The sequence below is a fragment of the Streptomyces sp. cg40 genome, from assembly GCF_050320165.1.
Lineage (GTDB): Bacteria > Actinomycetota > Actinomycetes > Streptomycetales > Streptomycetaceae > Streptomyces > Streptomyces hokutonensis.
On record NZ_CP190128.1, the window covers coordinates 5910421 to 5966680 of the forward strand.

Below are 56260 nucleotides of genomic sequence, written 5' to 3' on the forward strand. Positions count from 1 at the left end.
CGGCGAACGGATTGTCGGGGGTGTGGCACAACACGTCGACGAGCGGGACCAGCCACAGGTCACAGGCCAAAAGGGGCTCCTCGGTCACAGGAAGAAGAGTAGGGGGAAGAGTAGTCGGTGCGGCCCGGGTCAGCTCCCCTCGTGCAGGTCCCATACCCACACGCCGTCCACCCACTTACCGGGTTTGCCGACCAGCTTTTCCACAGCGGTGCGGAGCTTGTCGTCGTTGGGCTGCGGCGCGACGACGAGGGCGCCCGCGTGCCAGTACGCGAAGTCCGCCTTGGCCTGCGCCTGCCAGTTCTTGCCGATGGTGGGGATGATCCCGGTGTAGCGGACGTCCCGCAGCATGTTCGAGGTGTAGCGGGGCGAGGCGCCGTAGATGCCGATGCGGTCGGCGCCGTAGGGGCCGTTGAAGTAGCCGCCGGGCATCTTGAAGCCGAGGCCGGAGGCCGTCTGCCAGTGCAGGGGCTCCGCGGCGCCGGGGTCGGCGAGCGGGATGGGGACCAGGGATTCGCCGGCGCGGACGTAAGACTTGTAGGTGCCGTCCGTGAAGAAGGCCGGTACCGCGGCTCGGTCGACCGCCTTCAGCGGTGCGGGGACGAGCGGGAGCAGTGCCAGGCATACGGCGAGCAGGCCCACGTACTGCGTGCCCAACTCCCTTGTCGCGGCCAGGCGTTCGACCGCGAGTGCGACCAGCATGCCCAGTGCGGGTGCGCAGATCATCGCCACCCGGCCCTCGATCACCGACTCGAAGAGCGGCTTGTGGGCGAGCAGGGCCCAGGGGCCGGGGTAGATCGTGTCCGTGAGCGGGATGCGGATCTTGGGGCCCATGGAGAGGACCGCGGCGGCGATCGCCGTGAACGCCAGCGCCTTGACCAGGGCGTGTTCCCACAGCCGTACGACGATCGCGAAGGCGAGGGCGACCAGCGGCCAGCCGTAGAAGGCGTTCTGTTCGGTGGGGTTGAGGGAGAGGGAGTTGGCGCGGATCTCGTCGCCCGCCATCAGGGAGCGCTCGGCGAAGGAGAGGAGCGCGAGGGGGCTGTTGCCCGCGTTGTCGCCGTGCAGGACGCTCTTGTAGCTCTGCGGACCGACGAACTGATACCAGAGCGGGATCAGGATGATCGGGGCGCAGACCAGCGCCGCGAGGCCCAGGCCCTTGATCAGCGGGCGCCAGGACGCCCGGACGACGTCCCGGTTGAGAACGCCGTAGGACACGGCGAACAGGACCATGCCGATCGAGGCGAGGAGCAGGGGTTCCTCGCCGAGGAAGATCTGGTAGGCCGCCATCAGGCCGAGCACGACGCCGTCGCGGCGGACCCGGGTGCCCGCGCACAGGCGCAGGGCGCGGTCGATGATCAGCGGGATCATGAAGAGGATGACGAAGTTGGGGTGCGCGTTGGCGTGGCTGACCATCGGCGGGGCGAAGGCCGCGAGCGAGGCGCCGACGAAGGCCGCGGCCCGTTGCCGTACGACCCGCTTCACGATCAGCCAGTACCAGGCGGCGGCCGTGGCCGCGAGGCCGAGCGCCATGCAGACGCTGAGGGAGACCGCGGGTCCGGCCAGCAGGGTGAGGGGCGCGAAGGGGACCGAGAGGCCGAGCATGACCGTGTTGGCCATGAGGTTCACGCCGTCGGGGAAGCCCTGGAGGTTCGAGAAGAACGGGTTGTGGAGGTGGGCCACGTTGTCGGCGGTGACCGCGAAGAACCACTCCCACTGGTTCTGGTCCTGGAGCGAGTCCTCCAGGTAGCGGTGGTTCGGGTCGAAGAAGCGGCCCGAGTAGAGGGCGACCGACATGAGGAGGAAGAGGAGGGGGACCAGCACGTCCACCGGGCGCAGGGAGCGGGCGCGCAGGCGGGCGAGTTCGGTGAGGACCCGGGCGTAGTCCAGCGGCCGTACCTTCGAACCGGACTGGTGGGACCAGCGCACCGGGACCTCGGCGACGTCCCAGTCCGCGCGGCGGAAGTGCTGGAGGACCTCCACGTCGATGCCCCAGCCGTTGATGCGGGAGGCGGCGAAGGCCTCGCGGGCGCGGTCGCCGTCGAAGAGCTTGAAGCCGCACTGGGTGTCGCGTATGCCGGGCACCGCGGCCTGCCGTATGAGGAAGTTGCCCGCGCGGCCCAGGAGTTCGCGGACCGGGTGCTGGTGGCTCTCGATGGTCGCGCCCGGCGCGGCCCGGGAACCGATCGCCGCCGTCCGACCCTCGCTCAGCTCCTTGTCGAGTTTCTCCAACTCCTCGATGGGCGCGGCCAGATCGGCGTCGGTGACCAGGACCCGGCGTCCGCGCGAGGCGGCGACCCCGAGGCGCAGGGCGTGGCCCTTGCCGCGGTTGCGGGGGCTGGTGACCAACTGCACACGGGGATTGTCCAGAGAGCGGGAGGTGACGACCTCCCGCGTCCCGTCGTCCGAGCCGTCGTCGGCGACGACGATCTCCCAGTCGCCGAAGCGGCCCTCGTTGTCGCGCAGATACGCGGTGATCGCGTCGAGCGTCGGCCCCAGCCGCTGTTCCTCGTTGTAGGCGGGCACGACGACACTGAGGTCCACGACGACGACACTGGGGTCCACGGCCGGAGCGGCCCTTTCCGGTCCGGTCACCGGGCGGCCAGCCGCTCGATGAGGGCGAGGGAGTGCTTGTTGTACGCCAGGACGATCGTGCGCGCGGCCGGGGTGTCGCGGCGCGCCAGGGCGTCGACGAGTTCGGTGTGCTCGGCCCACAACTGACCGCGCAGATCGGTCAGTCGGCGCAGATGCTGCACCGTGCACACCCAGGACTGGACGCGCAGCCGGTGCAGGAAGTCGCCGAGGTAGGGGTTGCCGAACATGGTGCTCAGCTCGCGCCAGTACCGCAGGTCGTAGCCGATCAGCACGGTGAGGTCACCGGCCTCGGCGGCGCGCTGCGCCTCCTCGCCGCGGCGGCGGACGCCGGCGAGCGCGGCGACCGTGCGCGGGTCGTCGGTGCGGTCGAAGACGGGGTGGCCGCCGGCCAGCGCCAGGAACATGCCCTCGGTGACCAGGGCGCGGGCCTCGATCATGCCGCGGTGGTCGGCCACCGAGTACTCGTGGACGTGGAAGCCGCGGTGCTGGTCGGCCTCCAGGAGCCCCTGCGCGGAGAGATCGACGAGGGCTTCCCGGACCGGGGTCGCGGAGACGCCGTACTGATCGGCGATCTCCTTCACCGTGAACTCCTGGCCGGGCTGGAGCCGTCCGGCCAGGACCTCGTCGCGAAGCGCGTCGGCGATCTGCTGCCGCAGGGTGCTGCGGGTCACGGCGCCGTTGCCGCTGCTTCCGGGCATCGTCGGAGCGTCTCCCTCGTCGCGTTCGATGGCGTACTCGTATATGTCTACGAGCACGTCACCTTACGCGTTCGGGTTCCCGCCCTGCCCGTATCCGGGCACCAGGGAGACGGACCCGCCCATTCCGGGTACTACGAGGTGAATTCGGCGGCGTACTACGACGTGAATTCGTCCGCGACGGACAGCGCGGTGTCCAGGGCGGCGAGGCCCTCCTTCAGTTCGGCGTCGGTCACGTTGAGCGGCGGGACGACGTGCGTGCGGTTCATGTTCACGAACGGCCACAGCCCCTGCTGCTTCGCGGCGGCCCCGAACGCGGCCATCGCCGCGTTGGCCTCACCGGCCGCGTTGTACGCCACCAGCGGCTCGCGCGTCTCCCGGTCCTTCACCAGGTCCAGCGCCCAGAACATGCCGACCCCGCGCACCTCCCCGACACTCGGGTGCCGCTCGGCCAGCGCCCGCAGCGCGGGCTCCACGACGGCCGTACCGAGGTGCTTCGCGTTCTCTACGACGCCCTCCTCGGCCATGACGTTGATCGTCGCGACGGCCGCGGCACAGGCCAGCGGGTGCCCGGAGTACGTCAGCCCGCCCGGGTAGGCCCGCTTGCCGAAGGTCTCCGCGACGGCACCGGAGATGGCGACCCCGCCGAGCGGTACGTATCCGCTGTTCACGCCCTTGGCGAAGGTCATCAGGTCCGGTACGACGTCGAACAGGTCGGCCGCGAACCACTCACCGGTCCGCCCGAACCCGGCCATCACCTCGTCCAGGATGAACACGATCCCGTACTTGTCGCAGATCTCCCGCACCCCGGCGAGATAGCCCGGCGGCGGCACCATGATCCCGGCCGTCCCCGGCACGGTCTCCAGCAAGATCGCGGCGATCGTGGCCGGCCCCTCGAAGGCGATCGTCGTCTCCAGGTGCTCCAGCGCGCGCTCGCACTCCTGCTCCTCGGTCTCCGCGTAGAAACGGGACCGGTACAGGAAGGGCGCCCAGAAGTGCACGACCCCGGCGGAGGCACTGTCGCTGGCCCAGCGCCTCGGATCCCCGGTGAGGTTGATCGCCTGCTGCGTACCACCGTGGTACGAGCGGTAGGCGGAGAGCACCTTCGGCCGGCCGGTGTGCAGCCGGGCCATGCGCGTCGCGTGCTCGATCGCGTCGGCGCCGCCGTTGGTGAAGAAGATCTTGTCCAGGTCCCCGGGCGTCCGCTCGGCGATCAGCCGGGCCGCCTCCGACCGGGCCTCGATCGCGAACGCGGGCGCGAAGGTCGTCATTGTCGCGGCCTGCTCCTGGATCGCGGCGACGACCTTCGGGTGCTGGTAGCCGATGTTCGTGTAGACGAGCCCACTGGTGAAGTCCAGGTAGCGCCTGCCGTCGTAGTCCCAGAAGTACGACCCCTCCGCGCCGGCCACGGCGAGCGGGTCGATGAGCTCCTGCGCGGACCAGGAGTGGAACACATGCGCACGGTCCGCGGCCTTCACGGCGGCGCCGGCCTGGGGGTTGGGCTGAGGGGTCATGGCGGCGAGCGTAAATGTCCGCGATGCGGAAAAGGTATCGGCGGTCTGTCTGCGGTAGCGGGGTTTCCGCGACAGGTTGTCCAGGGTGGGTGGCCGGTGCGGGGACCCGCTGAGGTGTGGGGGGGGAAACTAACCGGTGTACGTCCTTGTGACCGGTTAGGGGCGACCCCAGCGTTTTGAGGGGTGGTGCTGGGCGCGCGGGCGGTGCACGGCCCGGGCCGGTCTCCCGTTACGGAACCGTAGACACCGCTCCATCCGTCTCGTCGATTCCCCGCACTATTCTCGGTCTGTCGCGGAGCACAGGGGCTCGACCGGGGCGTGACCGGGGATTTCAGGGGAGGCGGCGCGGTCGTGGAGAAACTGGGGGCGGCCGATCCGCAGCGGATCGGGGCGTATCGGCTGTTGGGCCGGCTCGGCGCCGGGGGCATGGGGCAGGTGTACCTGGCCCGGTCGGACCGGGGGCGCACGGTCGCCGTCAAGCTGGTGCGGGAGGACCTGGCCGCGCAGGAGGAGTTCCGCGCCCGGTTCCGGCAGGAGGTGCAGGCCGCGCGGCAGGTCGGCGGGCACTGGACCGCGCCGGTCCTGGACGCCGACACCGAGGCCCCGGTGCCGTGGGTGGCCACCGGGTACGTCGCCGGGCCCACCCTGCAACAGGTCGTCGGCCGCGACCACGGGGCACTGCCCGAGCGCTCGGTACGCATCCTCGCGGCCGGGCTCGCGCACGCGCTCAAGGACATCCACGCCGCCGGCATCGTCCACCGCGACCTCAAGCCGTCCAACGTGCTGGTCACCATCGACGGCCCCCGCGTCATCGACTTCGGCATAGCGCGCGCCCTGGAGACCCAGGCCGGCGACGGCCTCACCCGCACCGGCTCACTCGTCGGCTCGCCCGGTTTCATGGCGCCGGAACAGGTGCGGGGCGACCGCATCACCCCCGCGTGCGACGTCTTCTGCCTCGGCTCCGTCCTCGCCTACGCCGCGACCGGCACCCTCCCCTTCGGCAGCGCGAGCAGCGGTGTCCACGCGCTGATGTTCCGCATCGCCCAGGAGGAGCCCGACCTGACGGGCGTCCCCGAGGGCCTCGCCGAACTGGTCCGCGACTGCCTGCGCAAGGACCCGGCCGCCCGGCCCACCCTGGACCTCGTCCTCGACCGCACGGGCGCGGAGGACACGGTCTCCGGCGGCCGCTCCCGCGACCCCTGGCTGCCGAGCGGCCTCGTCGCCCAACTCGGCCGCCACGCGGTGCGGTTGCTCGACACGGAGGATCCGCAGACGGCGGAGCGGGTCCAGTTGGAGAAGGCCGCACCGGTCGTGCGGGCCCTTCAGGCCCGGGCTTCCGAGCCCCTGGCCCTGGAGGCGGCCCAGGGTGCCACACCTGACGCAACTCCAACACCCGCAGCTCCAGCCCCCGCGCCGGCCACACCGGTGCCTCCAGCCCCCGCAGCTTCAGCCCCCGCACCCACCACACCCGTGCCTCCAACACCCGCCGTACCCGCCCCCGCATCCGCCCGGGCCACCCCCGTCGCCGTAGATCCCCCGCCCGTCCCCGAAGCCTCCCCCGAACACTCCCCGGCCTCCGACGACTCCTCCCCGCCACCACCCGCGGCGGTGGCGGACGACGGCGCGCCCACCACCCACCTCCCGACGGTGGTCGAGAGCGGGCCCGGACCCACCGGGACACCACCCCCGCCCACCCCGCACCCGGCCTACGGCCACCCGCAGCAGCACCCCCAGCCCGCCCCCGGCTACGGCTATCCGCAACCGCCCGCGCAGCCCGCCCCGCCCGCCGCCGACCACGGCTACCCCCAGTTCCCGGCCCGGCAGCTCGTCGGCTGGGGCGGGCAGGTGCCGTACAACCCCTACCCCCACAACAACGGCCTCGGCTCCACCCCGCCCTACGGCCCGAGCCCCTACCTGGAGCCGCAGGAGCCGCGCCGCGGCAAGCGGTCGACCGCGCTGCTGGTCCTGGTCGCGCTGGTCGTCGCGCTGGGGGCGGGCGGTTCGGTGTACGCGCTGATGAAGGGCGGCGGCAACGGCAGCCGTACGGCGGCGGGTTCGGGCGGCCGGGCCACCGGTGCCGCGCCCACCACACCGGGTCCGACCACCGGTCGGCCGTCGCCGACCGGGTCGGCGTCGGACTCCGCGACACCGTCCGGCGCCGACGCCGTACCGAGCGGCTACCTCGGCACCTGGAACGCGTCCATCGACAACTCCACCGGCCACAACACCCGCCAACTCACCATCAGCCAGGGGAAGGTGGGGGACCCCGTGCTGAAGCTGGTCGCGGACGGCCCCGGCTACCACTGCGTGTTCAGCGCCGACCTCACCCAACGGCCGGACGGCAAGGGCCCGTTGGCGATCGGCGCCTCCACCGTCACCTCCGGACAGCCGCTGTCGTCCTGCACCCCGGGCTCGGCCAGCGAGGTCAGCCTGCTGTCGGACGGCAGCCTGGAGCGCGTGAACACCGGCAACGACGAGAAGCTGACGTACACGAAGTCGGGCTGAAGTCCCTTTACTTCAGGGCCAGTTGAACGTCACCGGAACTTCGGCCGACAGCCCCTGCGGGTTTTCCGGGGCCGCCCGTACCGTGACCCCACGATCCGGCTGGGGAGCGGGGGCCCGCAGTGGAGTGGCTGAGCGCGGAGAACGTCGTCGCCGTGGGCACCGCGGTGCTCGGTATCGTCGCGTCCGGCGTGATGGTCTGGTACGAACGCCGGACGCCGCGCCGCAAGCGGATCGGCTACCGCGTCCAGATGGACAACCCCATCGGCGACGACGTCCGTTCGGGCCGTGCGAACAGACGCCTCGGCCTCTTCGACGAGGCGCCGGGCATGTCCGACGCGACCCTCGTCCTGCTGCGCATCGAGAACGACGGTTCGCAGAGCATCGCCGACAACGACTACACAGGGCGCGAACTCCACGGTCTCACCGCGGTGTTCACCGACCGCACGATCCGTGGGGTCTCGGTCACCCAGCCGGTCGGCACCGACCATCTGATGGACCACTTCACCCCGGCGGCCGGCCTCGGCTACGACGCCAACACCCTGCGCATCCCGCGCGTCCCGCTCAACCCGCGCGACCACTTCAAGCTGCTGGTGCTGCTGTCCGGCGGTGACGTCGGCTGCGACATCCGGCTCATAGGGGGGATCCGCGACGGCGAGGTGCACCCCAACCGCAGCGCGACCCCGGACGACAAGGCGCCCCTGTTCAGCCGCGCCTCCCGGCTGATCACCATCATGCTCACGGTGTGCGTGGTGACGCTCGCGACGATCGTCGTGGCCCGCGACGACACCCCGCCGCCGATCGGCTGCGCGCAGGGCACCCTCACCGTCACCGGTTCGACCGCCTTCGCACCGGCGATGGAGGAGGTCGCGCAGAAGTACGAGAAGGACTGCGAGGGCTCGAAGGTCGTGGTGGACCCGCACGGATCGACCGCGGGCGTACGGGAGTTGGAGACCGACGGGCTCGCGTCGAAGAAGGGCTCACCGGCGATCGTGGCCATGTCGGACGGCCCCAAGCCGAGCGACATGCCCCAACTGCTGGAGCGCCGGGTCGCGATGTCGGTCTTCGCGATCGTCGTCAACAACGGCATCGGCCTCAAGGACCTGTCCACCGCGGACGTACGGCGCCTGTACCGGGGCGACATCAAGAACTGGCGGCAGCTCGGCGGACCGAACGTGGCCGTGCACCTGGTCAGCCGGGACGCCAACTCCGGTACGAGACAGGTGTTCCAGCGCCGGGTGCTGAAACGGGGCGAGATCGCCAACTCCTCCGTCGACTGCGTCCACAAGGACGATCCGACGGCACCCGTCATCCGCTGCGAACTCGACTCCACGGACCAGGTGCTGTCCGAGGTCGCCGAGGTCCCCGGCGCGATCGGCTACAGCGAACTCACCCTCGCCTCGCACGCCAAGGGCCTGCACGTCCTCACCCTCGACGGCCACACCGTGTCCGTGGACGCCATCGAACAGGGCACGAGCAGCTACCCGTACCGCGAGATCGAGTACGCCTACACCTACGGCACGCCCCCGGACGACTCCCTCACATCGAGCTTCCTGAACTACCTGACACAGGGCGTCGGCCAGGACGTGATCCGCGTCCACGGCCACATCCCGTGCGGGACGGTGGAGGGCATGAGGCTGTGCACGTAGCCCACGTCAGCGGGGCTCGGGGGGCCGCTGACGTGGCATGTTCGGCCGGCTGCCGCCGCCGCCCGGTCCGCCCGACCCCGGCGGCATCGGGAACCTGCCGTGGACGACGGCCCCCTCCTGCCGCCCCCCGCCGGCCACCGTCGACTGGATGCCCAGCGGTGCCGAGCCCGTCCGGAACTCCACCATCCAGTCGGCCGTCTCCATCCGCACCAGCTCCGTCACGTCCTCCGTGAACCGCCGCAGCACCCCCAGGCACCGGTCCGCGGCCTCGCTCGCCGTCCCGTCGGCCGGTCCCAGCACCTCCCGCACGCCCTCCGACGCCCAGTCGAACTGGAGCACCTGAAGCCGCCGCTGCACCGCCTGCGCCGTGGCCACGTCCCTCATCCACCCGGACGTCATCCCGAAGAGCCGGTCCCCGGCCACGCACGCCGCCCCGAGCAGCAGTGCCAGATAGCCCCAGGCGGCCAGCCCGGCCACCACCCCGGTGAGGTCGAGCAGCGGCAGCGCCGCCCCGACGACCGCGCCCAGTACCGCGCCCGTCCGCAGCACCCGCGCCCCGCGCCGCTTCCACACCCGGTCCGTGAGGTACCAGGCCGCCGTCTCCAGCGCCCCGCGCTCGACCCACCGGTACAGCTCGTCCAGCCGGGCCGCGGGCTCGCCCCAGTCACCGAGCGGAAACGTCCGCCCGGCCAGATCGCCACCCTCGGGCTGAATCTCCGGCTGACCCACCCGGCACTCCCTTACGTTGTGTGACACCTGATGCTGATGTGCCGGATCCTTCCTACCGCCCAATGGGTGGCGAAGGCTCCGGTTTCACCTCTTTTCCGCCCGGAAGTGGGTCTTGATCAGGTATAGGACGCGGTAAGGACTCACTCGAAAGAGTGCTGGAGCGATGACTGCTCGGACCACGTAGGCTCGTGCCGAGCGGGGAAAACCCTCGCCTGCACAGCCGTACGAAACCAGGAGCTGATCGTGATTCCCGGTGGTGGCCAGCCCAATATGCAGCAGCTGCTTCAGCAGGCCCAGAAGATGCAGCAGGACCTGGCGAACGCGCAGGAGGAGCTGGCGCGGACCGAGGTCGACGGACAGGCGGGCGGCGGCCTGGTCAAGGCCACCGTCACCGGTGCCGGCGAGCTGCGCGCGCTGAAGATCGACCCGAAGGCGGTCGACCCCGAGGACACCGAAACCCTCGCGGACCTGATCGTCGCGGCCGTCCAGGCGGCCAACGAGAACGCGCAGACCCTCCAGCAGCAGAAGCTCGGCCCGCTGGCCCAGGGACTGGGTGGCGGCGGCAGCGGTATCCCGGGTCTGCCTTTCTAAGACGACCCACGGCCAACTACGGTACGTACGTACGCACCGCAGGACCTCCAGGAAGGGCAGGCAGTCCGTTGTACGAGGGCGTGGTCCAGGACCTCATCGACGAGTTGGGGCGGCTCCCCGGCGTCGGTCCCAAGAGCGCGCAGCGGATCGCCTTCCACATCCTTCAGGCGGAGCCGACGGACGTCCGCCGGCTTGCGCAGTGCCTGATGGAGGTCAAGGCGAAGGTCCGCTTCTGCGCGACCTGCGGAAACGTTGCGCAGGAAGAGCTGTGCGGCATCTGCCGCGACCCGCGCCGCGACCTCTCGGTGATCTGCGTGGTCGAGGAGCCCAAGGACGTCGTAGCGGTCGAACGCACTCGCGAATTCCGGGGCAAGTACCACGTCCTCGGCGGCGCGATCAGCCCGATCGAAGGTGTCGGACCGGACGACCTGCGTATACGAGAACTTCTCGCGCGGTTGGCCGACGGTACGGTCACGGAGCTGATCCTTGCCACGGACCCGAATCTGGAAGGCGAGGCCACGGCCACGTACCTCGCCCGCATGATCAAGCCCATGGGCCTCAAGGTCACCCGCCTGGCCAGCGGCCTCCCGGTGGGCGGAGACCTGGAATACGCGGACGAGGTGACCCTCGGCCGCGCCTTCGAGGGGAGACGACTCCTAGATGTCTGACGCCACACTGCATGCCACCGCGCAGGACCCGGACGACTTCGCGGTCCAGATCGCGGACCAGGTCGAGAGCTTCCTGGTGGCCGTGTCGGAGGTAGCGAAGGGCGAGGACCCCGACTCCGCGGTCCCCTTCCTCCTCCTGGAGGTCTCCCAACTCCTGCTGGCCGGCGGCCGGTTGGGCGCGCACGAGGACATCGTCCCCGACGAGCGCTACGAGCCGGACCTCGGCCCGGAGCCGGACGTGGACGAACTCCGCGAGCGCTTCGCGGTGATGCTGGAGCCGATCGACGTCTACTCGGAGGTCTTCGACCCCTACGAGCCGCGCAAGGCCCCCGTCCCGGCCCGCATCTCCGACGACCTCGCCGACCTCATCACCGACCTCCGCCACGGCATGGCCCACTACCGCGCGGGCCGCACCACGGAGGCCCTGTGGTGGTGGCAGTTCTCCTACTTCTCCAACTGGGGCTCGACGGCGTCGGCGACGCTGCGCGCGTTGCAGTCGGTCGTCGCCCACGTCCGCCTGAACCAGCCCCTCGCGGAACTGGACGGCCTGGACACGGACCAGAGCGTCATGGGCGACGAGACGCTGGAGTTCGAGGCGGGCAAGGTGATGCTGGAGGAGATCGGCGGGCCGTTGGGGATTCGGCCGGGGAAGTAGGCCGGCCTATCCGGCCTGGTTCGGGCCGCGCAGCAGAGCCGCTCCCAGAGGCGTAATGGTGTGCACGACCCGGGGGCCACAACGGCGGCTGCTGATCAGTCCCGCATTCCGGAGGGCGGCGGTGTGCTGGCTCGCCGCCGCGTCGGACACTCCGGCGGCGCGGGCCAGCCCTCCTGTCGTGGCCCCGCTGGCAGTGGCACGCAGCATCAGGGCCCGAGTGCGCCCCAGCAGGGCGTTGAGCGGTGCGGTGGAGGAGAACAGGCCAGGGGAGTCCGGGGTTTCCCGGTGCGGGGAGTAGACCAGGACCTGAGGCAGCGTCGGGTCTCCCAGACACACGGGCGCGCCCCAGCAGAAGTAGGACGGCACGAGCAGCAGTCCCCGACCGCCCAGTAACAGATCGCGGTCCTCGGCCGGATACCTCACGTGCAGGACCGGCGGTACCCATCGTGTGTGTGGCCCGAGATTGGCCAGCAACTCGGCGGGGCCGCCATGCAGCACGGCCTGGCCCAGGACGGCACGCTCGGTGTCCAGACACGAGCGCGAGTAGTCGTGATACGGCGCGATGGCGGCGGCGTAGTACTGGCGCAGGCCGTCCGCCACGTCCTCGCGCATCCGGCGTTCGGTGAGGCGCGGTGCCCATGCAGGGGCGGCCCCCTGCGCGGCGAAACGCCGGACCTCTTGTTGTATCCGCTCTGGTGGCGTGTCAACGATCGCGGTAGATCCCGCGGTCAGCCCTCCTTGCGCTTCGAAAGGGTTCAGGAAGTCGGGGTAGTAGGCGCCCTTTGCGAAAATTGGCAGCAAACGAGGGCGGCGACTGCGTCGAAGTCGCGTTCGACACCGAGATCCACGTCCGAGACTCGAAGGTCCTCGCGAGCCCCCAACTCCACCTCACCGCGCCCGCCTGGGCGGCGTTCATCTCTGCGGTTCAGCCTGTTCCTCGCATCCTGGTCGTCGCGGCGCGGAGTGGCCGGGCGGTCGCCTTTGGGGCCGGTTCCTGCGAAAGGGGTTCACCCGTTCGAGTGGACGAGTGGGAACGTGTGGTGGGTGGTCGTACATGTGTGTACGTTCGGTGATCGTGAAACTCGTCGTGCAGGTGAAACTCACACCGGATGCCGTTCAGGCACCGACACTTGAGCGGACCCTGCACGCGGTCAACGAGGCTGCGAACCGGGTGTCCGCCGTCTCCTTCAGGCATTTCAAGCTCAAGGGAGGCGTCCGCGAGCTGCGGAAGCTGTGTTACGGCGAGCTGAAGGCCGACGGGTTCGGTGCGCAGGCCGCGCAGCACATCATCAAGCGTGTGGCCGACGCGTACACCACCCTGCGGGCCAACATCCGTGCCGGGAACCTCGGACCGGAGGACTCCAAGCGGCGGCGGAAGGCGGAGTCCAAGTCGGTCGCCTTCCGTCCGCACGCCGCCCACACCTACGATGACCGATGCCTGTCCTGGAACTACGACCAGCGGACTGTGTCGGTCTGGACGCTGGACGGCCGGGTCAAGAATGTCCGCTTCACCTGCTCCCCTGGCGCGCTCAAGCAGCTCACCCAGTACCGGCAGGGCGAATCCGACCTGGTGTTCCGTGACGGTAAGTGGTTTCTGATCGCCACCTGCGAGATCCTCGAAGCCGCCCCGTTCGAGCCGAAGGGCTTCATCGGCGTGGACCGGGGCATCACCAACCTCGCCACCACCTCCGATGGCGACAACCACACCGGCCGCAGACTGAACCGCTACCGACGCTGGCAGGCCCGCAAGAGGGCCGAACTCCAGGCCAGACAGACCCGCAGTGCCAAACAGCTACTGAAGAAGCGGGCACGACGTGAATCGCGGCACGCGACCCACGTCAACCACATGATCTCCAAGACTGTCGTTGCTGTCGCCCAACGCACCGAACGCGGCATCGCCCTAGAAGAACTGGGCGGTATCCGCGAGCGGGTCACGGTTCCGCGCGACCAGCGAGCACGACAGTCCTCCTGGCCGTTCCACCAGCTCGGCGCGTTCATCGCCTATAAGGCAAGGCGGACCGGGGTGCCGTTCATCGAGGTGGACCCGGCCTACACCTCGCAGCGCTGTGTGCGCTGCGGCCACACCGAGCGTGCCAACCGGCGGACTCGGGACCACTTCCACTGTCGTCGGTGCGGCCTCGCTGGGCCCGCCGACCACGTCGCCGGGGCCAACATCGCCAAGCGCGGGGCCACGGCGTGGGTATTCGTCAACATGCCCGATCCGGCCCCCCGGTATAGCGCGGGGGCCGGTAGATGTGACCCGTGACCGCCCTGCCGTAGGGGGTAGTCGGGAGCATAAACAAAGCCGTACCGAACCGAGTCAACAAGCTCGGTCGTTCACGGCCGAGTAGTTGACCGTGAGTCTCGATGCCGGATTGGGTGAGGCGCTGCGGCAGTGCGCCGAGGTCGAGGACCAGCAGATCTCGGTGGTTGTCAGTCGGGCTCTGGAGCAGTACCTGAAGAAGCGGCGCATCCTCCGGGAAGGGCGACGGGCGATGAAGGAGCACTTCGACGAGCACGGATGGCCCATCTCCGAGGAGCCAGGGCCCAGATGTCGCCGAGGTCGTCGGTGAGGATCGGGACTTCGTTGTGCCCGATGGACGCGAGGACGACGCTGGCGCCGATGACGTCGGACGTCTTGTTCTCCCGGCAGAGAATCGCCGCCGCCTTCGCGACGGCGGCGGTAAGGGGCAGCACGATTGCGCGAACCGCAGACGCATCCGTGTCGATCGGCCCTGACGAGGTGGGCAGTCACCACCCCCACACCCCGGACACCCCCTTCCCCGCCGCAGTGACTCCACCCGCCAACGCCAGCGACAACACCAACAACCGCGCCCGCGGCTCCGGTATCCGCCCCGCCAAGCCCCGCCCGATCACCCCGCCCACCACCATCGCCGCGCCGACCGCCACCCACCGCGCCCCGCTCAACGACGGCACCCCGTTCGCCGCGACCGAGAACGCGTTGACGACGACGCCGTAGAACTGGGCGTTGGGGACGAACTCCCGTACCGTCCAACCCGCGTTGACCGCGTAGAGGGAGATCGGCGGACCGCCCACCCCCGCCGCCGCGTTCATGAAACCGCCCGCCGCGCCCGCCGCGACAGCGCCGCGAGTGCCCCGGAGCGCCGGCACCCGGGCGCCCTTCATCACCAGCAGGACAGCCACCGTCACCAGGCCACCCATCACCAACAGGAGCACCGGCGGCGGGAGTTGGCGGGTCATCCAGGCGCCCGCCGGCACCGTGCATACCGCTGCCGCGCACAGTGGGACCATCGCGCGGGCCCTGACCTTGCGCCAGCCGCCCGCCAGGCCCACGACGCTGATCGCGCCGGCCGCGCAGTTGGCGAGGACGACGCCCTGTGTCGGGCCGAGTAAAAGCACTAGCGCCGGTACGGCCACCAGGGCGAAGCCCATGCCCGTCAGCCACTGGACGGACGAACCGAGCAGGACGATCGCGGCCAGCAGTATGTCCCCCGTCATGGGGCAACATCATCCAGGGTGAGGGTGTAGCCCGCTACACCCTCACCTCGGGACCGGGCTCCCTCGTTGAGGCACCCCGGAAACGGGATCGTTGGACGCATGAAGAACTTCCTCTCCTCCAGGCCCGTCCTCTGGTTCCTCTTCCTCTTCAACCTGGTCGTCGCCGCGGTCGCACCCTTCGTGGTCGACGGAAAGCAGGGCGTGATGACCGCCGTCGGCATGGGTGTCGTGTCGCTGGGCGCCGGGGTCAGTCTCGTCCGGGACCGTGGTCAGTCGGTTGCGGCGCGTTAAGTGTTCGGTCGGCCACAGCGCGTCAATTGGAGCAGCCCTTCCCCGCCCCTGTACGTCCGCTGCACGGGCCCTAACCCGCCGGAAGCCAGTCTGGAGTCATCCCAAAACGCACCAGTACAACTGGAGTTGAGATGACCCGCCGGACCATGAGCAGGCGTGCAGCCGTCGTCACCGTCACCACCGTCCTTGCCCTCGGTTCCCTCGGCACCGTCGCCGCGACCGCCGGGCCGCAGCACGACACCAAGCCCTCCAAGAAGCAGATCGCCGCCCTCTTCGACGGCTGGAACGCCGCGTTGCAGACGGGCGACCCGGAGAAGGTCGCGGACCGGTACGCCTCCGACGCCGTGCTCCTGCCGACCGTCTCCAACAAGATCCGGACCGATCACGCCGAGATCGTCGACTACTTCGAGCACTTCCTGGCGAACAAGCCGGTCGGCAAGAAGGTCGAGACGATCGTCAACGTCCTCGACAGCAACTCCGCGATAGACACCGGCATTTACGAGTTCACGCTCACCGACCCGGACACCGGCAAGAAGCGTGTCGTGGAAGCCCGTTACACCTACGAGTACGAGAAGCGCGGCGGCAAGTGGCTGATCGTCAACCACCACTCCTCGGTGATGCCCGAAGGGTGATCGCGACGACGAGTCCGCCACCGGGCGCGTCCCGCAGGGCCACCGTGCCGCCGTCGTCCGTCACCAACTGCCGTACGACGGCCAGGCCCAGGCCCGAACCGGAGCGCCCGGTGAGGCCCTGACCGCGCCAGAAGCGGTCGAAGGCGCGGGACTTGTCCGCGTCGGACATCCCGGGACCCTCGTCTGTCACCGTCAACTCCACCTCGTCGCCCCGCAGTTCGGACCGCACGGTGATCGTCGCGCCGTCCGGTGACACCTCCAGGGCGTTGGAGAGCACGTTGTCCAGGACCTGTTCGAGATGACCGGGACTGGCCAGCACGAGCGGCCGGCCGTCGACGACACTCCCCCTGAGCGCGATGTGGACACCGCGCTCGTCGGCGGCCGGTCTCCACACCGAGAGGCGTTCGGCCACGATCTCCCGCAGCGGCAGCGGTTCCGCCGCCGTCACCTTCGCCTCGGCCCGCGCCAGCACCAGCAGGCCGTTGACGAGGCGGCTCATCCGGACCACCTCTGCCGTCGCCTGATCGACGTCCTCCCGTACGAACTCGTCGTCCACGCCGTCCGCGATGTTGTCCAGCGAGAGCCGCAACGCCGTGAGCGGGGTGCGGAGTTGGTGGGAGGCGTCGGCCACGAAGATGCGCTGCGAGGCGATGAGGGTGTCCAGGCGTTCGCCCGCCTGGTTCAGCGTTCTGGCCAGCGTCTGCGTCTCGTGCGGGCCCGTCACGGGCGTACGTGCCGTCAGGTCGCCGTCGCTGAACTTGCTCGCCATGTCGTTGAGTTGGCGCAGGGGGCGGGTGAGGCGGCGGGCGACCAGCGCGCCGAGGCCGGCCGCCACCGCCAGGACCGCGAGAGCGAGGATCGCGCGGAAACCCCAGATCTGCCAGAGCCGCCGGGTCAGGTCGGAGGTCGGGTACGTGATGCGTACGGCGCCGACCGTCCGGCCGTCGCGCTGTGCCGGTGCCGTCACCTCCAGCTTCCCGTCGCCCCAGTGCGTCGCGGTCTTGGCGCGTGACGCGGGCAGCACCTCGGCCGTGCCGGGAGTCTCCTGCGCGTAGGCCACCACCATGCGATCCAGTGCGGCGCGCGAGGCCGCGTCGCCGCTCATCAGCAACGCCATCGTCTTCGCCTCGCGCCGTACCGACTGCTCGGTGTCGCCCCGGAGTTGGGCGGTCAGCGTGAAGGCGACGGGCACGGTGAACGCCGTCAGCGCCACGGCCACGAGCAGGACGTAGCTGACGATCAGCTGCCGGATCATGAGGCGGGCGATCCGTCTCCGGAGGAGGTGATCTCCAGGCGGAAGCCGACTCCCCGTACCGCCTCGATCGTGACCGCGCCCGCCAACTTCCTGCGCAGCGCGGCCACATGGACGTCCAGCGTCTTCGTCGGGCCGAACCAGTTCGCGTCCCAGACCGCTTCCATGATCTGCTCGCGCGACATCAGCGCGCCGGGCTCCTCGGTGAGGAACGACAGCAGGTCGTACTCCTTGGGGGCCAGCGGCACCTCCTCGCCGTCGAGGCGGACGCGGGCGGCCTTGCGGTCGATGGTGAGGCGGGTGCCGTAGGCGTCGGGGCCCGCGGCCTCCGCGACCGCCTTCGGCTGTGCGCGGCGCATCACCGCCCTTATCCGTGCGATGACCTCGCGCACCCCGAACGGTTTCGAGACATAGTCGTCCGCGCCCAGCTCCAGGCCGACCACCCGGTCCGTCTCGTCGCTGCGCGCGCTGATCACGATGATCGGCACGTCGCCGCAGGCGCGCAGCGCCTTGCACACGTCGAGGCCGTCGGTGTCGGGCAGGCCCAGGTCGAGGAGAACGACGTCGTAGGGGGCCCGGTGGCTCAGCGCCGCCCCGCCCGTGGTGACCCAGTCGACCTCGAAGCCGTAGCGCAGCAGTCCGCGTCGTAGCGACTCGGCCACGGGTTCATCGTCTTCCACCAGAAGTACGCGCACACGGCGACCTTAGTGCCGTAAACCCCGTTCCCAGCCGTCACCTGTGACGCTCGGCACTTTTCCCGCACCACTGGATTGGGCATGCGCTGACCTGGGCGTCCGAATCTCACCATGCGATACCTGGGAGGGGAATTTCGGGCGCTCGTTAAACTGAGCCGACACACCAGGACTGAGCGAGGAGCGCACGTGGGCCTTGTCGTGCAGAAGTACGGAGGCTCCTCCGTAGCCGATGCCGAGGGCATCAAGCGCGTCGCCAAGCGAATCGTGGAAGCGAAGAAGAACGGCCACCAAGTGGTCGTCGTCGTTTCCGCGATGGGCGACACGACGGACGAGCTGATCGATCTCGCCGAGCAGGTATCTCCGATGCCCGCCGGGCGTGAGTTCGACATGCTGCTGACCGCCGGAGAGCGGATCTCCATGGCACTGCTGGCCATGGCGATCAAAAACCTGGGCCACGAGGCCCAGTCGTTCACCGGCAGCCAGGCAGGCGTCATCACCGACTCGGTCCACAACAAAGCCCGGATCATCGACGTCACGCCGGGCCGGATCAGAGACTCGCTCGACAAGGGCAACATCGCCATCGTCGCCGGGTTCCAGGGTGTGAGCCAGGACAAGAAGGACATCACCACGCTGGGGCGCGGTGGCAGTGACACCACCGCCGTCGCGCTGGCCGCCGCTCTCGACGCCGAGGTGTGCGAGATCTACACCGACGTCGACGGGGTGTTCACCGCCGACCCGCGCGTGGTGCCGAAGGCGCGGAAGATCGACTGGATCGCCTTCGAGGACATGCTGGAGCTCGCCGCCTCCGGCTCCAAGGTGCTGCTCCACCGCTGTGTGGAGTACGCCCGCCGATACAACATCCCGATCCATGTGCGGTCCAGCTTCAGCGGACTTCAGGGCACCTGGGTCAGCAGTGAGCCGATTGGGGACCGCAAGGTGGAGCAGGCCATCATCTCCGGTGTCGCGCACGACACCTCCGAGGCCAAGATCACGGTCGTCGGCGTGCCCGACAAACCGGGCGAGGCCGCGGTGATCTTCCGGACGATCTCCGACGCCCAGATCAACATCGACATGATCGTGCAGAACGTGTCGGCGGCCTCGACGGGCCTGACGGACATCTCCTTCACCCTTCCCAAGGCGGAGGGCCGCAAGGCCATCGACGCCCTGGAGCGGAACAAGGGCGGCATCGGCTTCGAATCGCTGCGCTACGACGACCAGATCGGCAAGATCTCTCTGGTGGGCGCCGGGATGAAGACCAACCCGGGCGTCACCGCCGACTTCTTCACCGCCCTGTCCGACGCGGGCGTCAACATCGAGCTGATCTCGACCTCTGAGATCCGCATCTCGGTCGTGACCCGCGCCGACGACGTCAACGAGGCTGTCCGCGCCGTGCACACGGCGTTCGGCCTCGACTCCGACAGCGACGAAGCCGTCGTCTACGGAGGCACCGGCCGCTGATGGCCACCACCGGAGCGACCGTGCGTCCGACGCTCGCCGTTGTCGGAGCGACCGGGGCCGTCGGCACGGTCATGCTCCAGATCCTGTCCCAGCACGCCGACATCTGGGGCGAGATCCGCCTGATCGCCTCTCCGCGCTCGGCCGGCCGCAAGCTGGCCGTGCGCGGAGAGCAGGTCGAGGTGGTGGCCCTGACGGAGGAGGCCTTCGACGGGGTGGACGTCGCGATGTTCGACGTCCCCGACGAGGTCTCCGCCCAGTGGGCGCCCATCGCCGCCGCCAAGGGGGTGGTCGTCGTCGACAACTCGGGCGCCTTCCGGATGGATCCCGAGGTGCCCCTGGTGGTCCCCGAGGTCAACCCGCACAAGGTGCGGCACCGCCCGCGCGGGATCATCGCCAACCCGAACTGCACGACCCTGTCGATGATCGTCGCCGTGGGCGCGCTGCACGCCGAGTTCGGGCTGCGCGAGCTGGTGGTGTCGTCGTACCAGGCGGTGAGCGGGGCCGGCCGGGCCGGCGTCGACACCCTGCGCCAGCAGCTCGCCCTCGTGGCCGGCACGGACCTGGGTACCAAGCCCGGGGACGTGCGGCGGGCCGTCGGCGACAACACCGGGCCGTTCCCGGAGCCGGTCGCGCTGAACGTCGTACCGTGGGCCGGGTCCCTGCGCGAGGACGGCTGGTCCTCGGAGGAGATGAAGGTGCGGGACGAGACCCGCAAGATCCTCGGCCAGCCCGCGCTGCCCGTCGCCGTGACGTGCGTGCGCGTCCCGGTGGTCACCACGCACTCCCTCACCGTCCACGCCCGCTTCCAGGGCGAGGTCACCGTCGACAAGGCGCGCGAGATCCTCGCAACGGCCCCGGGTGTCGTCCTCTTCGACAATCCGGCTGCCGGGGAGTTCCCCACCCCCGCCGACGTGGTCGGCACCGACCCGACCTGGGTGGGGCGGCTGCGGCGGGCGCTGGACGACCCGACGGCGCTCGAACTGTTCGTCTGCGGGGACAATTTGCGCAAGGGAGCGGCCCTGAATACCGCGCAGATCGCCGAGCTGGTGGCGCGGGACCTCCGGTGACAACCGGACCCCTTCCCTCCGCCCGGCCGTAAATCCGCTGGCCAGTGGCGCGCGGGTTTGTAGGATCACTGTGCGCGATGTGGCCGGATTAATGGTTGGGACCACTTGAATCCAGCCACCTCCGCATCCGAAGATTTCACTCCCCGCTCTCCGCAACCGCGCGGTCGGCGGGGAGCGTCTTTGCGGACGCCCTTCAGCGGGCGCGGGGATGCGGCGAGGGGCGTGGGGACGCCCCGGCCTTTTGTGACACAGGGGAAGAGCGGGTAGGCATGAGGGTGTTCGACGCACTGTCGGTTGTGCTGCCTGACACCAGACGGGTGGGTGGACTGTTTGTTTCGTCTGACATAAATGTGACGGTCGACGCGTACAACCCCCAAGGGGGGAAGCGCGTCCAACTTGCGTGGCTCAGGTACTCGACTTCTCTGCGGCACGCGGCACGGCCCTACGGCCTCCGCGTGGGTCCCGTGCGCCCGGCGGCATGCCGGTGATCGCGCCGATGCCCGCAGCGCGGCCCGCCCGCATCCCGAACCAGCGCGAAGGTGTCGACGACACCGCCGCGGCCGGAACGACCGTCGACCACCTCACCGAGACCTACCGGGCGCACTACCGCTCGCTGCTCGGCCTGGCCGCACTCCTCCTCGACGACACCGCCTCCTGCGAGGACGTCGTCCAGGAGGCGTTCATCCGGGTCCACTCGGCGCGCAAACGCGTCCGTGACCCCGAGAAGACCCTGGCGTATCTGCGCCAGACCGTCGTCAACCTCTCCCGCTCGGCCCTGCGCCGCCGCATCCTCGGCCTCAAGCTCCTCTCGAAGCCGATGCCGGACATGGCCAGCGCGGAGGAGGGCGCCTACGACCAGTTGGAGCGCGACTCCCTCATCAAGGCGATGAAGGGCCTTCAGCGCCGCCAGCGCGAGGTCCTGGTCCTGCGCTACTTCGCGGACATGACCGAGGCGCAGGTCGCCGAGTCGCTCGGCATCTCGCTGGGCTCGGTGAAGGCGTACGGCTCGCGCGGCATCGCCGCCCTCCGGATCGCGATGGAGGCATCGGCATGAGCGACAACGTCGACGGGAACGGCTCGCGCGCGCGGCGCGAGCCGGAAGTCCGGCGAGGCCCGACCTGGGCGCGCAAGGAAGAACCGAACGAATCGCACGCTGGGAACGGAATTGTGAACCACGGCCCCGACGAACAGAGCCCCACCGGGCCGAGCCTCGACGGGAACTCCGGAGGAACCTCCGGGAACTCCGGAGGGGGGAACCCCGAGAACCTCGAGAACCCCGGGAACCCCAAGAACTCGGACAGCACCGAGAACCCCGAGACCGTTCAGGGGCGCGACCCCGAAGGACTCGGGGGGCTCGGGGGGCTCGCGGGGCTCGCCGCGCAACTCGGCGGACCCGGCGGCCTCGGCGGACCCGGCGATCACGACACCGAGGGCTTCGCCCCGGACGAGCTGGCGCTGCGCCGCCTGCTGCACCAGGCGGTGCAGGAGGTCGAGCCACGCGACGGCACGCTGGAGCACCTGCGCAAGGCGGTGCCCGCCCGCCGGACCCGCAAGCGCCACGCCGTCGTCGGCATGGCCGCCGCCGCGCTCTTCTTCGGCACCGCCATCCCGGCCCTCGTGCACGTCTCGAACTCGACCGGCTCCGTCGACCCGTCCATGGCGGGCAACAGCTCACAGGCCCAGGGCGGCACCAGCCAGGGCAAGAACCCGGACGGAGGTTCCAGCACCTCCGGCGGCTCCTCCGGGCAGACGTCGGGACAGAATCCGGGCGGCCACAAGAACGAGGGCGGGAGCAAGAGCCCGGGCGCCGGCACCGTGAGCGCCAACCCCTCGTCCAGCACCGGCACGGCCGCGCCCATCTGTGCCGCCGAACAGCTCGGCTCCGCCACCTCGTCCGTGGCCGCCGCCGACACGGGGGGCGTCGTCTACGGCACCTTCACCGTCACCAACACCTCCGGCACCAGCTGTACCGTCGGCGGGCCCGGCACCGTGGGATTCTCCGCGCTGGGGGCGGCGGACAGCACCAAGATCTCCGTGAAGCAGCACACGGCGGGGGACGCGGCGGCCAGCCTGCCCGACCCGTCCACGGCACCCGCCGAACTGGTGCTGCTGCCGGGCTCCGCCTACCAGGTCAAGTTCGCCTGGGTGCCCTCCGAGACCTGCCCCACCAGCAGCGGCGGCGACAGCGGCGGCACCAGCAGCGGCGGCACCACGGCCAGCCCGTCGCCCTCGGAGGACGCCAGCACCACCAGCGGTTCCACGGCCGGTGACACGGGCACCTCCGCCCAGCTGCTCCCCGAGGACGGCACGGTCGACGGCAGCGTCCAGGTCTCCCACATCGCGCAGGCGGGCTCACCGACGACCTCGGTGGTCGTACCGAACGCGTGCGCGGGGACGATCTACCGGACGGACCCGCTGGCGGGATCGTAGGACGGCCGTCGGGTCACAAGGCTCCAGTCGCCGGTCCACGGGGGACCCGGCGGCGTCAGACGGTGACGCGGGCGGCCTGCTCGCTCTCGTCCTCGGGCAGCAGCCCGAGTTCCGCGTCCCGCGCGAACTCCACCTCGCGGCGCAGCAGCCGGAACCACATGAAGACGACGAAGCCCGCGAAGACGAACCACTCGCCGGTGTAGCCCAGGTTCTGGAACGCCTTCAGGTCCAGGCCGGTGTTCGCGGGCGCGGTCGCCGGTACGGCCGTCATCCCGGAGTCGGCCCTGTCGAGCGTGATCCACGCGTCGTACACGGGGTAGGGCACCAGGTTCACCAGCGAGGCCGCGCTGATCGCCGCGGTCTGGCCGGACGGCAGTCCGCCCTGGGCGCTGACGCCGTTGTCCCCGGGCGTCTCGGAGGCCTGGAGCGAGCCGGTGACGGTGACCTCGCCGGTCGGCGCGGCCGGTGCCTTCGCGGCGTCGGGCGTGCCGGGCAGCCAGCCGCGGACCACGGGCAGCGCCTTGCCGTCGTCGGTGCGCAGCAGGGTGAGGACGTAGTAGCCGTTCTTCCCGTCCAACTGGCGATCGGGGACGAGGAGTTGCTTGCCGTAGCGGCCGGTTGCGGTGGTCTGCCGGCCCGAGGTGGCCTGGTCGACGGGCAGCAGTTCGGCGAGCGGGCGGGCGGCCTCCGTGCGGTCCGTCCGGACCTGCTGGGTGGCCTGGTGGCTGCTGTCCACGCGCGCCTGGAACCGGCTCAGCTGCCATGACCCCATGAAGATGCAGAAGGGGATGGCGAGCAGTACGAAGACGTTGATGCCCCACCAGCGCGATGTCAGCAGAAACCGGTACACGCCTTCCACGGTACGGGGCTGTCGCAGAGCTCTCGGCCCTGGGGTCGGCAATGCGCCGACCGGGACTTGGTCGAAGTTATCCACAGGCTGAGGATCCAGTCAGTGCAATGTCTGTGAGGGCGGGCAGTATGGGGCCATGACTGAGAGCAACGGGTCCGCGTACACGCCGGACTGGGAGAAGCGCTTCAGGGCGCCCCGAGTGTCCCTGCCCGACTGGGCGGAGGACGCACCCGACCGTTCCCTGTTCGTGTCGAACGCGACAGGGACGTATGAGCTGTACGCCTGGGACCGGGCGACGGGCGAGCAACGCCAGGTCACGGACCGGCCGAACGGCACGACGGACGGTGTGCTCTCCCCGGACGGGGAGTGGATCTGGTGGTTCGACGACAAGGACGGCGACGAGTTCGGCGTCTGGCGCCGCCAGCCCTTCAAGGGCGGCCCCGACGAACCGGCCGTCCCCGGCCTCGAACCGTCCTACCCGGCCGGGCTGGCCCTCGCGCGCGACGGCAGGACCGCCGTCGTCGGCCGCTCCACGGACGAGGACGGTACGACGATCCACCTCGCCCGTACCGGCGACGAGACCACGCTGATCTACCGCCACCGCGAGTCCGCGGGCGTCGGCGACCTCTCGCACGACGGCTCGCTGATCGCGATCGAGCACACCGAGCACGGCGACGCGATGCACTCGGCGCTGCGCGTCCTGCGCCCGGACGGCACGGCGGTCGCCGACCTGGACGACACCAAGGGCGGCACCGAGGAGCTGGGCCTGGAGGTGCTCGGCTTCGCGCCCGTGGAGGGTGACACCCGGTTGCTCATCGGGCATCAGCGGCGCGGCCGTTGGGAGCCCCTGGTGTGGGACGTGGTGAAGGGCGGCGAGACCGACCTGGCCCTGGACCTGCCCGGTGACGTGAGCGCCGAGTGGTATCCGGACGGCTCGGCCCTCCTCATCGCGCACAGCTTCGAGGCCCGCAGCGAGGTCTTCCGCTACGACCTCGCCTCGGGCGCCCTGGAGAAGGTGCCGACCCCGCCCGGTTCGGTCTCGGGCGCCACGGCCCGTCCCGACGGCAGCGTCGAGTACCTCTGGTCGTCGGCCGCCGAGCCGTCCGCCGTGCGCTCGACGACCGGCGAGGTCGTGCTGGACCCGCCCGGCCTGAAGTCGCCGGGCTCGGTGCCGGTGGAGGACGTGTGGGTGGAGGGCCCCGGCGGCCGGATCCACGCCCTCGTCCAGAAGCCGGCGGGCGTCACGGGTCCCCTTCCCACGGTCTTCGACATCCACGGCGGTCCGACCTGGCACGACAGCGACTCCTTCGCGGCCGGCCCGGCGGCCTGGGTCGACCACGGGTACGCGGTCGTCCGGGTCAACTACCGCGGCTCCACCGGATACGGGCGGGCCTGGACCGACGCGCTGAAGTACCGGGTCGGCCTGATCGAGCTGGAGGACATCGCGGCGGTCCGGGAATGGGCGATCAGCTCGGGCCTCGCCGACCCCGCGCGGCTGATCCTCACCGGCGGCTCCTGGGGCGGCTACCTCACCCTCCTCGGCATCGGCACCCAGCCCGACGCGTGGACGCTCGGCATCGCGGCGGTCCCGGTCGCCGACTACGTCACGGCTTACCACGACGAGATGGAAGCCCTGAAGGCCATGGACCGCACGCTGCTGGGCGGCACCCCCGAAGAGGTCCCCGACCGCTTCGAGGCGTCCTCCCCGCTGACCTACGTCGACAAGGTCACGGCCCCGGTCTACATCTCCGCCGGCGTCAACGACCCCCGCTGCCCGATCCAGCAGATCGACAACTACGTCGAACGACTGGAGAAGCGCGGCGCCGTCCACGAGGTGTACCGGTACGACGCGGGCCACGGGTCGCTGGTGGTGGACGAGCGGATCAAGCAGGTGAGACTGGAACTGGACTTCGCGGCGAGGCACTTGGGGAAGTAGACCCGTTTTCCGGCAGGTTCTTTCTTGGCGGCGCGTGAGGAGTGGGGGTCCGAGACCCCTGCTCCCTACGCCCCGGCCCGGTCCCGAGGCCTCCGCCCCAGCAGCTCCGCCATCCCCCGCCGGGTCGCCGCGAGCACCACCCGGTCCGAGCCCCGCAGGACATACGTGTCGGGCAGGTCCCACACCAGCCCCGACCGCCGTACGTCCTCCGACGCGTCCCGGTTCGCCGTGTCCAGCGCCAGCACCCGCCAGAACCCGGCCCGGAACGCCTCGGCGACCGTCTTCCCCTCCAGCTGGGCATGCCCGCCCACGGTCATCGCCGCGAACAGCAGCACCCGCCGCTCGACCGGGATCGCGCCCAGGATCTGCCGCCCCATCATCGCCCCGGCGAACGCGGGCGCGGCCAGATGCGAGACGCTCCGGCTCCGGGTGAGGGCACCGGGGTGCGCGGCGCGCAGGGTGCGGTACACGGCGGTCGCGAAGTCGTCGTCGTAGAGCCGGAGCACGACGCGCAGATCGGGGCGTACGGAGCGGGCGTAGAGCACGGCTTCGAGGTTGGTGGTGTCGGAGCTGGTGACCGCGAGGAGGGCGTGGGCGCGGTGGACCTTCGCGGACTCCAGGACGCCTTCCTGGGTGACGTCCCCGAGGATCACCGGCACCCGCAGCCGGCGCGCGACCGCGAGACCGCGCGCCTCGGGGTCGGCCTCGACGCACACCACGGGGATGTCGAGTTCGCGCAGCCGGGTCAGCACCCGGGTGCCGATCTTGCCGAGCCCGAGCAGCACCACATGCCCGCCCAGCCCGCGCGGCGGTTTGCGCAGCGCGGACGCCGTACGGAACGTGCCGAGGGCCTCCAGGACGGCGGCCAGCAGCACCGGCAGCATCAGCAACCCGACGAGCCCGGAGAGGAGTTGGAGGATCTGCCGGCCCAACGGCGCCCCGATCGCGGGGTCGTCGATCGCGAAGAGATCGAGCAGCGTCAGATAGAAGGCCCGCACGGGATGGATACCGGTCACCAGCCACAGCGACACGGCGAGCGCGATCACGCACGCCACCATGCCCGCCAGCGACCAGCGCAGCCGCCGCGAGAAGAGGGAGGAGAAGGGCGGTACGACACCGCCCCCGCGTCCGCCCGGCAACTGCGGTCCCGCGTACGACACTTGTTCAAGGACGACGGTCCCGCGCCCGGTGGCCGAGGCGACGGCCGCCGCGTCGGGCAGCAGACGCGGGCCCTGCTCGCCCATGCCCTCGGAGCCGTCCGCGCCGGCCGGGTCGCTGCTGGTCGCCGAGAGCAGGGCGAGGGTGGCCAGCCCCGGGTCGGCGACCTCGCCGGGTGCGGGCGGCGGCCGTTCCACCGCGCGCAGCATCAGCCCGTCGGTCTGGACGACCTTGCTGGTACCGGCGAGAGCGGTGGCGGCCAGCGCGGGCGCGGCGGTGTCGGCGTCGGAGAGGACGGTGGTGGACGCGTCGAGTCCGGAGACACCGCCGGTACCGTCGCCGGTCGCCAACGCGGCCGCCTGGTCGAGGAGTTCCTCGATGTGCTGGCCCAGGCGCCGGTTGTAGAGGCGGAGCACGAGCCGGATACGGGGGTTGAGGCGGCGGGCGGTGAGGGCGGCGCGGATGTTGGTCTCGTCGTCGTCGTGCACGAGCGCCAGCGCGGTCGCGCGCTCCACGCCCGCCTCCGCGAACACCGCCTCGGTCAGCTCGGGGACCTCCAACACGCGCTCCCCGCGCGGGGTTTCGGGGGTGTGCGGCGCGCCGTTGCCGTTCGCCCTGGCCACCGCCGCGTTGACCCGGTCGCGCAGCGCCACCGAGGCGGCACGTGCCCGGCCCACGACCGGCGGGCGGGAGCCAGCCTCCGAGAGCGGTACGACGAGGGTGATCTGTTCGCCGTAGACGGCGCGCAGTTCGGCCGCGAGCCGGTGCGCGAGCGCGTCGTCGCCGCACACCACCATGTGTGCCCGAGGGGTGCCCGGCGGGGTCTGATGAGGAACGCTGCTCGCCACGAGGGGAAAGACTGCCCCAAGGAGGCGGGTGGTTCCAGTATTCCGCTGAACACCCGTGCCCCTGCTGCCGTATGCAGAGACAGGGAGCAAAACTCGCGAAACCCCGCACTTGCCGGAGGTAGCACACCCGTGGCCATCACCACCGAACCAGCCGCGCCGACCACGGAGACTCCGCCGACCCCGGAAACACCCCCGGAGCCGCGCGTATCGGCTGCGGAGCCGCAGGCACCGGCCAAGGACGGCTGGCAGCTCAACTCGCCGCTCGTGCTGACCATGGTGCTGCTCCTGGTGGTGCTGGCGCAGGGCCCGATCCGTACGGCCCTGTCCGCGCCGGTGATGCAGAGCTGGATGACGGTGTTCGTGGCCGTGGTCGTGCAGGCGCTGCCCTTCCTGGTGCTGGGCGTGCTGCTGTCGGCGGCCATCGCGGTATTCGTGCCGGCCACGTGGTTCACCCGCGCGCTGCCCGACAATCCCGTGCTCGCCGTGCCTGTGGCCGGGATGGCGGGCGCGATCCTGCCGGGCTGCGAGTGCGCTTCCGTGCCGGTGGCCGGGGCGCTGGTGCGCCGGGGCGTCACCCCGGCGGCGGCGATCGCGTTCCTGCTCTCCGCCCCGGCGATCAACCCGATCGTGCTGACCGCGACGGCGGTGGCGTTCCCGCGCAACCCGGAGATGGTGCTCGCCCGGTTCGTCGGCAGTCTGCTGGTCGCCTGTGTCATGGGCTGGCTGTGGACGCGGCTCGGCCGCACCGACTGGCTGAAGCTGCCCGCGCACGAGCCGCACGCGGGGGAGACCAAGGGGGCCGCGTTCTGGGGCTCGGTGCGGCACGACGTGATGCAGGCCGGCGGGTTCCTGGTGCTCGGCGCGATGTCCGCGGCGACGCTCAAGGCGGTGGCGCCCGCGAGCTGGCTGCGGACGGCGGCCGACAACCCGGTGGTGGCGATCCTCGCCCTCTCGATCCTGGCCGTCCTGCTGTCGATCTGCTCGGAGGCGGACGCGTTCGTGGCCGCGTCGCTGACCCAGTTCTCCCTGACGGCGAAACTCGCGTTCCTGGTGGTGGGCCCGATGATCGACCTGAAACTCTTCGCCATGCAGGCGGGCACCTTCGGGCGCGGCTTCGCGATGCGGTTCGCGCCCGCCACCTTCGTCCTCGCCATCGCGGGCGCGGTCGTCACCTCGGCGGTGCTCCTGTGAGCCGGCAGGCGCAGGCGGCCGTCCTGTTCCTGATCGGCACGGCCCTGCTGCACGCCGGCCTCACCAACCTCTACCTCCGCTACGTCAAGGCGGGCCTTCAGCCGCTGCTGCTGCTCTCCGGCGTCGTACTCATCGTGGCGGCACTGGCGACGGCCTGGTACGAGTGGCGGCGGGCGCGGGCGGAGAAGGCGCGGGCGGCGGCGCACGCGGAGGCGGCGCACATGGGGGCGGCCCACGCGGAGGCGGCGCACACGGGGGCGGCCCACGCGGGGGCGGCCCACGCGGAGGCTCACGCGGAGCCGGAGGGCGAGGGTCACGGCGGTCATGTGCACCGCGAACCCCGCATCTCCTGGCTCCTGTTGCTCCCCCTCTTCGCCCTCATCCTGGTCGCCCCGCCCGCCCTCGGCTCCTACAGCGCGGTCCGCACGGGCACGGCCATCCAGCAGCCCTACGGCCTCTCCAAGCTCCCCGCCGACAACCCGCTCACCATCGGCCTGGTCGACTACGCGACCCGCGCGGTCTACGACCACGGGCACTCCCTCGGCGACCGACAGCTCAAGGTCACCGGCTTCGTGGCCCTCGACAAGTCCGGCGCCCCCTACCTCGTCCGCATGGCCCTCAACTGCTGTGCCGCGGACGCCCAGCCGGTCAAGATCGCGCTGACCGGCAAGATTCCGCCGGTCCTCCAGCCCGACACCTGGCTGCTGGTCACCGGCACCTACTCCGCCAAGCAGACCAAGGACCCCGTCAACAACCGCCCCATCCCCTACTTCCAGGTCACCGAGGCCAAGCCGGTCCCGACCCCGAAGGACCCGTACGACGAGAGCTGGAACCAGTGACGCCGTAGGGCGGGGCCCGGCATGATCACCGGCCCCGTCCCACCCCGCGGGCGTACCGTGAAGGGACCGAGGATTTCTCGTGTGCCGGATCGCGCCGGTGCCGTCCTCGGCGAAGGACGACGCCGGGGCGGACGTGTCCGCACCCGGGGCAGGGCTCGCCCCATGACCGTGAATGTGCCCGGTCGGCCGATGACCGCGGACCTCGTCAGGCACGGAGGTGCGGACGGGCAGGGCGGTGCGGATGCGCACGGCGGTGCCGACGCGGCCCAGGGGGAGAAGCAGTGGTCGCCCGGCCGGGAGCGCGGCCCGTCCCCCCGGCAGGGGGACCGCCTCCGCCCGCTCAGCCGCCGCCAGGTCGAGGACCGGTTCGAGGACCTGGGCGATCTGTACGAGGAGACCTCCGGCGGCGGCACCCGCGCCGGGACCCGCTCCCGCGCAGAGTTCCTGCGCCGGCTCGCGGGCGAGGTGCGACGGCCCGGCTTCACCCTGCTGATCGCCGAGAACACCACCCTGACGGCCTTCGCCTACGGCTTCCCCGTGCGCGGCGCCGATCCGTGGTGGCAGGGGTGCGACACCCGCCTGCCCCGGACCGTGCGCGGCCTCGCAGTCACCGGCGGGCTCTTCGCGGTCTCCGGGATCGTCGTCCCGGCCCGGGTGCGCACCCACTACCAGGACCGGGACTGGAACCTCGCCCGGCGCCTGCAACGCCGGCTGCTCGACGACCACGCGCCGGCCCTCGGCGTCGCCCTGCTGCCCGCCGCCGACACCGAGACGCTGACCGCGTACCGGGCCTGGGGCTGGCGGGACGTCGTGGCGGAAGCGCGTGATCCACGGCCGCCCGCCGGGGCCTGCCGGGTCCTGCTGCTGGGCCGCTGAGCGCGTCAACCGGCGTCCACGGGCGCCAGGACATCTGTGCTCGCCGCGACAGAGATTCCCCGGGTGCGACTAGAGTTCCCGTAGGGGGAAACACGCTCCCCTGCGGCGGGCCGTCCCTCTCCGGTGGCCCGCAGGAAAGGTGTACATGCCCGCAGAAAGCCAGCAGCCCGCGGCCGACCGGCTCGACGACGACGACTACCCCGCCTACACCATGGGCCGGGCCGCCGAGCTGATCGCCTCCACGCCCGGATTCCTCCGGTCGCTGGGCCAGGCGGGGCTGATCACGCCGACGCGGTCGGACGGCGGTCACCGCCGCTACTCGCGCCATCAGCTCCGTACGGCCTCCCGCGCCCGCGAGCTGGTCGACCAGGGGACGCCCATCGAGGCCGCCTGTCGCATCATCAGCCTGGAGGACCGGCTGGACGAGGCGCTGCGGGTGAACGAGGAGCTGCGCCGGTCGTCCCATCGGTAGAAAATCTGATGTCGGCGAAACAGAAATTCACTGTTTTGGGCGGCGCTTTTCTCCCACAATTCCGCCGCCGCGGAAATGGGTTCCGTGCTAGGCTGACTTCAGTTGCAGTTGTGGTTGCCAATTTTGAACCGGTTCTCCGGGCAGGTGATCATCACGGCGATGGAGGAGATTCGTAAAGTGCGGATCTCGTGCACTGCCTAGGAGTTAAGACATGGCCACCGGTACCGTGAAGTGGTTCAACGCGGAAAAGGGCTTCGGCTTCATCGAGCAGGACGGCGGCGGCGCTGACGTCTTCGCCCACTACTCGAACATCGCCACCCAGGGCTTCCGCGAGCTGCAGGAAGGTCAGAAGGTGACCTTCGACATCACGCAGGGCCAGAAGGGCCCGCAGGCGGAGAACATCGTTCCCGCCTAAGCACGCGAGACTGCGAAACAGGGGCCCGCACCTTGGGTGCGGGCCCCTTTTCGTATCTGCTCATTTACCCGCTGTTCCATCTGCCGTTCTTCGGCCACCCGCTGTTCTTCGGCCGTTCTCCGGCTTCCCGGTTTTCCCCGAGGAGAAATCCTCCCCTCTCCTCCCGCTCGAACCCCTTGGTGAGGCACCATGCGCTGCGTGATCGCCCGTTACCCCTTCGATCTGACGAAGAGCGAGGTGGAGGAGATGCTCAAGGGCATCCGCCCGGAGCAGCCCGTCAGCGGCCCCTGCGCCACCATCAGCCGCAAGCTGTACCCGGTCAAGCAGGTCGGTGAGGTGATCACCAAGCAGGACCGCCGCGACTTCACCGCCTTCGAGGTGACCCGCGCCCTGACCCGCCTCGGCTTCACCTGCCACGAGACGCCGCCCGCGCCGGCCACCCCCGCGCCCGCCGCCCCCTCCGCCGAGTCCGAGTCCGAGTCCGGCCCCGAATCGACGTCGTACATCGGCACCACCCTGGGCTGACGCCTCCGCCCCCGCACGCCTCCGAACCCCCCAAGCGACCACGCCGCCGACGAACCATCCGGGCGCGGGGTCGCTTTTTTCTGCGCCCGGCTTGCCCTGCGGCCCTTTCCGCCGCCCGCCGGAGGGGACCATCTCCGCGAAAGCGTGACATTTATGCGCCGGGTGTCACACTTTTACGAGCCCTGCGCCTCGCCTCACAACTCCTTGTCCGGCCAGTCCAGCAGCCGCGCGCCGATCACCGCCGTCTGGAGCATGTACCGCTGGCCGGGATCCGCCGGGTCCGCGCCGGTCAGCTGGTGGATGCGTTCGAGGCGGTACGTCAGGGCGCGCACGCTCAGCGAGAGCCGGCGGGCGGCCTCCGCGGCCACGCAGCCGCAGTCGAAATAGGTCGAGAGCGTGTCCAGCAGGGGGCGCGGGCCGCCGCGCGCCCTGGTGAGCGGGCCCAGCGCGTCGAGGACCAGGTCGGCCATCGCCTGCCGGTCCCGGGTGAGCACGGGGTAGACCAGCAGGTCGGCGGCGCGCAGCAGCGGGCCCTCCAGGGTGAGCCGCTCGGCCAGTTCGAGGGTGTTCAGGGCCTCCTCGTACGACTGGACGATCCCGCCCGCGCCCGGCTGCGGCCGGCCGATCGCCACCTGGGTGCCCTCCGCCGCCGCGTACGACTGCTTGGCGAAGTGGGTGAGGACGTCGTCCTGGTCGCCGGGCGCGACGCACAGCATCCGGCCGGCCTTGGTCGTGAGCAGGATGTTGCGGTCACCGAAACGGCTGATCATCGCGCGCTCCACCTGACGCGGCACCGGCGCGCTCTCGTCGTAGGGCATCGGCCCCTGGACGACGGCGACGGCGTGTGTGTGGGACAGCCGCAGCCCGAAACGCTCGGCGCGTTCGGCGAGCCGCCCCAGGTCGCTGCGGCCGTAGAGCAGATCGTCGATGAACTCCCGTCGCGCCGCCTCTTCTTGGCGTACGGCGAACCGCTGGGCTCGTTCGTAGCCCTCGGCGAAGGCGTCCACGGCCTGCTGCACCGCGGCGAGTGTGCAGTCGGCGGCGCCGGGGGTCTCCGGCCAGGCGGTGCGGGTCGCGGCGAGATGGGCGTTGACCAGGGCACGCAGTCCGTGTCCGGCCTCGGCCGCGTGTTCGCCCAGGGCGCGGCGGGCCTCCAGCTCGGCCCGGGTCAGGCGCCGTCCGGTGGCGGAGACCTCCGCCAGGAGCTGCGCGTACCCCGCCAGATAGTGCTCAGGTATTCCGCGCTCCGGCAACGCCGCCCCCTGTTTTCTTGATGCCCCGGTGACGCTTTCTTAGCGCGTCACCGGCATCAAGACCCTAATGAACACTGCCGGGTTCCGGCAATGCGCGGGCGTGCACCCCGCGTGCACCATGGCGCCAGGGGAGCACCGCGGATGGTTCGGGTGCCGGGCACCGGCAGGTTTCCGGCACCCGAACCGCGATCCGGGCGTCCCCGTCCACCAGTCGGGCGAGTAAGAGAACGGGGGCCGGGATCATGGGGGCGTTCATCGCTGCCGCGACCGGTTTTCCCACCGTCGTCTTCACCGCGGCGCTCGCCGTGGTCGTCCTCTACTGGCTGCTGGTCGCCCTCGGCGCGGCCGACGCGCACGGTCACGGCCATGCCCATGTGCACGTCCACATCCGTGGTCACGCGCACGCCAACGCTCGTGGGCACGGCGGCGACCGTGGGCACGGCTACGGCCGGTGGCTCGGCGGGGTCCCGGTGACCCTCGCCTTCTCGCTGTTCGTCGCCGTCGGCTGGCTGATCAGCTTCTGCGTGAGCGTGCTGCTCGTCCCTCCGGGCCCGGCCGGCGTCCTGGTCGGGGCGGTCGTGCTGATCGGCACGGGGTACGTCTCCTGGCAGGCGACCAAGCTGCTCGTACGGCCGCTGCACCGCCTGTTTCCCGACGAACACGGGCCGTCCCGCCTGGACTTCGTCGGGCTGACCTGCACCATTCGCACCGGGTGGGTGGACGCGGGCTTCGGGCAGGCCGAGGTCAGGTCGGCGGACGGCTCGGCCGCGACGGTCCAGGTCCGCCAGACGGGCAACGACGCCCTCGCCAGCGGCAGCACCGGACTGCTCTACGCCTATGACGAACCCGGCGAGTTCTTCTGGGTCGCGCCCTACGACAGCGCGCTGGACCCGAGGACCGGACCCGGCGGCAATCCGGGGTAGACCGCCAACAGGTGTTGGCCTACGGCTGTTGCCCACGAGCGTTGCCCACGGGTGTTGGCGGGCGAGCGGTGGTCGCGCGCGGCGTGCGGCCCGCCGCGCCTGGTGGCCTACGCGTGGTGGCCCACGGTCGTTGGCCTACGACGGTTGGCCCACGCCAGTTGGCCCACGCCAGTTGGCCCACGGCCGTTGGCCCGCGACGCCGCAACCGCCGGAGTCCGAGCCTGTTGGCCAACATCCGTTGACCAACACCCGTTGACCAACACCCCGCCAGTCACCGCCTGTTGGCCAACACCCCGTAGGCCAACGCCCGTAGACCAGCGCCCGTAGGCAAACGTCCGTAGGCAAACGCTCGTAGGCCCACACCCGTTGGCCCACACCACGCCCGTTCACCACCCTTCTCATCCCACGAGGACCCATGTCATGAACGCCATCACCGTGGGCATCGGTGTGTTCGTCGCCGTTGTCCTGCTCATCGCGCTCGCCCTGCTCCTGCTGGTCGGGCGGCTGTTCCGGAAGGTGGAGCAGGGGCGGGCGCTGATCGTCTCCAAGACGAAGAAGGTCGACGTCACCTTCACCGGGGCGGTCGTGCTGCCGGTGCTGCACAAGGCCGAGTTCATGGACATCTCGGTGAAGACGATCGAGATCCGCCGCACCGGGCGCGAGGGCCTGATCTGCCAGGACAACATCCGGGCCGACATCCACATCAGCTTCTTCGTGCGGGTCAACAAGACCGTCGAGGACGTCATCAAGGTCGCGCAGGCCATCGGCACCCAGACCGCGAGCGACCCCGTGGCGATCCAGGACTTCTTCGCGGCGAAGTTCTCCGAGGCGCTCAAGACCGTCGGCAAGCAGCTGGACTTCGTCGATCTCTACACCAAGCGCGAGGAGTTCCGGGACCGGATCATCCAGGTCATCGGCACCGATCTCAACGGTTACCACCTCGACGACGCGGCCATCGACTTCCTCGAACAGACCCCGATGACCCAGCTCGACAACCAGAACATCCTGGACGCGCAGGGCATCCGCAAGATCACCGAGCTGACGACGATCGAGCACGTGCGGACCAACGAGTTCCAGCGCACCGAGCAGAAGGAGATCACCCGGCAGAACGTCGACGCCCGGGAGACCATCCTGGAGCTGGAGCGCCGGCAGGCCGAGGCGGAGATCAAGCAGCGCCGTGAGGTGGAGGTCCTGCGGGCGCGCGAGGAGGCCGCCACCGCGAAGGTCCAGGAGGAGGAACGGCTCGGCGCGCAGACCGCGTTCCTCAGGACCGAGGAGCAACTCGGCGTCCAGCGCGAGAACCAGGCCCGCGAGATCGCCGTGGCGCAGAAGAACCGCGAGCGGGTCATCGCCGTGGAGAACGAGCGCATCGAGAAGGACCGCCTCCTCGAAGTCATCGCCCGCGAACGAGAGACGAGCCTGTCCGGGATCGCCCGCGACAAGGAGGTCGAGGTCGAGCGGCGCGAGGTCGCGGACGTGGTCCGGGAGCGGATCGCCGTGGACCGTACGGTCGCCGAGCAGGAGGAGGCCATCAAGAAGCTGCGGGTGGTCGAGGAGGCGGAGCGCACCCGGCAGGCGGTGATCATCGCCGCGGAGGCCGAGGCGCAGGAGAAGCTGGTCAAGGACATCAAGGCGGCCGAGGCAGCCGAAGCCGCCGCCAAGCACCGCGCCGGTGAGCAACTCACCCTCGCCGACGCCCGGTTGAAGTCCGCCGACCTCGACGCCCGCGCCAAGCTCCGGCTCGCCGAGGGCATCCAGGCGGAGGCCGCCGCGGCCGGACTCGCCGAGGTCCAGGTCCGCGACAAGGAGGCCGAGGTCACCGTGAAGGCGGGCCGCGCCGAGGCCGAGGCCACGGGGGCGCGGCTGCGCGCGGAGGCGGACGGCACCGAGGCCCGGCTCCGGGCGGAGGCCGAGGGCACCCGGGCCATGGCGCTCGCGGAGGCCGAGGGCGTACAGGCCAAGGTGCTCGCGCAGGCCGAGGGCGTACGGGCGAACGCGCTCGCCGAAGCCACCGGTATCGGCGAGAAGTTGAAGGCCGAGGCGGAGGGGCTCACCGAGAAGGCCGCCGCGATGGCCGCCCTCGACGACGCCTCGCGCGGCCACGAGGAGTACCGGCTGCGGCTCCAGGCCGAGAAGGAGATCCGGCTCGCGGGACTCGATGTGCAGCGGCAGGTCGCCGAGGCGCAGGCCACCGTCCTCGCGACCGGTCTTGAGCACGCCGACATCGACATCGTCGGCGGCGACACGGTCTTCTTCGACCGGCTCGTCTCCGCGGTCTCGTTCGGCAGGAGCGTCGACGGCTTCGTCCAGAACTCCGATACGGCACAGGCGTTGGCGCGCCCGTGGCTGGACGGTACGTCGAACATCGCCGACGACCTCGGACGCGTGCTCGGCTCGGTCTCCACGGCCGACGTGCAGAACCTCACCGTGTCCGCGCTGCTGATGAAGCTGATGCGGACGGACCCGGCCAACGCCGGTCAGCTGCGGCAACTGCTGGACAGGGTAGGCGAGTTGGGCCTCGCGGACACCCCGCTGACCGCGCTCAACGGGCACCCGGCGAAGGCCTGACACCCGGCGAAGGCCTTACGCCTCGCCCCACAGGCGGTCCGGAACTGCCGCACAGGGGACGGCAGTTCCGGACCCACCACTCCTGACCACGAGCCCCGCCCGAGATCCTGAGAGGGACCCATGACCACCGGCCTGGACACCGGCACCTACGAGGTCCTGCGCGACCGCCTCGCCGCACAGGCCGCCGAACTCGCCCGCCGCGCGCAGGCGCTCAACGCCCGCCGCACCGAGGAGTTCGGCTCGACCCGGCTGGAACTCACCGGCACCGGCCGCCTCACCACCGGGCACCCGGCCGCGCCGAGGGACGTCGTCGCCGTAGGAGACGCGCTGCTCTTTGGCCGCCAGGCCTCCCTCGGTGTCACCCGGGAGGTGGCGGTGGCCGACGTCCTCGCCCTCCAGGACCGCCACGACCTGCGCGGGCTGCCCGAGGACGCCGTACCCGGACTCCTCGACGACCCGGAGTTCGTACGGGAGTTCACCGCCCTGCACCGCTACTACCGGCAGGCACGGCTCCTCCAACTCCGCCGCGTCGACGGCAAGTTGCTGGCCGTCTTCCGCACCGGCGAGAAGGCCGACGACATCCGGGTGCTGCGCTGGGCGCTCACGGACGACGGCCGGGCGGCGACCTTCCTGGACGCGCACGGCGAGCGCGACCACGTCTTCCCGCCGCCGTACGACTTCGACTGGACGGGGACCGGGCGTGAGGACCTGGTCCCCGGCCGGCACCCGCACGTTCGGATCCAGGACGGGCTGTACGTCGACACGCTGGGCGGCACCCTCACCGTGAAGGTGGAGGACAACACCGGGACGGGGGAGGGGATTTACTCCGAACCGGTGGACGAGCCGCTCCAGTCGCCGGCCGACGCGGAGATCGCGTACGCGCGGGTGGGCGCGCTGGTGCTGCTCCGCGTGCGGCCCTACAAGGAGGACGCCCACCGCTACCTGGTCTTCAACACGCTGACCAAGGGCGTCGTACGGCTCGACGGGATCGGGCTGTCGTGTCAACGGCTCCCGGAGGAGCAGGGGATCGTGTTCCCGGGCGGGTACTGCCTGGCCACGGGGGAGTGCAAGACCTTCGAAACGCCCACCGACGGGCTGGAGTTGGAGCGGATCGTCCGCTCGCCCAACGGGGAGGACGTGCTCTTCGGGTACCGGGCGAGGGGGTCCGGGCGGAGCCTGCTGCTGCCGTACAACATGATCCGCAAGGAGGTCGCGGCGCCGCTGCCCGGAAAGGGGTGGGCGCTCTTCGAAGACGGCGCGCTGATGGTACTGGGGGAGGGTGAGGTCGCTCGCGTCCATGCGGTGCGGATCTGGTGTACCCCGTTCGTCTCCGATACCCACGCCGCCGCTCAACTCACCGGCTCCGGCCCGCTGTTCCGGGTGGGGAACGCCGATCTCGTGCGCGGGATCTCCGACTGTCTGTCGCTCACGGGCGCGGTCGCCGGGATGGAGCCGACGGCGGAGGTCTACGAGGCGCTGGTCGCCGCATGTGTCCGGGCGGGCGACACGCATCACTGGCTGGGGGACGCCGAACTCGGCGATCTGCGGGCGCCGTTGGAGGAGGTGCGGGGTACGGCGGAGCAGGTCCTGACCGAGTTCGAGACGGTCCGGACTCTCACCGGGCGGGCCGCCGACGCCGTTGCCGACGCGAGGGAGCATCTTGCCTCCCTCGTAAGGCGGTTGCGGGGCGAGGCGCCCCGGGACGCGCTGGGCTGGGTCACCGGGCTCACCGAACTCCGGCGGGCACAGGGGCACTTGCTGACGCTGAAGGAGATGCGGTACGCGGACACCGCGCGGATCGAGGAGACGGCGGCCGAAGTCGAGGCGGATCTGGGGGCGTTCGGGCAGCGGGCGGTGTCGTTCCTGGCGCGCGAGGACGCGTTCGCCGGGCACCACGAGCTGATCGACGCTCTGGTCGCCGAGGCCGGGGCGCTGGCCAAGGTCGTCGAGGCGGCCCCGGTCGCGGCCCGCCTCGACGAACTGACCGAAGGGCTGCGGACGGTGACCGAGGTGGTCGCCGGACTCGACATCGGTGACGCCACGGTCCGTACGTCGATCCTGGAGCGGGTCGCCGAGGTGCTGGGCGGCGTCAACCGGGCCCGCGCCACGCTGGACGCCCGCCGGACGGAACTCCGGGACCGCGAGGGCCGGGCGGAGTTCACGGCCGAGTTCGCGCTGCTGGCCCAGTCGGTGACCGGAGCGCTCGCGGACGCGGCCACCCCGGAGGCCTGCGACACCCAACTCGCCCTGCTGCTGGTGCGGTTGGAGAACCTGGAGGCCCGCTTCGGGGACTTCGACGACTTCCTCGCCGAACTGGCCGGCAAACGCGCCGAGATCCACGAGACGCTCTCGGCCCGCAAGCAGACCCTGGTCGACGAACGCGCCCGCAGGGCCGAGCAGTTGGCGCGGTCGGCGGTCCAGGTGCTGGAGACCGTGGGGCGGCGGGCGGTCGCGCTCGCCGACGCCGACGCGGTGAACACCTACTTCGCCTCCGACCCGATGGTGACGAGGATCCGCCGCACCGCCGACCGACTCCGCGAACTCGGCGACCCTACAAGGGCGGAGGAGCTGACAGGCCGCCTCACGGCCGCCCACGCGGAGGCGGTCCGCGCCCTGCGCGACCGCGCCGACCTCTCCACGGACGGCGGCCGGACCCTCCGCCTGGGCCGCCACCGCTTCGCCGTCCACACCGAGCCCCTCGACCTCACCCTGGTCCCCTCCGGCGACGGCCTGGCCTTCGCCCTCACCGGCACGGACTACCGATCACCCGTCAGGGACCCGGAGTTCGCGGCGACCCGCCCGTACTGGGACCGCCCGCTGCCCTCCGAGTCACCCCGGGTCTACCGCGCCGAACACCTCGCCGCCCGCCTCCTCGACGAACACGGCGCCCAGGCCCTCGCCCAGGAGACCGACCTCGCCGCCCTGGTCCGCCGGGCCGCGCAGGAGTCGTACGACGAAGGCTACGAACGCGGTGTGCACGATCACGACGCGACCGCGATCCTCAAAGCCCTGCTCCGCAGATACGAGGACGCAGGCCTGCTGCGCCACGAACCGGCCGCCCGCGCAGGCGCGTTGCTCTTCTGGACGCACGGCACGAACCCGCGCGCACGCGAGAACTGGACCCGCCGCGCGAGGTCCCTGGCCAGGGCCCGCGACGTGTTCGGACCCACCCCCGCCGACGCCGAACTCCGCGCGGAACTCGCCGGAGAACTCGGCGGCGAGCCCGCCGCGGCCTACCTCCTCGACGAACTCACCACCGCCCCCGACGGCTTCGTAATCAGCGCGGGCGCGCGCACACTCCTCGTCAAGTTCCGCCGGGCGGTGGGCAGTTCGGCCTACGACGACGATCTCGTCGCCCTCGACGACGACCTGCCCGCGCGCCGCCAGCTGGTGGAGGCCTGGCTGACGGCGTACACGACGGCCTCCGGGACGCGGGTCGACCCGGGGGACCTGGCGGAGGCGGTGACCGCCGAACTCTGCCCCGGCGCACCGCGCTACGAGTCGGACGCGCGGCTGACCGAGACGGTCGGGGGACTGCTGGGCAGCCATCCCAGGCTGGTAGGGGGCGAGTTGCGTATCAGGGTCGATGAACTACTGGCCCGTACAAGGGAGTTCCGTGCCACGGACGTTCCCGGCCACCGCTCGTACCAGCGCCGCCGCACCGCCCTCGTCGCGGCGGAACGCGCCCGGCTGCGCCTCGACGAGTACCGGCCGCGCGTCCTGTCGTCCTTCGTCCGGGGCCGGCTCGTCGACGAGGTGTACCTCCCGCTGATCGGCGACAACCTGGCCCGGCAGCTCGGCACGGCGGGGGAGAACGGATCCGCCGGCACCGGCGGGCTGCTCCTGCTCATCTCCCCGCCGGGCTACGGCAAGACGACCCTCATGGAGTACATCGCCGAGCGGCTCGGGCTTGTCCTCGTCAAGGTCAGCGGCCCGGCCTTGGGGCACGGTGTCACGTCCCTCGACCCGGCCGAGGCGCCGAACGCGACCGCCCGCCAGGAGGTGGAGAAGGTCAACTTTGCGCTCGCGGCGGGCAGCAACGTGCTGCTCCACTTGGACGACATCCAGCACACGTCACCCGAACTCCTTCAGAAATTCATCACGTTGTGTGACGCGACCCGGCGGATGGAGGGCGTGTGGGAGGGCGCGGCGCGCACCTACGACCTGCGGGGCAAGCGGTTCGCCGTCTGTATGACCGGCAACCCGTACACCGAGTCCGGCAGCCGGTTCCGGGTGCCCGACATGCTGGCCAACCGGGCCGACGTCTGGAACCTCGGCGACGTACTGACCGGCAAGGAGGCGCAGTTCGCCCTGAGTTTCGTCGAGAACGCGCTGACCTCCAACCCGGTACTGGCCCCGCTCGCCGGCCGCGACCGCGACGACCTGGACCTGCTGATCCGGCTGGCCCGGGGCGACGCGACGGCCCGCGCGGACCGCCTCTCCTACGCCTGCGACCCCGCCGAACTGGGCCGTGTCGTCTCCGTGTTGAGGCGGCTGCTCGCCGCCCGGGACACCGTCCTCGCGGTCAACTCCGCGTACATGGCGTCGGCGGCGACCGCGGAAGCGGCGCGCACCGAACCGCCGTTCCGGCTCCAGGGGTCGTACCGCACCATGAACCGGATCGCGCGGCGCATCGAGCCGGTGATGAACTCCCGTGAGTTGTCGGCCGTGTTGGACGACCACTACACGGCCGAGGCGCAGACCCTCGGGACGGAGGCGGAGGCGAACCTGCTGAAGCTGGCGGAGCTGCGAGGGACGCTCACCGGTGAACAGGCGGTGCGCTGGGGTGAGTTGAAGGCGACGTACGCGCGAGTCAGAGCTGAAGCAGGCGCTGGGTGATCTCGCGGTACTGGCGGAGCGCGTGGCGGAGTTCGTCGGACTGGGACGTGAGGTCCGCGGGTTCCGCGGCATCCGCAGCGCTGTCCTGCTCGGCCCACCCGGCGCGGAGGAGTTCCCGCCGTGCCGCGAGGGCGCTCACCAGCTGGGCGGTGGCCTCGTCGTAGGCGCTCTCCGCCTCCGCCAGGGCGTCGTGCGGGGTGTCGGCGAAGGTGTTGAGGGCGTGCCGCAGCCGCTGGAGGACCTGTTCCCGCTGGGCCGACGGGAGCAGGGGCTCCGGGCCCGGTGTGCGGCGTTCGGCGGTGGTCCGGTTCTGGCCGGCGGGCTGCTGGGCGCGTGTCTGGTCGTACATCAGGATGCCGCTTCCGTTCCGCCTGAAGGCGTTCGTGCCTCGTCGGCCTCTCGACGGCCTGTTCCAGGCTCCCGGAGACCCGGTCGGTCGTACCCTTCAACGACTGCGCAGTGCTGCCAGTCAACGTCCGGCGGGGGTTGGTGTCAACGCGGGGCCGGGAAGGCCGGGCGGGCCGGCGGGCTGGCGGGCCGGCGGGGTGTGCGGTGGCCCGTGGCTCAGTCGGCCTTGTGGGGCACCCACTCGCTGTCGTCGAGCGAGTAGCCGTACTGCGGACGTCCGCCCATGCCACTCGTGCGGAACGGCTTGCCCTGGTCGTCGATGCGCAGCACGCCCTTGCGGGTGCCGCTGGACCACGCCAGCTCCAGATACCAGCGCACATCGTGCGAGGCCGCGGCGGCCGTGATGTACAGGACCTCGGGGTCGCTCTCGCTCACCTTGTACGGCAGGCCCGTCTGGCCGGACTTCGGCGTGGCCACCGGGCGGGGCGCGTCCAACCCGATGTCGAAGGAGTGCGTGGGCACCCCGCCGCCGCAGCCGACGCCGATGTACCCCATCGCGTACGCGCTCCAGGCCAGTGGCGCGCCGCTGCCGACGACACGGACGTTCAGGGACTGGAGCACCACGGTCTCCTGGCCGGTGCCCTGCACGGTCAGTTCGAGGTACTGGCTGCCGGCCGAGACCGCGCCCAGCGCGCTCACCCAGCCCGGCGCGTCCTGCTCGGTCGGCGGCGGCGGCACCTTGGCCGCGTCCCGGTCCACCAGATAGGTCTGGCTGCACGGGCTCTCCCAGGCATACGGCCGGGTCGTCACCGTCAGCGGAACGGCGGCCGACGCCACGTCCGCGGCCCCGCCGGACGTCGCGCCCGGAGAGGCGGACGCCCCGCTCTTCGCCGTAGCGGACCCGGAGGGACTCGCGCTGCCGGAGGGCGAGGCCGACGCGGACGGAGACGAGGACGACTTCGCGGACGCGGACGAGGAGGGGGTGCCGCGCCCTGCGGAGGTCACGGATCCGGCCTCCTGCTTACGGTCGCTGCCGCCGTTGCCGTCGCCGGACATCAGGTGGGGGACGAGGGCGGTGGCGGCGAGCACTACGGCTACTGCGGCGGCGGCGAAGAGGGCGGTGCGGCGGCGGTTGCGCGGGGCGGTCGCGGCCATCAGTACGGCGGGTTCGGGTTCGGGTTCGGGTTCGGGTGGGGGAGAGGGAGAGGGGAGGTCCGCTTCAGGGGTGAGGGCGGTGGCCGCTTCTGCGACGGTGGCCGCCTCCGTGACCGCGGTGGTCGCTGCCGTGGTTGCTGCTGTCGCCGTGGTTGCCGTGGTCGCGGCGGCCTTCCGCTCGCGCTGGCGGGCGCCGTCGGCCAGGATCCAGCGGCGGTGGGCCTCGACGAGTTCGTCGGGGGTCGCCTTGCAGAGGCGGGCGAACCGCTCCACGGGGGCGTACTCGGTGGGTACGGCGTCGCCGTTGCAGTAGCGGTGCAGCGTCGACGTGCTCATGTGCAGCCGCTTCGCGAGCACGCCGTAGCTCAGCCCCGAACGGTCCTTGAGCTCCCGTATCAGCGCCGCGAAATCGGCCGTCTCGTCCACCACTGCCACCCAGCCCCCATTCCAGTCCAGCGTTCCAGGGAAGTCCTGTTCCCCCAGGTAAGAGCCGGTGCGAACGTTCCAGGTTCCCGTAACTCCCGGCTGCCGTGGCGGATGGGACGGAACGCGGCACAAGCTCTGGTCATCAAAGCACGCCGCCCGCCGACCGGTTGGACGGCGGGCGACCTCCTGCCTCTCCGAAAGGGAGCACAGCCATGTCCGCGTTCACCGCCCGTCCCCGTACCCGTACTCGCCTGTTCGCCGCCGCGACCGTCGCACTCGCCGCGCTCTCGCTCACCGCCTGCAACGACAAGCTGGGAGTACAGGACGCCGGCGCGGCCTCCCCGAACTCCTCTCAGGTGACGACCTCGACGCCGTCTGGGACGGGAACCGGGACGGGGACCGGGAAGAGCGGGGGCGGCACGTCGGGCGGTTCCTCGACGGGGAGCTCCTCCACGGGCGGTTCCTCGACCAGCGGCGGCACGGGGTCGGGCGGCAGCAGGACGAGCGGCGGCTCGGGCTCGACGTCCGGCTCGGGTTCAGCGTCCGGTTCGGGTTCGGGCAACTCCACGACGCGCGTCACGTGCAGCGGCGTCAACACCAAGGTGACCGCGCAGCCGGTCAGTCGCCCCATCAACCACATGCTGCTCACCGTCACCAACACCGGCTCCAAGACCTGCGACCTCTACTACTACCCGGCCGTCAACTTCGGCGACGCCCAGTCCGTACCCCCGGTCATCGAGGACTCCCAGCCCCAGGCGGTGACCACCCTCACCCCGGGCCAGTCCGGCTACGCCGGCATAGCCCTCTCCAACGGCAACGACGGCACCGGCACCAACGGCCGCACCGCCAAGTCCCTCTCCGTCTACTTCTTCGACCGCAACAACAACAGCATCAGCCCGGCGGCGACTCCTGCCCTTCCCACAAAGGGCGTGTACGTCGACGACTCGCTGCGGGTGACGTACTGGCTGAGCAGCGCGCAGGATGCGTTGACTTACTGAGACGGGCGGGCGGAGCTAGGCGCGCACCAACGCCAGAGGGCCCTCACCGATCCGGTGAGGGCCCTCTGAACTGCTATCTGGCTGTCGGGGTGGCGGGATTTGAACCCACGACCTCTTCGTCCCGAACGAAGCGCGCTGCCAAGCTGCGCTACACCCCGATGTCGCCGCTCATCTTGCCGGTGTTGCTGCTCATCGCGGCGACGTCGTTTACTTTAGCCCACCGGTGGCTGGAGACGAAATCCGGTTTTGGCGCGGTGGCGGATCGGGTTGGGGCGGGCGTGGTCGAGGGCCACGAGGAGGACGGAGAGGGCGTAGAAGGCGAGGCCGAGGAGGAGGGCGTTGCCGAGGACGCTCTTGTAGCCGTGGTGCTCGACGTCCAGGAACGTGTAGAGGTAGCGGCCCGGTGTGCCGGGCAGGATCAGTTCGCCGCGGGCGAGATACACAGCCAGGTACGTCGCCGGGTACAGCAACCACGTCGCCGCCATCCGCAGGTGCAGTCGGCCGGGTGCGGTCAGCAGCAGCCAGTCGAGCACCGCCGCGATCGGTGTCACCGTGTGCAGGACCTGGTTCGTGACCGCCTGCCAGCCCGTGGGGGCCGTCGCCCCGCCCGTCATCGCGAACGGGCTCGACGCCTGCGCCAGGATCAGGTGGTACACCAGGCCCGTGATCGTGATGTAGAGGAGTGCCGCGCCCGTCACCAAGGGGGAGAGGGGGCGGCGGGCCGTCCAGGCCCGGCGGGCCGCGGCGATCATCACCAGCGCCAGCAGGATGTTGCTCTGGATCGTGAAGTAGGTGAGGACCCTGACGGGGCTGCCGAGAAACAGGTCGGCGGTCACCGCAGCTGCCGCCGCCAGTGCGACCAGCAGCCGGTACACGGCCGCCGCCGGGCGACGGTACGGAGCCACCACCGCGGTGGCCGGAACGGGTGAGGCGAGCAGCGCGGGCATGCCGGGTACCGCGGGGAGGTCCGGGATGTCCCTGGGTATCGGAGCGGTCATGCCCTCACGCTAGGCAGCGGGGACGAACCGGGCGATACGGGTGGGCCGTGCGGGCTACGCGGGCACACCGTACGAGCCGAGCTCCGCGGGCCGATCGAGCCGCACCGCCCACGAGCCCCTTGCGGAGCAACCGCGCACCGCCCCCCTACTCCCGCCCCACCAACGTCATCAACGTAGCCTCCGGCGGACAAGCGAACCGCACCGGCGTGTACCGGCTCGTCCCGCACCCCGCGGACACGTGCAGGTACGACGTCCGGCCCTCGGCCGTATGCGTGGACAGGCCCTTCACGCGCCCCGTGTCGAGGTCGCAGTTGGTCACCAGGGCGCCGTAGAACGGGATGCAGAGCTGGCCGCCGTGGGTGTGGCCGCCGAGGATCAGGGGGTAGCCGTCGGCGGCGAACGCGTCCAGGGCGCGGAGGTACGGCGCGTGCACGACGGCCATCGAGAAGTCGGCGTCGTCCGACGGGCCGCCCGCCACGCGCGCGTACCGGTCGCGCTTGATGTGCGGGTCGTCGAGGCCGGTCAGTTCCACCGACGCGCCGTCGATCTTCAGCGTACCGCGGGTGTTGGTGAGGTTGAGCCAGCCGCCCGCGTCGAAGCCGTCCCGCAGGTCCTCCCACGGGTTGTGGACGGCGCCCACGATGGGCGGGTTGCCGTTCAGACCGTGGCGGCCCGCGGTCTTCTCGAACAGGTACCGGGCGGGGTTGCGCAGGGTGGGGCCGTAGTAGTCGTTCGAGCCGAAGACGTACGCGCCAGGGAACTCCATCAGCGGGCCGAGCGCGTCCAGGACCTCGGGGACGCCCTCGGGGTCGGAGAGGTTGTCGCCGGTGTTGATCACGAAGTCGGGGCGCAGGCCCGCGAGCGAGCGCAGCCAGCGCTGTTTCTTGCGCTGGCCGCCGACCATGTGGATGTCGGAGACCTGGAGGACTCTGAGCGGGCGCATCCCGGCGGGCAGGACCGGGACCGTCACCCGGCGCAGTCTGAAGGAACGGACCTCGAAGCCCGCCGCGTAGACCAGACCGGCGGCGCCGGCCGCCGCAATTCCCAGGGGTACTCCGTATCGCGCGCGCATGCCTCCATCGTGTCAGACCCCACTGACACGCCTGACACCCCGTCGGCCGGGGCCCGGTAAATCGGCGGGCCAAGCCGGTCGCGCACCTGCGAGAATCAAACCCATGACCACCACGCTCAAGGCGAAGCTGCAGGAAGACCTCAACACCGCGATCAAGGCGCACGACAAGCTGCGTTCCTCCACGCTCCGGCTGACGCTCGCCGCGATCACCAAGGAGGAGGTCGCGGGCAAGGAGAAGCGCGAGCTCTCCGACGACGAGGTCCTCAAGGTGATCACCAAGGAGGCGAAGAAGCGCCGCGAGGCCGCGGACGCCTTCGCGCAGGGCGGTCGCCCGGAGCAGGCCGCGCAGGAGAAGGCGGAGGGCGAGGTCCTCGCCGAGTACCTGCCCAGGCAGCTCGGTGACGAGGAGCTGACCGCGATCGTCTCCCAGGCCGTCGAGGAGGCGAAGGCGGCCGGCGCCGAGGGCCCGCGCGCCATGGGCGCCGTCATGAAGATCGTGAACCCGAAGGTGGCCGGCCTGGCCGAGGGCGGTCGCGTAGCCGCCGTGGTGAAGAAGCTGCTCGCCGGCTGACCCACGGACATGTTTCTACGACGACGGGGGCGCGCCTTGTGAAAAGGGGCGCCCCCGTCGTCGTAGACGAAGAACCTGAACGGCGGACGGCCGCAGGGGAGTTATCCGTGGCTAACCCCTGTTGCCGCCGTTCCCGTTGCCGTTGTTGCCGCCGTTCGTCGTGCCCTGGATGAAGCCGTCCGGGAAGGAGAACGTCGGGGTGGGGGTGGTGCCTCCGTCGGTGGTGCCGCCGTTGTCGTTGCCCCCGTTGTCGGTCCCGGCGTTGTCGCCGTTCTTGCCGCCGTCGTTGTTGCCCTTGTCCTTGACGGGGTCGGGGATGTTGACGAGCTGGAAGTTCTCGACCTGCTTGCCCTCCAGGGCGCCGGTCATGGCGTCCTTCCAGATCGGGCCGGGGGTGTCGGCGCCGTAGACCTCGGCGTGGTAGACGCCGCCGATGCGGATGTCGGTCATCTCGACGTTCTGCTTGGCGCTGCCGACCCAGACCGCGCCCGCGAGCTGGGGCGTGTAGCCGACGAACCAGGCGTTCTTGCGGGAGTCCGTCGTACCCGTCTTGCCGGCGCTCTGGCGGTCGGTGAGGCCGGCCTCCTGGCCGGTGCCGGAGTCGACCACGCCGCGCAGCACGGTGTTGATGGTGTCGGCGGTCTTCTTGCTCATGGCCCGCGAGCAGGTGGACTTCGGGACGGCGAGCGACTTCTGCTCGTTGCCCACCTTCTGGGTGATGGACTCGATGGCGATGGGCGTGCAGTACGTGCCCTCGTTGGCGAAGGCCGCGTACGCGGAGGCCATCGTCAGCGGGGAAAGGCCCTTGGAGCCGAGCGCGATGGCCGGGACCTCGGGGATCTTGTCGCCGTTGCCCTGCACGACGCCGAGCTTGTTGGTCATGCTCACGACGGGGCACAGGCCGATGTCGGAGATCATCTGCACGAAGTAGGTGTTGACCGACTTGGCCATCGCCTCCTTCAGCGCGTACGGACCCTTCTCCGACTCGCTCTCGTTCTCCACCGTCGCGCCGTCCGTGTTGACCCAGTTCTTGCCGCTGCAGGTCGAGACGGGGCTCGGGTAGTCCATCGAGTACGGCGCCGGGTACTGCTGCGTGGCCGGCAGGCCCTGCTCCAGCGCGGCGGCGGCGACGAACGGCTTGAACGTCGAACCGGTCGGGAAGCCGAAGTTCGAGCCGCCCATGTCGGCGTTGACCGAGTAGTTGTACTCGGTCTCGTTCTTGCCGTAGCCGTAGGGCTTCGACTGGCCCATGCCGAGGATCTTGCCGGTGCCGGGTTCGACGAGCGTGGCCGCTGCGGCGACGGAGTCCGACTTGTAGATGTGGTCCTTGAGCGAGGACTGCACCGAGGCCTGTGCCTGCGGGTCCAGGGTCGTGCGGATCGTCAGGCCGCCCTGGTTCCAGATCTGCGCGCGGGCTTCCTTGGTCTTGCCGAAGACAGGGTCGCTCAGGAAGACCTTCTCCACGTACTTGCAGAAGAAGCTGGCGCCCTTGACCGCGGTGATGCAGCCGTTCTTCGGCTGGCTGACCTTGAGACCGAGGTCGGTCTTCTCGGCCGCCAGGGCCTCCGCCTTGGAGATGTCGCCGACCTCGGCCATGCGGGCCAGCACGGTGTTGCGGCGCTTCTTGGCCTCGGCCTCGTCGTTGATGGGGTCGTAGCGCGTGGGCGACTGGACGATGCCCGCGAGGAGTGCCGACTGCTGGAGGTTCAGGTCCTTGGCGTGCTTGGAGAAGTAGCGTTCGGACGCGGCCTCGACGCCGTAGGCCTGCTCTCCGAAGAAGGTGATGTTCAGGTAGTTCTCGAGGATCTTCTTCTTGCCGAGTTTTTCCTCGATCTGGATCGCGTACTTCAGCTCGCGGACCTTGCGGCCCAGCGTCTGCTGGGTGGCCTCGGCGACCTTCGTCGGGTCGTCGCCGGCCTCCTCCACGAAGTAGTTCTTCACCAGCTGCTGCGTGAGCGTGGAGGCGCCCTGGGAGACGCCACCGCTCTGCGCGTTCTTGTTCAGGGCGCGCAGGACGCCCTTGAGGTCGATCGCGCCGTGCTGGTAGAAGCGCGAGTCCTCGATCGCGACGATCGCCTTCTGCATGTACGGCGAGATGTCCTTGAGCTCCACCACCGTGCGGTCACGGGAGTACACCGAGGCGAGCTGGTTGCCCTTGCTGTCCAGGATCGTGGTGCGCTGGCTCAGCTGAGGGCTCTTCAGGTTGTCCGGGATGTCGTCGAACCCCTGGACCGAGCCCTTGGCCGCGAGCCCCAGCGCTCCGGCCGCGGGCAACGCGATTCCGGCCATGACGGCACCGGCGAGCACACTGACACCGAGGAACTTGGTGGCCTGCTGCAGAGGGGACAGACCACCACCCGAGCGCTTTTTTGGCATGGGGGCAGCCTAATCCCTCACTCGGGGCGTCCCCGGGGAGCGGGTGGGTCTCGGGATGTTCGGGTGCGGGATCGTGACATCCATGGGCAAGTGCCTTGTCGTCGGCAGTGGCATCGACGGCTCCGCGACCGCGCGGTGAACGGCGGATCCGTCCGGGAACATGACGGCGCGGCAATAGGAGCCGTCTACGTACTCATTCGCCGGACAGGTGTATAGGCCTTGGCCTAAGCTGCTCTCAACTGTCACAGCAGAGCGGTCACGTATCAATACGTCCGGCGACCCCGAATCGTTCCGGTCGTTCCCTGTTTTTTGTGGGAGGCGTGTCCGAATCCGCCTCCTGTGTCACCTGGTGTCCGTTGTGACGCAAGACAACTGTCCCGGTCTGCCGGGAAAGTCACGTATGTCGCGGGCTCACTCCCCCGGGTGATCTGCCGCTTACCCATAGTCCGTTCGGGCCATTCAAGATTGGGCCCGAAGGGGGTGTTGCGCTGTGCCCACCTTCCGTAACGTCCTCAACTGGCGGCGGTGAATATGCCGCTGCCGCCGTGGGGGAGCCTCGATTCGGGAGAGGACGGCGCCGGTATGGGCTGGGTAACCGACTGGAGTGCGCAGGCGGCCTGCCGCACTACCGATCCGGATGAACTGTTCGTTCAAGGAGCAGCGCAGAACAGGGCGAAGGCAGTGTGCACCGGATGTCCGGTACGCACGGAGTGCCTCGCCGATGCGCTCGACAACCGCGTCGAATTCGGCGTGTGGGGAGGCATGACGGAGCGGGAGCGCCGCGCACTGCTGCGCAGGCGGCCCACTGTCACTTCATGGCGCCGGCTACTGGAGACCGCGCGCATCGAGTACGAGCGAGGGGTCGGCATCATCCCCCTCGACGACGACGAGATCTACGAGAACTACGCGGCGGTGGGCTGACGCCGGTCCCGTAGGGGCCGTTCGACCCCGGGTGATCCCCGGGGCACGCGTCACACCCTCGTGCCGGGCGTCAGACCGTCGTCTCGGGCAGCTCCGGCCGACCGGCCGCGAGCCGGTTCCCGATGTCCCGCAGCCCCGCGAGGTCGTGCACATCGCCGGGTAGCGCGGCCACTTCGGCGACGGCCACCTCGGGGTGGCGCGCGGTGAAGCGGTCGCGTGTGCGCTGCTCGCGGGAGAGCAGTCGCATCCGGTCGGCGTGCAACTTCAGCAGGCCTGCGGTGAGTCGGTCGACGGACGGCTCGTCGTCGGGTCGCTGGTCGGCGGGGCGCTCGTCGTCCGTGGCGGCGGGGGAGCCTTCGTCACGAGCTGCTGCCCGGGAACCGGGAGATCCGGTACCTGAGGATTCTGAACTGCCGTACGTGTCGGGAGAGTTACGAAGTCCAGCTTTCCCGCCCACCTGATCGACAATGCGGGACTCCTCAAGATTTTCCGCGGCGGCGAGTGCCCGCTCGGCCGACAGCCGGGCGGCACCACTGCCGTGCACCCGGTTGAGCACCAGGCCGGCCAGCGGCATGTCCTCGGCCGCCAGTCGCTCGACGAAGTACGCGGCCTCGCGCAGCGCGTCCCGCTCCGGGGCCGCGACCACCAGGAACGCCGTCCCCGGCGCCTGGAGCAGCTTGTACGTCGCGTCCGCGCGGGTGCGGAAACCGCCGAAGGTGGTGTCCATCGCGGCGATGAACGTCTGGATGTCCTTGAGGAGTTGACCTCCGAGCAGCTTGCCTAGGGTGCCGGTCATCATCGACATGCCGACATTGAGGAACTTCATGCCGGCCCGGCCGCCCAGCTTCGCCGGCGCGGTGAGCAGCCGGATCAGCTTGCCGTCCAGGAACGAGCCGAGACGTTTCGGCGCGTCCAGGAAGTCCAGGGCCGAGCGGGACGGCGGGGTGTCCACCACGATCAGGTCCCAGTCGTGCTGGGCGCGCAGCTGACCCAGCTTCTCCATCGCCATGTACTCCTGCGTGCCCGCGAAGCCCGCCGAGAGCGACTGGTAGAAGGGGTTGTTCAGGATCGCGGCGGCCCGCTCGCGGTCCGCGTGCGCCTCGACGATCTCGTCGAAGGTGCGCTTCATGTCGAGCATCATGGCGTGCAGTTCGCCGTCCCCGTCGACGTCCTTCACCCGCCTCGGGGTGTTGTCCAGCGAGTCGATGCCCATGGACTGGGCGAGCCGGCGGGCCGGGTCGATGGTCAGGACGACGACCCGGCGGCCCCGCTCGGCGGCCCGCAGTCCGAGCGCCGCCGCGGTGGTCGTCTTGCCGACCCCGCCCGAGCCGCAGCACACCACGATGCGGGTCTCCGGGTCGTCGAGCAGCGGGTCGACGTCGAGCACGCGCGCGGGGGAGATGTGGTGGGGGCGGGCCGGTTCCTGGCTCATGACATCCCCTGCTTCCGCAGCTCGGTGGCGAGTTCGTACAGGCCCGCCAGGTCCATGCCCTCGGCGAGCAGCGGCAGTTCGTGCAGCGGCAGGTCCAGCGCGCCCAGCACGGCCCGCTGGTCGTGCTCCAGGGCGTACCGCGCGGCGTACTCCTCGGCCTGCGCGAGCAGCGGGTCCACCAGCTTCTCGGCGTTGCCGCCGCGCCGCGCCCCGCCGAGCCCGGCGGCCGACAGCGACTGCGCCACGGCGGTGCGCGGCACGGCCCGTACGAGATCCAGCTCGGCCGCGTCCAGTACCTCGGGCCGCACCATGTTCACGATGATCCGGCCCACCGGCAGCCGCGCCGCGCGGAGTTCGGCGATGCCGTCGGCGGTCTCCTGGACGGGCATCTCCTCCAGGAGCGTCACCAGGTGGACCTCCGTCTCGGGGGACTTCAGGACCCGCATCACGGCCTGTGCCTGATTGTGTATGGGGCCGATCTTGGCGAGCCCGGCGACCTCGTCGTTGACGTTCAGGAAGCGGGTGATGCGGCCCGTCGGCGGGGCGTCCATCACCACGTAGTCGTAGGCGAACCGCCCGCTCTTGTCCTTGCGCCGTACGGCCTCGCACGCCTTGCCGGTCAGCAGGACGTCCCTGAGGCCGGGCGCGACCGTGGTGGCGAAGTCGATCGCGCCGAGTTTCTTCAGGGCGCGGCCGGCACTGCCGAGTTTGTAGAACATCTGGAGGTAGTCCAGAAGGGCCAGTTCGGGGTCGATGGCCAGTGCGTACACCTCCCCGCCCCCGGGAGCGACGGCGATCTTCCGCTCCTCATAGGGCAGCGTCTCCGTCTCGAAGAGCTGCGCGATGCCCTGGCGACCCTCGACCTCGACGAGAAGCGTCCGCTTCCCCTCGGTGGCCAGGGCCAGCGCGAGGGCTGCGGCCACCGTGGTCTTGCCGGTACCGCCCTTGCCACTGACGACCTGGAGCCTGCTCACGTCTTCGAGCCTAACCAGTCCGCGCCGAAACCAAGCGGGAGGCTGTGGACAACGCGACCACGGGCGACCGGTTCGCAGCCGCTAAAGTCGGCCGCATGACCAAGTGGGAATACTCGACTGTGCCGCTGCTCGTCCACGCCACGAAGCAGATTCTGGACACCTGGGGCGAGGACGGCTGGGAGCTCGTCCAGGTCGTGCCCGGGCCGAACAACCCCGAGCAGCTGGTGGCCTACCTCAAGCGGGAGAAGGCATGAGTGCCGTCGAGGCCCGGCTGGCCGAACTCGGCCTGACCCTGCCGGCGGTCGTCCCGCCGCTCGCCGCGTACCAGCCCGCCGTGCGGTCCGGGGTGTACGTGTACACCTCCGGCCAGCTGCCCATGGTGGACGGCAAGTTGCCCGTCACCGGCAAGGTGGGCGCCGAGGTCACCGCGGAGGAGGCCAAGGAACTGGCCCGCACCTGCGCGCTGAACGCCCTCGCCGCCGTCAAGTCCGTCATCGGTGACCTGGATCGCGTCGCGCGCGTGGTGAAGGTCGTCGGCTTCGTCGCCTCGGCCCCCGACTTCACCGGCCAGCCCGGCGTGATCAACGGCGCCAGCGAGCTTCTCGGCGAGGTCCTCGGCGACAAGGGCGTGCACGCGCGGAGCGCGGTCGGCGTCGCGGTGCTGCCGCTGGACTCGCCGGTCGAGGTCGAGATCCAGGTGGAGCTGACGCAGGCGTAACCACGCCGTTCGATGTCCTGGAGTGCGCGTTGTTGCCTCTCGAACATCCGCGCGCTACGGGATAGCCTCCGCCCATGGCGAACGGTCAGTGGTACCCGGCGGAGTGGCCCGAGCGCATCCGCGCGCTCGCGGACGGCGCGCTCACGCCGGTCGTGCCCAGGCGGGCGGCCACCGTGATGCTCCTACGGGACACCGACACCGGACCCGCCGTCCACATGCTGCGCAGACGCGCCTCCATGGCCTTCGCCGGGGGCGCGTACGCGTACCCGGGCGGCGGTGTCGACCCGCGTGACGACGACCGTCACGTGCGCTGGGCGGGCCCCACGCGCGCGTGGTGGGCGAACCGGCTGGGCGTCGACGAGACGGCCGCCCAGGCGATCGTGTGCGCGGCCGTACGGGAGACCTACGAGGAGGCCGGCGTCCTGCTGGCCGGACCCACCCCCGACTCCGTGGTCGGCGACACCACCGGCGAGACCTGGGAGGCCGACCGCGCCGCCCTGGTCGCCCGGGACCTGTCCTTCGCCGAGTTCCTCGACCGCCGGGGCCTGGTCCTGCGCTCCGACCTGCTGGGCGCGTGGGCCCGCTGGATCACCCCGGAGTTCGAGACCCGCCGCTACGACACCTGGTTCTTCGTCGCGGTCCTTCCGGAGGGGCAGCGCACCCGGAACGCGTCCACGGAGGCCGACCACACGGTGTGGATCGCCCCCGGCGAGGCGGCGGCCGGGTACGACAAGGGCGACCTGACGATGATGCCGCCGACCATCGCGACCCTGCGCGGACTGATCCCGTACGGCAGCGCGGCCGAGGCCCTGTCGTCGGCCCCGGAGCGCGATCTGACGCCCGTCCTCGCACGGGCCCGCCTGGAGGACGGGGAGATCGTCCTCTCCTGGCCGGGCCACGAGGAGTTCACCAAGCACATCCCGACCGACCTCCCGACCGGTGGAGCCCCCGCATGACCGACGCAGCCGCGCTCCCCGGCCAGCCACGGGGAGGTGTCCTCACCGGCCCCGCCACCGCGCGGGCCGTCAACGTCCTCGCGCCCAACGCCTCCGCGATGACCCTGGACGGCACGAACACCTGGATCGTCGCCGAGCCCGACTCCGAGTCGGCCGTGGTGATCGACCCGGGGCCCCTGGACGAGGGGCATCTGCGCAACGTCGTCGACACCGCCGAGAAGGCGGGCAAGCGGATCGCCCTGACCCTGCTCACGCACGGACACCCCGACCACGCGGAAGGCGCCGTCCGCTTCGCCGAGCTGACGGACACCAAGGTCCGCGCGCTGGACCCGGCGCTGCGGCTCGGGGACGAGGGCCTCGCCGCCGGGAACGTCATCCGGGTCGGCGGCCTGGAACTGGTCGTCGTGTCGACGCCCGGACACACCGGGGACTCGCTGTGCTTCCATCTCCCGGCCGATCGGGCCGTCCTGACGGGAGACACCGTCCTGGGGCGCGGAACGACCGTGGTGGCGCATCCTGACGGCCGCCTGGGCGACTATCTGGACTCGCTGCGGCGGCTGCGCTCGCTCACCGTCGACGACGGCGTCCACACGGTCCTGCCGGGCCACGGACCGGTCCTGGAGGACGCCCAGGGCGCCGTCGAGTTCTATCTCGCCCACCGCGCCCACCGGCTCGCCCAGATCGAGACGGCCGTGGAGAACGGCCACCGGGACCCGGCCGACGTCGTCGCCCACGTGTACGCGGACGTCGACCGCTCACTGTGGCCGGCGGCGGAACTGTCGGTGCGCGCCCAGCTGGACTACCTCAAGGAACACGGCCTCATCTAGGCGATGCCGTCCGGGCGCGGTGCCTTGATGCCGTGCACGCGCGCGTACTCCTCGGCCAACCACGGGCCGAGGTCGTCGACGTACGACCGCAGCACGCGCGCGTCGCCGGTCGGCTCGTGTCCGAGGACGGCCGCCGCGCGCAGTTCCTCCGCCCGCCCGGGGTAGTACGCGCCGAACGCCCCCGCCATCTCCCCGAGGTCGCTCGTCCAGCCGTTCCAGCGGGGCATCACCAGGGTGAAGCCGGTGCGGACCAGGTGCCGGGACATGAAGCGCACCAGGGGTCTACGGGCCTCGTCGGTGCCCTCGGAGGCGGCGATCCGCTCACGCCAGCGGGGGAGCAGCAGCGCAAGGTCGCCGTTGGTCTCCCGCGCGAGCAGCGAGTCGGGGCGGTAGCGGGGCAGGTACTCGGCGAGGTCCTCCCCGAGCAGCGGTGTGCACAGGCACGCGACGAACCACCCCAGGTCGTAGGTCTCCGGCTCGCTCAGCAGCCGCGTGCGGCCGTACAGGAGGATGCCGACCCCGTCGATCTCCGGGAACTCCTTGTCGAGCGCCTCGCCCAGGCTGCGGGCCGCGTCCCGGTCCTCCTCGGTCGGCTCCCGCCGGGTCGCCACGAGCAGGTCCAGATCGCTGCGCCCCACGCGCGCGGTACCGCGCGGGATCGACCCGTAGAGGTACGCGCTGTCGAGGCGTCCCCCGTAGACGTCGAGCAGCCGGTCCCGCGCGGCGGCGACGACCGGCCGGAAGACGTGCGGGACGCGCCCCAGGGTGCCCTCGCGTTCGATGTATCCCTGGGCGTCCAGCCCCTTGTTCCGCATGGCACCACTGTGCAGCCGATCGAGGTCGGGGACACGTCATTTCCAGCGGAACACGCGTACTCGTGCGGGGGTGCGCGGCG

At 70.8% G+C, this 56260-nt stretch carries 52 protein-coding genes and 1 tRNA gene (2 of these 53 running past the window's edge); 30 read left to right on the forward strand and 23 right to left on the reverse strand.

What is annotated here, in order from left to right:
• The 4 genes from ACQHII_RS26440 to ACQHII_RS26455 form a co-directional block, all read right to left on the reverse strand.
• Positions 1-70: the start of a hypothetical protein gene (locus tag ACQHII_RS26440; RefSeq protein WP_427925412.1), read on the reverse strand. It extends 581 nt beyond the left edge of the window; 70 of the gene's 651 nt are visible here — the first part of the coding sequence; the start codon lies at positions 68-70; its stop codon lies beyond the left edge, outside the window.
• 59 nt (positions 71-129) lie between these two features.
• Entirely contained in the window at positions 130-2562 is a 2433-nt protein-coding gene (locus tag ACQHII_RS26445) for a dolichyl-phosphate beta-glucosyltransferase (RefSeq protein ID WP_427921648.1), read from the reverse strand.
• A gap of 26 nt (positions 2563-2588) precedes the next feature.
• Positions 2589-3290 carry a GntR family transcriptional regulator gene (locus ACQHII_RS26450; protein WP_427925413.1) on the reverse strand — a complete coding sequence of 234 codons (702 nt, stop codon included), beginning with the start codon at positions 3288-3290 and terminating at the stop codon, positions 2589-2591.
• 155 nt (positions 3291-3445) lie between these two features.
• Positions 3446-4801 (reverse strand): aspartate aminotransferase family protein, encoded by a 1356-nt coding sequence (locus tag ACQHII_RS26455; protein ID WP_427921649.1) that lies wholly within the window; start codon positions 4799-4801, stop codon positions 3446-3448.
• A gap of 351 nt (positions 4802-5152) precedes the next feature.
• Here ACQHII_RS26455 and ACQHII_RS26460 point away from each other — a divergent pair, with 351 nt between their 5' ends.
• Positions 5153-7306, forward strand: a complete 2154-nt coding sequence (locus ACQHII_RS26460) for a serine/threonine-protein kinase (RefSeq protein ID WP_427921650.1) — start codon at positions 5153-5155, stop codon at positions 7304-7306.
• A 119-nt stretch (positions 7307-7425) separates the two neighbouring features.
• Positions 7426-8952, forward strand: coding sequence for a substrate-binding domain-containing protein (locus ACQHII_RS26465; RefSeq protein WP_427921651.1), 1527 nt, complete (start codon positions 7426-7428; stop codon positions 8950-8952).
• 6 nt (positions 8953-8958) lie between these two features.
• Here ACQHII_RS26465 and ACQHII_RS26470 read toward each other — a convergent pair whose 3' ends face one another.
• Positions 8959-9681, reverse strand: coding sequence for an SLATT domain-containing protein (locus tag ACQHII_RS26470; protein WP_427921652.1), 723 nt, complete (start codon positions 9679-9681; stop codon positions 8959-8961).
• Between the two features lie 243 nt (positions 9682-9924).
• Between ACQHII_RS26470 and ACQHII_RS26475 the strand changes: the two genes are divergently transcribed.
• The 3 genes from ACQHII_RS26475 to ACQHII_RS26485 all read left to right on the forward strand — a co-directional run bounded on the left by ACQHII_RS26475 (position 9925) and on the right by ACQHII_RS26485 (position 11595).
• On the forward strand, positions 9925-10272 hold the full coding sequence (locus ACQHII_RS26475) for a YbaB/EbfC family nucleoid-associated protein (protein ID WP_381245314.1): 348 nt from the start codon (positions 9925-9927) through the stop codon (positions 10270-10272).
• A 68-nt stretch (positions 10273-10340) separates the two neighbouring features.
• On the forward strand, positions 10341-10940 hold the full coding sequence (gene recR / locus ACQHII_RS26480; RefSeq protein ID WP_019070339.1) for a recombination mediator RecR: 600 nt from the start codon (positions 10341-10343) through the stop codon (positions 10938-10940).
• Positions 10933-11595 (forward strand): DUF5063 domain-containing protein, encoded by a 663-nt coding sequence (locus ACQHII_RS26485; RefSeq protein ID WP_427921653.1) that lies wholly within the window; start codon positions 10933-10935, stop codon positions 11593-11595. Before recR ends, ACQHII_RS26485 begins: the two co-directional genes overlap by 8 nt.
• 6 nt (positions 11596-11601) lie before the next feature.
• Here the strand turns inward: ACQHII_RS26485 and ACQHII_RS26490 are convergent, their stop codons facing one another.
• Positions 11602-12207 carry an ArsR/SmtB family transcription factor gene (locus tag ACQHII_RS26490; protein WP_427921654.1) on the reverse strand — a complete coding sequence of 202 codons (606 nt, stop codon included), beginning with the start codon at positions 12205-12207 and terminating at the stop codon, positions 11602-11604.
• Between the two features lie 179 nt (positions 12208-12386).
• Here ACQHII_RS26490 and ACQHII_RS26495 point away from each other — a divergent pair, with 179 nt between their 5' ends.
• Together ACQHII_RS26495 and ACQHII_RS26500 are read left to right on the forward strand one after the other, a co-directional pair.
• On the forward strand, positions 12387-12668 hold the full coding sequence (locus tag ACQHII_RS26495) for a DUF397 domain-containing protein (protein WP_427921655.1): 282 nt from the start codon (positions 12387-12389) through the stop codon (positions 12666-12668).
• On the forward strand, positions 12650-13861 hold the full coding sequence (locus ACQHII_RS26500) for an RNA-guided endonuclease InsQ/TnpB family protein (protein ID WP_427921656.1): 1212 nt from the start codon (positions 12650-12652) through the stop codon (positions 13859-13861). Before ACQHII_RS26495 ends, ACQHII_RS26500 begins: the two co-directional genes overlap by 19 nt.
• 485 nt (positions 13862-14346) lie before the next feature.
• On the opposite strand, the gene ACQHII_RS26505 is transcribed toward ACQHII_RS26500, so the two are convergent.
• A complete protein-coding gene (locus tag ACQHII_RS26505; RefSeq protein WP_427921657.1) occupies positions 14347-15075 on the reverse strand; it encodes a TSUP family transporter in 729 nt (242 codons plus the stop codon).
• 99 nt (positions 15076-15174) lie between these two features.
• On the opposite strand from ACQHII_RS26505, the gene ACQHII_RS26510 reads away from it, so the two are divergent.
• Together ACQHII_RS26510 and ACQHII_RS26515 are read left to right on the forward strand one after the other, a co-directional pair.
• Positions 15175-15366: a hypothetical protein gene (locus ACQHII_RS26510; RefSeq protein WP_427921658.1), complete on the forward strand. Its 192-nt coding sequence runs from the start codon at positions 15175-15177 to the stop codon at positions 15364-15366.
• A gap of 131 nt (positions 15367-15497) precedes the next feature.
• A complete protein-coding gene (locus tag ACQHII_RS26515; protein ID WP_427921659.1) occupies positions 15498-15998 on the forward strand; it encodes an SgcJ/EcaC family oxidoreductase in 501 nt (166 codons plus the stop codon).
• On the opposite strand, the gene ACQHII_RS26520 is transcribed toward ACQHII_RS26515, so the two are convergent.
• Positions 15964-17253, reverse strand: coding sequence for an ATP-binding protein (locus ACQHII_RS26520; RefSeq protein ID WP_427921660.1), 1290 nt, complete (start codon positions 17251-17253; stop codon positions 15964-15966). The two genes, ACQHII_RS26515 and ACQHII_RS26520, sit on opposite strands and share 35 nt — an antisense overlap.
• Positions 17250-17945: a response regulator transcription factor gene (locus tag ACQHII_RS26525; RefSeq protein ID WP_427921661.1), complete on the reverse strand. Its 696-nt coding sequence runs from the start codon at positions 17943-17945 to the stop codon at positions 17250-17252. Before ACQHII_RS26525 ends, ACQHII_RS26520 begins: the two co-directional genes overlap by 4 nt.
• Positions 17946-18131: 186 nt before the next feature.
• Between ACQHII_RS26525 and ACQHII_RS26530 the strand changes: the two genes are divergently transcribed.
• The 4 genes from ACQHII_RS26530 to ACQHII_RS26545 all read left to right on the forward strand — a co-directional run bounded on the left by ACQHII_RS26530 (position 18132) and on the right by ACQHII_RS26545 (position 22900).
• Positions 18132-19403 carry an aspartate kinase gene (locus ACQHII_RS26530; protein ID WP_427921662.1) on the forward strand — a complete coding sequence of 424 codons (1272 nt, stop codon included), beginning with the start codon at positions 18132-18134 and terminating at the stop codon, positions 19401-19403.
• Positions 19403-20470: an aspartate-semialdehyde dehydrogenase gene (locus ACQHII_RS26535; RefSeq protein ID WP_427921663.1), complete on the forward strand. Its 1068-nt coding sequence runs from the start codon at positions 19403-19405 to the stop codon at positions 20468-20470. The genes ACQHII_RS26530 and ACQHII_RS26535 overlap by 1 nt, the downstream gene beginning before the upstream one ends.
• A 478-nt stretch (positions 20471-20948) precedes the next feature.
• Entirely contained in the window at positions 20949-21524 is a 576-nt protein-coding gene (locus ACQHII_RS26540; RefSeq protein WP_427921664.1) for a SigE family RNA polymerase sigma factor, read from the forward strand.
• On the forward strand, positions 21521-22900 hold the full coding sequence (locus ACQHII_RS26545) for a hypothetical protein (RefSeq protein ID WP_427921665.1): 1380 nt from the start codon (positions 21521-21523) through the stop codon (positions 22898-22900). The genes ACQHII_RS26540 and ACQHII_RS26545 overlap by 4 nt, the downstream gene beginning before the upstream one ends.
• A 55-nt stretch (positions 22901-22955) precedes the next feature.
• On the opposite strand, the gene ACQHII_RS26550 is transcribed toward ACQHII_RS26545, so the two are convergent.
• The gene (locus tag ACQHII_RS26550; RefSeq protein WP_427921666.1) at positions 22956-23750 is read right to left on the reverse strand and encodes an SURF1 family protein; all 795 of its coding nucleotides are present in this window, start codon (positions 23748-23750) and stop codon (positions 22956-22958) included.
• 136 nt (positions 23751-23886) lie between these two features.
• Between ACQHII_RS26550 and ACQHII_RS26555 the strand changes: the two genes are divergently transcribed.
• Entirely contained in the window at positions 23887-25686 is a 1800-nt protein-coding gene (locus ACQHII_RS26555) for a prolyl oligopeptidase family serine peptidase (protein WP_427921667.1), read from the forward strand.
• A gap of 65 nt (positions 25687-25751) precedes the next feature.
• Here ACQHII_RS26555 and ACQHII_RS26560 read toward each other — a convergent pair whose 3' ends face one another.
• Positions 25752-27641 (reverse strand): NAD-binding protein, encoded by a 1890-nt coding sequence (locus ACQHII_RS26560; RefSeq protein WP_427925414.1) that lies wholly within the window; start codon positions 27639-27641, stop codon positions 25752-25754.
• 180 nt (positions 27642-27821) lie between these two features.
• Between ACQHII_RS26560 and ACQHII_RS26565 the strand changes: the two genes are divergently transcribed.
• The 6 genes from ACQHII_RS26565 (at position 27822) to ACQHII_RS26590 (ending at position 32010) form a co-directional block, all read left to right on the forward strand.
• Positions 27822-28883 carry a permease gene (locus ACQHII_RS26565; protein ID WP_427921668.1) on the forward strand — a complete coding sequence of 354 codons (1062 nt, stop codon included), beginning with the start codon at positions 27822-27824 and terminating at the stop codon, positions 28881-28883.
• A complete protein-coding gene (locus tag ACQHII_RS26570; RefSeq protein ID WP_427921669.1) occupies positions 28880-29722 on the forward strand; it encodes a TIGR03943 family putative permease subunit in 843 nt (280 codons plus the stop codon). The genes ACQHII_RS26565 and ACQHII_RS26570 overlap by 4 nt, the downstream gene beginning before the upstream one ends.
• 189 nt (positions 29723-29911) lie before the next feature.
• Positions 29912-30598 (forward strand): hypothetical protein, encoded by a 687-nt coding sequence (locus ACQHII_RS26575; RefSeq protein ID WP_427921670.1) that lies wholly within the window; start codon positions 29912-29914, stop codon positions 30596-30598.
• A gap of 145 nt (positions 30599-30743) precedes the next feature.
• Entirely contained in the window at positions 30744-31070 is a 327-nt protein-coding gene (locus ACQHII_RS26580; protein ID WP_427921671.1) for a MerR family transcriptional regulator, read from the forward strand.
• A 211-nt stretch (positions 31071-31281) separates the two neighbouring features.
• Positions 31282-31485 carry a cold-shock protein gene (locus ACQHII_RS26585; protein ID WP_019063123.1) on the forward strand — a complete coding sequence of 68 codons (204 nt, stop codon included), beginning with the start codon at positions 31282-31284 and terminating at the stop codon, positions 31483-31485.
• A 189-nt stretch (positions 31486-31674) separates the two neighbouring features.
• Entirely contained in the window at positions 31675-32010 is a 336-nt protein-coding gene (locus ACQHII_RS26590; protein ID WP_427921672.1) for an SCO5918 family protein, read from the forward strand.
• Between the two features lie 194 nt (positions 32011-32204).
• Here ACQHII_RS26590 and ACQHII_RS26595 read toward each other — a convergent pair whose 3' ends face one another.
• Positions 32205-33263, reverse strand: coding sequence for a PucR family transcriptional regulator (locus ACQHII_RS26595; protein ID WP_427921673.1), 1059 nt, complete (start codon positions 33261-33263; stop codon positions 32205-32207).
• 242 nt (positions 33264-33505) lie between these two features.
• Here ACQHII_RS26595 and ACQHII_RS26600 point away from each other — a divergent pair, with 242 nt between their 5' ends.
• The 3 genes from ACQHII_RS26600 to ACQHII_RS26610 all read left to right on the forward strand — a co-directional run bounded on the left by ACQHII_RS26600 (position 33506) and on the right by ACQHII_RS26610 (position 41593).
• Entirely contained in the window at positions 33506-34186 is a 681-nt protein-coding gene (locus tag ACQHII_RS26600) for a hypothetical protein (protein WP_427921674.1), read from the forward strand.
• 420 nt (positions 34187-34606) lie between these two features.
• Positions 34607-36754, forward strand: a complete 2148-nt coding sequence (locus tag ACQHII_RS26605; RefSeq protein WP_427921675.1) for a flotillin family protein — start codon at positions 34607-34609, stop codon at positions 36752-36754.
• A gap of 120 nt (positions 36755-36874) precedes the next feature.
• A complete protein-coding gene (locus ACQHII_RS26610) occupies positions 36875-41593 on the forward strand; it encodes a DNA repair ATPase (RefSeq protein WP_427921676.1) in 4719 nt (1572 codons plus the stop codon).
• Here ACQHII_RS26610 and ACQHII_RS26615 read toward each other — a convergent pair.
• The 3 genes from ACQHII_RS26615 to ACQHII_RS26625 all read right to left on the reverse strand — a co-directional run bounded on the left by ACQHII_RS26615 (position 41568) and on the right by ACQHII_RS26625 (position 44153).
• Entirely contained in the window at positions 41568-41942 is a 375-nt protein-coding gene (locus ACQHII_RS26615; RefSeq protein ID WP_427921677.1) for a hypothetical protein, read from the reverse strand. The two genes, ACQHII_RS26610 and ACQHII_RS26615, sit on opposite strands and share 26 nt — an antisense overlap.
• A gap of 215 nt (positions 41943-42157) precedes the next feature.
• A complete protein-coding gene (locus ACQHII_RS26620; protein ID WP_427925415.1) occupies positions 42158-43525 on the reverse strand; it encodes a helix-turn-helix domain-containing protein in 1368 nt (455 codons plus the stop codon).
• A gap of 349 nt (positions 43526-43874) precedes the next feature.
• On the reverse strand, positions 43875-44153 hold the full coding sequence (locus ACQHII_RS26625) for a hypothetical protein (protein WP_427921678.1): 279 nt from the start codon (positions 44151-44153) through the stop codon (positions 43875-43877).
• Between the two features lie 7 nt (positions 44154-44160).
• On the opposite strand from ACQHII_RS26625, the gene ACQHII_RS26630 reads away from it, so the two are divergent.
• On the forward strand, positions 44161-44520 hold the full coding sequence (locus ACQHII_RS26630) for a DUF4232 domain-containing protein (protein ID WP_427921679.1): 360 nt from the start codon (positions 44161-44163) through the stop codon (positions 44518-44520).
• A gap of 84 nt (positions 44521-44604) precedes the next feature.
• Here ACQHII_RS26630 and ACQHII_RS26635 read toward each other — a convergent pair.
• From ACQHII_RS26635 to ACQHII_RS26645, 3 genes are all read right to left on the reverse strand, one after another.
• Positions 44605-44678 (reverse strand) — tRNA-Pro (locus ACQHII_RS26635).
• Between the two features lie 54 nt (positions 44679-44732).
• Positions 44733-45518, reverse strand: coding sequence for a Pr6Pr family membrane protein (locus ACQHII_RS26640; RefSeq protein WP_427921680.1), 786 nt, complete (start codon positions 45516-45518; stop codon positions 44733-44735).
• A gap of 145 nt (positions 45519-45663) precedes the next feature.
• Positions 45664-46590, reverse strand: coding sequence for a metallophosphoesterase (locus ACQHII_RS26645; RefSeq protein WP_427921681.1), 927 nt, complete (start codon positions 46588-46590; stop codon positions 45664-45666).
• Between the two features lie 103 nt (positions 46591-46693).
• Here ACQHII_RS26645 and ACQHII_RS26650 point away from each other — a divergent pair, with 103 nt between their 5' ends.
• Positions 46694-47161: a GatB/YqeY domain-containing protein gene (locus tag ACQHII_RS26650; protein WP_427921682.1), complete on the forward strand. Its 468-nt coding sequence runs from the start codon at positions 46694-46696 to the stop codon at positions 47159-47161.
• A 111-nt stretch (positions 47162-47272) separates the two neighbouring features.
• On the opposite strand, the gene ACQHII_RS26655 is transcribed toward ACQHII_RS26650, so the two are convergent.
• Positions 47273-49537, reverse strand: a complete 2265-nt coding sequence (locus tag ACQHII_RS26655; RefSeq protein WP_427921683.1) for a transglycosylase domain-containing protein — start codon at positions 49535-49537, stop codon at positions 47273-47275.
• Between the two features lie 582 nt (positions 49538-50119).
• Here ACQHII_RS26655 and wblA point away from each other — a divergent pair.
• Entirely contained in the window at positions 50120-50458 is a 339-nt protein-coding gene (gene wblA, locus ACQHII_RS26660) for a transcriptional regulator WblA (protein WP_019063745.1), read from the forward strand.
• Between the two features lie 70 nt (positions 50459-50528).
• Here the strand turns inward: wblA and ACQHII_RS26665 are convergent, their stop codons facing one another.
• Positions 50529-51890: an ArsA family ATPase gene (locus ACQHII_RS26665; protein ID WP_427921684.1), complete on the reverse strand. Its 1362-nt coding sequence runs from the start codon at positions 51888-51890 to the stop codon at positions 50529-50531.
• The gene (locus ACQHII_RS26670; protein ID WP_427921685.1) at positions 51887-52864 is read right to left on the reverse strand and encodes an ArsA-related P-loop ATPase; all 978 of its coding nucleotides are present in this window, start codon (positions 52862-52864) and stop codon (positions 51887-51889) included. Before ACQHII_RS26670 ends, ACQHII_RS26665 begins: the two co-directional genes overlap by 4 nt.
• A gap of 95 nt (positions 52865-52959) precedes the next feature.
• Between ACQHII_RS26670 and ACQHII_RS26675 the strand changes: the two genes are divergently transcribed.
• The 4 genes from ACQHII_RS26675 to ACQHII_RS26690 all read left to right on the forward strand — a co-directional run bounded on the left by ACQHII_RS26675 (position 52960) and on the right by ACQHII_RS26690 (position 55365).
• Entirely contained in the window at positions 52960-53118 is a 159-nt protein-coding gene (locus tag ACQHII_RS26675; RefSeq protein WP_019063748.1) for a DUF4177 domain-containing protein, read from the forward strand.
• Positions 53115-53582, forward strand: a complete 468-nt coding sequence (locus tag ACQHII_RS26680; RefSeq protein WP_427921686.1) for a RidA family protein — start codon at positions 53115-53117, stop codon at positions 53580-53582. The genes ACQHII_RS26675 and ACQHII_RS26680 overlap by 4 nt, the downstream gene beginning before the upstream one ends.
• A 74-nt stretch (positions 53583-53656) precedes the next feature.
• Positions 53657-54538 carry an NUDIX hydrolase gene (locus ACQHII_RS26685; RefSeq protein ID WP_427921687.1) on the forward strand — a complete coding sequence of 294 codons (882 nt, stop codon included), beginning with the start codon at positions 53657-53659 and terminating at the stop codon, positions 54536-54538.
• Positions 54535-55365 carry an MBL fold metallo-hydrolase gene (locus ACQHII_RS26690; RefSeq protein ID WP_427921688.1) on the forward strand — a complete coding sequence of 277 codons (831 nt, stop codon included), beginning with the start codon at positions 54535-54537 and terminating at the stop codon, positions 55363-55365. The genes ACQHII_RS26685 and ACQHII_RS26690 overlap by 4 nt, the downstream gene beginning before the upstream one ends.
• Here the strand turns inward: ACQHII_RS26690 and ACQHII_RS26695 are convergent.
• Positions 55362-56180 (reverse strand): nucleotidyltransferase domain-containing protein, encoded by an 819-nt coding sequence (locus ACQHII_RS26695; protein ID WP_427921689.1) that lies wholly within the window; start codon positions 56178-56180, stop codon positions 55362-55364. The two genes, ACQHII_RS26690 and ACQHII_RS26695, sit on opposite strands and share 4 nt — an antisense overlap.
• Positions 56181-56216: 36 nt before the next feature.
• Positions 56217-56260, reverse strand: partial view of a PQQ-binding-like beta-propeller repeat protein gene (locus ACQHII_RS26700; protein ID WP_427921690.1) — the final stretch only. 1144 nt of this gene lie beyond the right edge of the window; 44 of the gene's 1188 nt are visible here — the last part of the coding sequence; its start codon lies beyond the right edge, outside the window — the gene reads right to left on this strand; the stop codon is at positions 56217-56219.

Excerpts from the sequence above, each read along its gene's own strand:
- wblA (WP_019063745.1), top strand. The coding sequence starts at position 50,120 with ATGGGCTGGGTAACCGACTGGAGTGCGCAGGCGGCCTGCCGCACTACC.
- ACQHII_RS26490 (WP_427921654.1), bottom strand. The coding sequence starts at position 12,207 with ATGCGCGAGGACGTGGCGGACGGCCTGCGCCAGTACTACGCCGCCGCC.
- ACQHII_RS26515 (WP_427921659.1), top strand. The coding sequence starts at position 15,498 with ATGACCCGCCGGACCATGAGCAGGCGTGCAGCCGTCGTCACCGTCACC.
- ACQHII_RS26450 (WP_427925413.1), bottom strand. The coding sequence starts at position 3,290 with ATGCCCGGAAGCAGCGGCAACGGCGCCGTGACCCGCAGCACCCTGCGG.
- ACQHII_RS26540 (WP_427921664.1), top strand. The coding sequence starts at position 20,949 with ATGCCGGTGATCGCGCCGATGCCCGCAGCGCGGCCCGCCCGCATCCCG.
- ACQHII_RS26685 (WP_427921687.1), top strand. The coding sequence starts at position 53,657 with ATGGCGAACGGTCAGTGGTACCCGGCGGAGTGGCCCGAGCGCATCCGC.
- ACQHII_RS26585 (WP_019063123.1), top strand. The coding sequence starts at position 31,282 with ATGGCCACCGGTACCGTGAAGTGGTTCAACGCGGAAAAGGGCTTCGGC.
- ACQHII_RS26505 (WP_427921657.1), bottom strand. The coding sequence starts at position 15,075 with ATGACGGGGGACATACTGCTGGCCGCGATCGTCCTGCTCGGTTCGTCC.
- ACQHII_RS26625 (WP_427921678.1), bottom strand. The coding sequence starts at position 44,153 with ATGGGGCGACTGACCGGCTGCGCGGTCACCTTGGTGTTGACGCCGCTG.
- ACQHII_RS26455 (WP_427921649.1), bottom strand. The coding sequence starts at position 4,801 with ATGACCCCTCAGCCCAACCCCCAGGCCGGCGCCGCCGTGAAGGCCGCG.
- ACQHII_RS26580 (WP_427921671.1), top strand. The coding sequence starts at position 30,744 with ATGCCCGCAGAAAGCCAGCAGCCCGCGGCCGACCGGCTCGACGACGAC.
- ACQHII_RS26630 (WP_427921679.1), top strand. The coding sequence starts at position 44,161 with ATGCTGCTCACCGTCACCAACACCGGCTCCAAGACCTGCGACCTCTAC.
- ACQHII_RS26650 (WP_427921682.1), top strand. The coding sequence starts at position 46,694 with ATGACCACCACGCTCAAGGCGAAGCTGCAGGAAGACCTCAACACCGCG.
- ACQHII_RS26575 (WP_427921670.1), top strand. The coding sequence starts at position 29,912 with ATGACCGCGGACCTCGTCAGGCACGGAGGTGCGGACGGGCAGGGCGGT.
- ACQHII_RS26655 (WP_427921683.1), bottom strand. The coding sequence starts at position 49,537 with ATGCCAAAAAAGCGCTCGGGTGGTGGTCTGTCCCCTCTGCAGCAGGCC.
- ACQHII_RS26485 (WP_427921653.1), top strand. The coding sequence starts at position 10,933 with ATGTCTGACGCCACACTGCATGCCACCGCGCAGGACCCGGACGACTTC.
- ACQHII_RS26680 (WP_427921686.1), top strand. The coding sequence starts at position 53,115 with ATGAGTGCCGTCGAGGCCCGGCTGGCCGAACTCGGCCTGACCCTGCCG.
- ACQHII_RS26610 (WP_427921676.1), top strand. The coding sequence starts at position 36,875 with ATGACCACCGGCCTGGACACCGGCACCTACGAGGTCCTGCGCGACCGC.
- ACQHII_RS26535 (WP_427921663.1), top strand. The coding sequence starts at position 19,403 with ATGGCCACCACCGGAGCGACCGTGCGTCCGACGCTCGCCGTTGTCGGA.
- ACQHII_RS26695 (WP_427921689.1), bottom strand. The coding sequence starts at position 56,180 with ATGCGGAACAAGGGGCTGGACGCCCAGGGATACATCGAACGCGAGGGC.
- ACQHII_RS26640 (WP_427921680.1), bottom strand. The coding sequence starts at position 45,518 with ATGACCGCTCCGATACCCAGGGACATCCCGGACCTCCCCGCGGTACCC.
- ACQHII_RS26645 (WP_427921681.1), bottom strand. The coding sequence starts at position 46,590 with ATGCGCGCGCGATACGGAGTACCCCTGGGAATTGCGGCGGCCGGCGCC.
- ACQHII_RS26510 (WP_427921658.1), top strand. The coding sequence starts at position 15,175 with ATGAAGAACTTCCTCTCCTCCAGGCCCGTCCTCTGGTTCCTCTTCCTC.
- ACQHII_RS26600 (WP_427921674.1), top strand. The coding sequence starts at position 33,506 with ATGGGGGCGTTCATCGCTGCCGCGACCGGTTTTCCCACCGTCGTCTTC.
- ACQHII_RS26690 (WP_427921688.1), top strand. The coding sequence starts at position 54,535 with ATGACCGACGCAGCCGCGCTCCCCGGCCAGCCACGGGGAGGTGTCCTC.
- ACQHII_RS26675 (WP_019063748.1), top strand. The coding sequence starts at position 52,960 with ATGACCAAGTGGGAATACTCGACTGTGCCGCTGCTCGTCCACGCCACG.
- ACQHII_RS26665 (WP_427921684.1), bottom strand. The coding sequence starts at position 51,890 with ATGAGCCAGGAACCGGCCCGCCCCCACCACATCTCCCCCGCGCGCGTG.
- ACQHII_RS26555 (WP_427921667.1), top strand. The coding sequence starts at position 23,887 with ATGACTGAGAGCAACGGGTCCGCGTACACGCCGGACTGGGAGAAGCGC.
- ACQHII_RS26545 (WP_427921665.1), top strand. The coding sequence starts at position 21,521 with ATGAGCGACAACGTCGACGGGAACGGCTCGCGCGCGCGGCGCGAGCCG.
- ACQHII_RS26590 (WP_427921672.1), top strand. The coding sequence starts at position 31,675 with ATGCGCTGCGTGATCGCCCGTTACCCCTTCGATCTGACGAAGAGCGAG.
- ACQHII_RS26500 (WP_427921656.1), top strand. The coding sequence starts at position 12,650 with ATGTGTGTACGTTCGGTGATCGTGAAACTCGTCGTGCAGGTGAAACTC.
- ACQHII_RS26615 (WP_427921677.1), bottom strand. The coding sequence starts at position 41,942 with ATGTACGACCAGACACGCGCCCAGCAGCCCGCCGGCCAGAACCGGACC.
- ACQHII_RS26605 (WP_427921675.1), top strand. The coding sequence starts at position 34,607 with ATGAACGCCATCACCGTGGGCATCGGTGTGTTCGTCGCCGTTGTCCTG.
- ACQHII_RS26560 (WP_427925414.1), bottom strand. The coding sequence starts at position 27,641 with ATGGTGGTGTGCGGCGACGACGCGCTCGCGCACCGGCTCGCGGCCGAA.
- ACQHII_RS26520 (WP_427921660.1), bottom strand. The coding sequence starts at position 17,253 with ATGATCCGGCAGCTGATCGTCAGCTACGTCCTGCTCGTGGCCGTGGCG.